The organism is Mesorhizobium sp. C089B (assembly GCF_030323125.1).
GTDB lineage: Bacteria > Pseudomonadota > Alphaproteobacteria > Rhizobiales > Rhizobiaceae > Mesorhizobium.
Genome location: NZ_CP100469.1, coordinates 4,852,901 through 4,909,773, shown reverse-complemented (window position 1 = coordinate 4,909,773; position 56,873 = coordinate 4,852,901). Strand labels below are relative to the sequence as shown.

Below are 56,873 nucleotides of genomic sequence, written 5' to 3'. Positions count from 1 at the left end.
GCCGCAGCACTGCTGATCGGTCAGGACCGGCTCAATGGAATCCTCGATCGTTACGGCGACGAAACTGTCGTCGGGGCGATCGCCGAACTGCGTCGCCGCGCCGCCGAGCAGATGCGCGCCAACATCTCCGCCATTCCCGACGGCACATACAGTTCGAAGGCCTTTGTCGACTCGGACGGTGTGGTCAACGAACCGCTGACCATCGCGCTCGCGGTCGAGAAGCAGGGCGACACGCTGACCTTCGATTTTACCGGCTCGTCAAAACCATGCGCGGGGCCGATGAACAGCGTGCTGGCGACGACATTGTCGTCGGTCTATCTCGCCATGCGCCATATTTTCCCTGATGTGCCGATCAGCGCCGGCGCTTTCGAGCCCCTGATCGTCAAGCGGCCGGAAGGCACGTTCCTCGACGCCAAATACCCGCGTCCCGTCTCCGGCTGTGCGGCTGAAGTCTCGCAGCGCATCGCCGAGGCGGTGTTCGCGGCGATGGTGCAGGCGCTGCCGGAAAAGGTAACGGCCGCGCCCGCCGGCTCCAGCGGCAATTTCGCGCTGGGCGGCAACGATCCGGCGCGCGGCCGCGACTATGTGATGTATCAGATCTCCGGCGGCGGCTATGGCGGCAATTCCGGCCATGACGGCCTGACCAATGGCTGCTCGACCATCGGCATTTCCAAATCACCGCCGGTCGAGATCATGGAGCAGGCGTTTCCTGTGCTCTACCGCCACTATGCCTTGCGCGAAGGCTCGGGCGGCGCCGGCAAGCAGCGCGGCGGCTTCGGCCTCGCCTATGAGGTCGAGATCTTGCGAGGCGAAGCGCGCGCGTCCTTCGTCATGGACCATGGCCGTTTCGGCCCGCAAGGCGCGCTCGGCGGCAAGGACGGCGCGGTGAACACGGTGACCGTGTTCCGCGACGGCGAGGCACATGTGCCGCCGCATCTATCCAAGGAGCAGGACATCGCGCTCAAGGCCGGCGACCGCGTGCGCGTCGGCACACCGGGCGGTGGCGGCTATGGCGATCCGCGTGAGCGCGACCCGAAACTGGTCGCCGAAGACATCAGGCTTGGTTACTACACCGATGAACAAGCCAAAGAGCTGTTCGGAACCTGACAGCCGACAGGCCCGAGCCGCGTCAGCTCTGCAGCTTGGCCTTCAGCGCATCGGCGAATTTCTGCGCGATCTTCTTGAAGCCGGCGGGATCGGGATGCAGTTCGTTGGCCCAGTCGGCCACCTTCAACGTTCCCTGCGTGTCGACCAGATGGAAATTGTTGTTGGGATCGTCAGCCAGGCGCTTCACCACATCGCGGAACGCCGCCAGCGCGTCGTGAACGATGACCGTGCCCTTGGCGACCGTCCAGTTGCAGAAATCGAGCGACGGTTTCAGCCACGGGCCGACACAGGACGGATGCGCTCCGTTCGGGATCGGAAAATCATAGCAATGGCCAAAGATCGGCACGCCTGGCGCGACGCGGTCGCGCAGCGCGAACAAATCGAGATAGCAGGCCTCGACCATGCCGAGCGCCTTGGTGAAGCGGTTCTTGTTCAGCCCGGGGGCGTGGCCGTCATTGAAGTCGAGGAAGATGCAGAACTGGTCGCCGGCAATGTCGTTGCCACCGGCAGAGAACAGGATGGCATCGGGCTTGCCGTCCAGCCAGTTGGCCTTGTTGCGCAGGGCGGCGATCATGCGCTGCTGCTTGGGCAGCGACATCTCGTCGGTCGCCGCATCGCCATGATGGGCAAGGTTGAGGATGGTCGGCGGCATCGAGCCGATGCGTCGCAGCTGCGCGATCACGTCGGTGTCGACGAACGGAAAGCCGTTACCGGTGAGCGGATAGTCGAACCAGGAATCGCCCTGCGCCAGCATCACCAGCGGCCGGTTGGCGACGGCCGCCTCGAGATTGCCGGCGCTTTCCCTTGCGGTTTCGAGCCGCTCGATGTTGGCTTGGTGAACCCTGATGCGCTTGGCGATGTCGTCGTCGATGCGCCGTTGCGCGGCTTCCTGCACGAATTCCTGCTGGTCCATCCCCAGGTCCCTCCCATGACCGCCTATGTCCGGCTGAGCATGCGCCGATGTCCATGATCGGTCTGTAATTTAGATCACAGTAAGATTCCTGGGGAAGGACGGCTTGCCGCGCCGTGATCGCCGCAGAGCATGTCGTTTCCGTCTCCGTGGAGTCTGCAAAAGACCATAGACTTCTATCCTTGTTTTCGCGCAATTCCGGACGGGAAACCGCCAACACCTTCCCTGGAATTGCTTAGTCAACGGAGATCAGGAACATGCGTCTTTTCGGTCGTTTCGTGCTTGCCGCTTCCGCCGCCCTGCTGCTTGGGACCGGTGCTGCCTCCGCCGAGAAACTCAGGATCGGGACCGAGGGCGCCTATCCGCCCTTCAACTATGCCAATTCGGACGGCACGCTGGGCGGCTTCGACATCGACCTCGGCAAGGCGCTGTGTGCCGAGATGAAGGCCGAGTGCGAATTCTCCGTACAGGATTTCGATGGTTCCATTCCGGCGCTGCAGGCCGGCAAGTTCGACGCCATCATCAACATCACCATCACGCCGGAACGGGCCGAGAAGGTCGAGTTCACCCACAAATATTACCAGACGCCGCCGGCCATCGCCGTGCCGAAGGATTCGACCATCGCCGGCACATCGCCGGACGATCTGAAGGGCAAGGTGCTGGGCGTGCAGAGCGCAACCATCCACCAGAATTTCGCCGAGCAGAAATACTCCGGCTCGACCGTGAAAGCCTATCCGACGGGCGACGACGCCCGAACCGACATGGCCAATGGCCGGCTCGACGCGATGATGGACGGCTCGATCATCCTGACCGAATGGCTGAAGAAGCCCGATGGCGCCTGCTGCAAATTGCTCGGCACGCTGACCGCCGATCCGGCCATTCACGGCCCCGGCGTCGGCATCGCCCTGCAAAAGGGCAACAAGGAACTGGCCGACAAGTTCAATGCCGCCATCGACGCCCTGCGTGCCAGCGGCAAGTACAAGGAAATCAACGACAAATACTTCTCGTTCGACGTCTACGGAAGTTAACCCCTTCACCGCTCCTACCTCGGCAGCGCCATCAGGCGCTGCCGTTTTCATGAGATGACGGAGAAGTTTCTTGGTTGAGCGGCGCTCCCCTTTCTACACCAGCATCGTTGGCCTCGGCGCCACGATGGGCCGGGTCGGCGGCGACTTCGTCTCGGCCAAAACTTATTCCGGCATCGCCGACGAGCATCTGAACACGCGCAAGAATGTCGGCGTGCAGGATCTCAGCACCATGGGCAAGATGGACATCAAGGGGGCGGAAGCCGAGGCGCTGGTCAACCACATCATCGTCAACGATGCGGCCGCGATGAGCCCCGGCCAGGTGCGCTATTCCACCGTCTGCCGCGACGATGGCGGCATCATGGACGACCTCACCGTGTTCCGGCTGGCGCCTGAGCATTTCATGCTGGTGACCGGCTCGGTCAACCGGCTGAAGATGCTGCCCTGGCTGCAACATCATGCTGAAGCGCGAAAGGCCTATGTCACCGACATCACGGCGGCCGTCGCCTTTCCGACGATACAGGGGCCGCGTTCACGCGAGCTGCTGAAAGCACTGGTTTCGGATGCCGATCTCGATGAGTTGAAACGCTGGGCGTTCACTTCAGGGCGCGTCGGCGAGACCAAAGTCCTGATCTCACGCACCGGGGTGACCGGCGAGCTCGGCTTCGAACTGTTCGTGCCGGCGGACGAGGCCACTTCCGTCTGGGACGCGCTGATGCGGACCGGTAGCGATTTCGGCCTGAAGCCATACGGCGTGCTGGCCATGTTCACGCTCGGGCTGGAAAAGGCCTATCCGGCGCATGGCATCGACATGGACGAGAGCCGTACGCCCTTCCATGTCGGGCTCGATCGCTGGATCAAGTTCGACAAGGGCGAGTTCATCGGCCGCGAGGCATTGCTCACAATTCGCGGCAAGGGGCTCGACGAACGCTGGACCGGGCTGACTCTCGACGGTGACAAGCCGGCCGCGACGGATGCCAGGGTTTTCGCCGACGGCGAGGATGCCGGCGTCGTCACCTACAGCGATCACGGCTATTCCTTAGGCAAAGTTCTGGCGACGGCGCATTTGCGGCTGCCGTTCACCGCCATCGGAACCGAGCTCAGCATCGACATCGACGGCAAGCCGACACGGGCGGTGGTGGCGCCGATGCCATTCTTCGATCCTGAAGGCGCTCGGCTGCGGGCCTAAATCAGGCTAACTTCGCTAGCAGCCGCATAAACGTGGCCGCTTCCTTGACCGTCAGCGGCGCCAGTGTCTCCTGGGTGATGGCGCGGGCCAACGGGATCAGCCGTTCGATCGCCTCGCGTCCCTCTGGCGTGAGGTTGACCAGCAGCCGCCTCTTGTCGACCTCGTGTTTGGTCAGATCGACCAGGCCACGCGCCTTCAGCCGGTCGATGACGCCCTTGACCGTCGCCGCATCCATGGCGATCAGCGTGCCCAACTGGTTCTGCGAGGTCTCGCCGACATCGTGCAGCTTGGCAAGTGCAGCGAATTGCGGCGGCGTCAGGTCGCTGATCTGGGCGGCAAAGATCGAGACATGGCGCTGATGCGCCTTGCGCAGGATGAAGCCGACCTGCTCCTGCAGGCGGTAGTCATGTTCGTCGGGCTCTTCGGCCTCGACGAGCTTGAGAAGATTGTCCCCGCCGCTCATCGCAAGCCGTCCCAGGCCTTGATGTCGCCGACCGCCAGGCCGCCCATGCGGTCGTGCACGCGGGGGCCGCAGCTCATGGCGAGGCAGAACAGGATTTCGTCGGCGCGCGGCCCGTCGCTGAGACCGACCTCCATGGCGTCGAAATGGCTACGCACATAGGCGGCGTTGGTGTGGCCGAGCGGCACGTCGAGCCGCGAGCCGAAGGCGCCGACCTTGGTTGCCGACGGCACGATCGCCTTGGCGTCGCCCAGCCGCTCGCGCATGGCGTAACCGCCGGGCACATGCCACAGCGCGCCGTGCTCCAGCTCCCCCGACGAGCCGACAATGGTGCCCTTGCCGTAGGCGTCGATCTGCTTGATGTCGCCGCCCAATGCGGCAATGAGCTTGTCGGTGAGCAGCAGGCCAAGCGGCTTCAGATCGTCCATGGCGCTCTGCAGTTCTTCGACGTAGCGGCCGGCGAACGGGTTCTTCACCAGCGCCACGGCCGCCGCGCGGCGGCGCGGCGCAGCTGCGACCGGGCCGCCATCGTGAAAAATCTCTTCGGTCAGAACCGCAATCTTGCGGATCGGAAACTCAGGCATGGGCAACTTCCTTCCCTGGATTTTTGTTGGGCGCGGCAAGCGCCATGGAACCACTGATGCGGGCTTCCCCACCTAGAAACAGCGCCGATGCGGCAATCAGGCCGCGCCGGCGAAAATCTTCGGCGACGGCAAGGCCATTGTCCAGCGCCCGCTCCACATCGCCACGCGCGAGCATGCCGACGGCTTGTGTCACCAGCCGCGCGCCGAGATCGCTGTCGGGCGCCAAGTCCTGCGCGGGAATGCGCTTGATGGCGGGATTGCCGGGCAGGTCGACGGCGTTGGCAATGAGTGTCGCGGCCGCATCGGCCTCGGCGCCGGTGTGCGCCAGCACGGTGACGGCGTCGGCAATGCCAAGCGAGAACGAACGGCCGCGCCAGCCGCTGGTGGCGACGCCGCGCACGCCGTCCGCCGAGCGAATGGTGAGGCGGTCGGCCATGCCGTTGCCGGTGCCGGCGATCGCCAGGTTCATCGACTGGCCCTTGCCGATATGGAGGGCGCTGTCGCCGCCATTGTTGACATAGGCCCGGTCGAGCTTGCGACCGGCAAGCAATGCCGAGAGCATTTCGTCGGCTACCGATCCGGCGACGGCGGCCATCGGCGTGATGAAGCATTCCGCCAAGGGCATGACGGCTGCTTCCATGCGCCGCGCCGTCGGGCCGGCGAAGGTGCGCGGCGCCAGGAAAAATGCCGGCAGCCGCAATTCGGGAAGCTCCTCGACCAACTCGATCAGGATCGTCTGGAAGCGCTCGATCGCCTGATCGTAGGCGGCACGACACTCAGCCGCCTCACCAAAGGCTTCGACGATCAGGTCGATCGGCCCGTGGTTGAGGTGCAGCCGCTTACCGTCCTGCAGCCAGTGGACTTGCGGGCCTTGCATCAGGTGGCCCCGTTCGAGCCGACGCGGCGCAATTGCGCGAGCGGCGGCCATGGGTTTTGAGCCTCGGCGGCTGAGCCGCGACGCGGGTTGAGATACTCGCCGCCTTTGGCAACGATATCCCCGACGCTTCGTATCTCGGCCTCGTAGCCGCCCAGCCGGACATAGTCGTCGCGACGCAGCGTGAATTCGATCGGCGCCACCAGTGCCGGGGTCGGGACATAACCGAACGCGCCTTCCGGCACGCGCATGACGTCGACCATCAGCGTGATGCCGCCGCCCGGCCAGACATAGACCGGCGCGCCGCCAACGGTAACATAGGTCTTCAAGCCCTGCACCGAGCGGGTGAGATTGACCGGGTTTTCGGTGACGCCGGCGCGCAGCGAACCGCCGGCGCCGCCGATGAACAGCACGGTGCAGAGCGCCGGCTCGCAATTGTCCTCGATCAGGCCGACCGATTTCTGCAGCCGCTCGGGGAACGGTTTTTCAACCGGCTTCAACTCGTCGTCGAGTTCGTAATAGGCGAACTGCTCGCCGGTGGTCGACACCATCAGCAGCGACAGGCCGGGGCGGGCGCCCTTCTTGGCGTTCCATCCGCCGAGGATCGACAGCGGGTCGGAAATCGAGGTGCCGCCCCAGCCAAGGCCGGGCTCGGAGACCTTGAAATAGCGGCCCGGCGTCGAGCGGCGGCCGATGATCTTGATGCCGGTGTCCTGCCAGCCCAGCACCTTGCCGGCCTGATGCTCGGAGACAACGCCGGTGATATGGTCGTCGACCACCACCACCTCGTCGACTAGGCCGCGCCATTGCGTGGCGAACATGCCGATCGTGGCCGAGCCGCAGCCGACCCGCATACGGTGTTCCTGCTTGCCGTCGATGACAGGTGGTTTGCCGGCTTCGACGATGATGGTGGCGCCGCCATCGATGGCCAGTTCGACCGGCTTGCGATTGCACAGACTGAGCATCGCGTCACAGGTTGCCCGGCCTTCGGCCTTGGAGCCGCCGGTCAGATGATGCACGCCGCCCAGCGACAGCATCTGCGAGCCATACTCGCCTGTCGTGACGTGGCCGATCGGCTCGCCTTGCGCGCGCACGATTGCCGTTTCGGGACCGAGATGGCGGTCGGTGTCGATCTTCACCTTGACGCCGCAGTACGAAAAAATGCCTTCGGTGACCACGGTCACCAGATCGACGCCCTCGACCTCCTGGCTGACGATGAAGGGGGCCGGCTTGTAGTCGGGATAGGTGGTGCCGGCGCCGATCGCAGTGACGAAGCGGCGGCCGGTGTTGACCAGTTCGCCGTCCCATTGCTCGCCCTCGGCGGTGAAGGGCACGACCGCGGCGCCACTCTCTGCCGCATGGTCGAGGATGGTCAGCGGGTCCATACGCACGATGCGGCCACCGACATTGCCGTAGCGGTCGCAGGCGCCGGTGCGGCCATCGGCGATGTAGCACATCACCGGACAGGCATCGCAGCGGATCTTTTCCGCCACCAGCTTTTCGCCCGGATCGTGGGTTTCGAAGCGTTCGGCAAGCTCGCTCATCGGCGTGCCTCCTTGTCGCGGATGCCATCTTGTTCGCGGATGGCGGCGCGGATGCGCGTCGGCGTCGCCGGAACCTTGGTGATGAGAACGCCGGTGGCGTGGCGTATGGCGTTGAGGATGGCGGGTGCGGTCGGGATCAGCACATGCTCGCCCAGGCCCTTGGCGCCGAACGGTCCCTCCGGATCGGGAACCTCGATCAATATGTGCTCGATCTCAGGCACATCGCCGATGGTCGGGATGAGATAGTCGTGCAAATTCTCGGTGCGACCGGGGATGTATTCCTCCATCAGCGCCATGCCGATGCCTTGCGCGATGCCGCCTTCGATCTGGCCTTCGACCAGCAGCGGGTTGATAGCCTTGCCGACATCGTGCGCGGCGGTGATTTTCAAGAGCTTCACCGTGCCGAGCTTGAGGTCGACCTCGAGTTCGGCGATCTGCGCGCCATAGCCGTAGACGGCGTAAGGCTTGCCCTGGCCCTTGGCATCGAGCGGCAGCGTCGGCGGATCGTAGGTCTCCTCGGCGCGAAAGACGAAACTGTCCGCATCGACATCGAGCGCGGCGAGATCGATACGCCGAGTGGCTTCGCCCTCACGAATGACGATCGCCGGGCCGTCCAATTGCAGGGTCGCGTTCTCCGAGACATTGGCAAAGCGCAGGATCTTTTCGCGCAAGGCGCGGCCGGCTTTTTCGGCCGCCTTGCCGGTGACAAAAGTCTGGCGCGAGGCCGATGTTTTGCCGGCGTCCGGGCTGATCGCGGTGTCGGCGCTTCTCAGCTTGAATTTTTCCAGCGGCAGGCCAAGTGCGTCGGCGCAGATCTGGGCAATGACGGTGTTGGAGCCCTGGCCGATATCGACGGCGCCCTGATGCAGGATGACCTCCCCCTCTGGCGAGATACCGACCCGGATGGTCGACGGATTGGGCAGCGAGGTGTTGCCGCAGCCATACCAGCAGGACGCGATGCCGACGCCGCGCTTTTTGCTCGTATTGGCATTGTTGAATGTATCTGCGTCGGCCTTCGCGCGAGCCCAATGCGGTCGCAAGGAGTCGAGGCACTGGAAAATGCCGACGCCCGACTCCAGTCGCTGTCCGGTAACCGTTTCGGATCCGTTCCGAAGGCAGTTCTTCAGCCGAAAATCGAGCCGGTCCATGCCAAGCTTGCCCGCAAGCTCATCGTAAAGCGTCTCCTGCATGATCGTCGCCTGCGGCACGCCGAAGCCACGGAAGGCGCCGGAAATCGGCCCGTGGGTGTGGATGGCGCGGCCTTCGGCGCGGTAGTTCGGCGTCGCATAGGGACCGGAGGCATGCACCGGCACGCGGTTGGCGACGGTCGGGCCCCAGCTGGCATAGGCGCCGGTGTTGAAATCGCCTGTGAAGACCATGCCGGTGACATGGCCCTCGGCATCTACGCCGATGGTCGCCTTCATCTCGGCGGGATGTCGCTTGGTGGTCGACATCATGGATTCATTGCGGGTGTAGGCCAGTGCTGCCGGCCGGCCGGTCTTCAGCGCCACAAGGCCGATGAGCGGCTGCAGTGAAACGTCCAGTTTCGAGCCGAAGCCGCCGCCGGTCGCGGTCGGCACGATGCGCACCTTGTCGACGGCAAGACCGAGCACCTTCGCCGTTTCGTCGCGGTCCATGTAGGGGGCCTGGGTGCAGGCGACGACGACCAGCGTGTCGCCGTCCATGTAGGCATGGCCGGCTTCCGGCTCGATGTAGGCGTGCTCGACATAGGAGGTGTCGATGGCACCGGACACTGTGAAGGCAGCCTCGCCAAGCGCCGCCTCGGGGTCGCCGCGCTCTACGAAGCCCTTGGTCAACAAATTGGCCGGGCGGTTCGCGTGGATGAGCGCCGCCCCTTCTGCCTGCGCGTCGCCGGGCTGCAGAAAATGCGGCAGCTCGGTCCAGCGGACCGGGAAATCCTGGAGGTCGAGATCGAGCATGGCCTCGCGCTCGCCGGCGACCAGCGCCACTGCCTCGCCGCGCAGCCGCGCAAAGCCTTCGGCCAGCGCCGGCTGGTCGGCAAACGGACCGATGACGCCGAAACAGTTTTTTCCCGGAATGTCGGCGGCGGTGAAGACGCCGACGATGCCGGGATGCGACTTCACCCAGCCCTCCAGGTCGCCGAAGGCGAAGCCGGCATGATAATGCGGCGAGCGGACCACCAGCACGGCCAGCGCATCGGCGGGAAACGCATCGGCGCCGAATTTTTCAGCGCCGGTGACTTTTGGCACGCCGTCGAGCCGGACCGGGGAGGCGCCTACAGCATTCCCTGTGGTTGGCCTTCTACGTTCAAAGTTGAATTCCAACGAATGACGTTGGCGCTGCCCCTCACCCTTACCCTCTCCCCGTGAAGAACGGGGAGCGGGGAGCGTCGGCGCTGGAGCACTTCCCTTCTCCCCGTCACTATACGGGGTGAGGGTGCCGGCAGGCGGATGAGGGGCAGCGCCGTCGGTCGACGTCTCGAACCGTCCCGCATCCATCACTGCCGCGATGATCTTTCTGTAGCCGGTGCAACGGCAGAGGATGCCGCCCAGCGCATCCTGCACCTCGGTCTCGGTCGGATTCGGCGTGCCATCCAGCAGCGCCGTTGCCGCGACCAGCAGCGCCGGCGTGCAGATGCCGCATTGCGCGGCGCCATGTGCCAGGAAGGACGCCTGCAGCGCCGACAGCCGGCGATCGGCGAGGCCTTCGACGGTCGTTACGGACGTCCCGGCTGCGGAGGCCGCCGGCATCAGGCAGGCGCAGACGGCGTCGCCGTCGACCAGCACTGTGCAGGCGCCGCAATCGCCGGCATCGCAGCCAACCTTGGTGCCCGTCAGCTGCAATTCGTCGCGCAAAACCTGCGACAGCCGGCGCAGCGGCGGCACATTGACCGAGACGGCGGCGCCATTGACGGCGAAGGCGATCTCGGCGCGCTCGATGCCGAGGCCCGGCACGAGGTCGGGCAGGGCTTCAATCATCTCGGAGTGGCTCATGCCGCCACCATGCTGTTGTCGTTCGTCAGCCCGCAGGCCCCCAGCACGGCGCGAGCGACAAGCTCGCGCGCTGCGTCGAGCCGGTATTCGGCGCTGCCGCGCACGTCGGCAATCGGCGAGAGCTCGGCCATCGGCGCGGACAGGAGCGCATCGGCGAGTGCCGGGCCGACAGGCTTGCCCACCAGCACGGCTTCGACAGCGGCGAGCCGCTTGGCCACGGCCGAGCAGGACCCGACCGCGACAGCGGCTTCCATGACCATGCCATCCTCGGCAACGAGGCGCGCCGCCACCATGGCGATGGAGATGACGAGGTAGCGCCGCGCACCGAGCTTGACGAAGGCCGACGTGCCGGTGGCCCTGGGCTTCGGCACCCGGATGGCGGTAACCAGCTCGCCCGGTAGCAGCGCGGTGCGGCGGTTGCCGAGAATGAACTCCTGCAGCGGCAGATAACGCGTCGCGGCTGCAGAGCGCAGCTCGACCTCGGCGTCCAGCACCAGCAGTCCCGGAACGCCATCGGCGGCAGGCGAAGCATTGCAGAGATTGCCGGCGATCGAGGCGACATTCTGGATCTGCAGGGAGCCCACTTCGCGCGCGGCCTGCTTCAGCGCATCGAAAGCCGCCGGCAATGGATGGCGGATAAGGTCGGTCCATGTGGTGCGGGCGCCCAAAACCCAATGTGTTTCGGTCTCGGCAATGCCGCGCAGCGAGTGCAGGCCGTTAATATCGAGAACATTCTCGCGGAACGGTTTGGCGCCCTGCGCCGGATAGAAATCGGTGCCGCCGGCAAGCACGCGCCAGGCGCCCTCGCCCAGCAGAGCGAGCGCCTCGTCGAGCGTGGTGGGTTTCGCGTAACGGATCACGCTTTGCCTTCCAAAAAAATCGGCCTTCCCATTGGGGCCTTCAAGGGTGGGGTCTTCCCCAACCCCGCCAGTGTCTGACCAGGCCAAATTCATTCGTATGCAAATGATATCAAGCTGGCGGAAATTGTCAAAGCCGGAGTTTAAGGGAACCCGGCCGCCACGCATTTGTTACGTCCGCGCACGATCCCCAAAAATCGGAATCGATTTTCGGAAAGGATCCTGCGCAAAGTAAAGTGCTACAGCGTCCTTTGCGCGTCCGAAGGGGACGCGCGGCGCTGTAGGAGGTTGACGCAGGCGGCCATCCGGTCAAGTTTCTGCATCCGGTCGCATCAGCGGCGTATTTCACTCGATCCCCCGTTCGAGACGTAGAAGAGGAGAGGCGCCATGGCCGACGAAGCGCTTGTTGTCATCGACCTGCAAAACGACTTCTGCCCCGGCGGCGCGCTGGCGGTTGCCGGCGGCGACGAGATCGTGCCGCTGGTCAACGATATGATTCGGCACGCCGAGCATGTCGTGCTGACGCAGGACTGGCACCCGGCCGGACATTCGAGCTTTGCCTCCAGCCATCCGGGTGCCCAGCCCTTCAGCGCCATCGAGATGCCCTATGGGCCGCAGACGCTGTGGCCCGACCATTGCATCCAGGGCAGCCTCGGCTCGGACTTTCACTCGGGGCTCGCCTGGACCAAGGCCGAGTTGGTGATCCGCAAGGGGTTCCGCCTCGATATCGACAGCTACTCCGCCTTCTTCGAGAACGACCACAAGACGCCGACCGGGCTCGCCGGCTACCTCAAGGAGCGCGGCATCGGCACCGTGACCCTGGTTGGTCTGGCGACCGACTTCTGCGTCGCCTTCTCGGCCCTCGACGCGGTCAAGCAAGGCTTCACGACGACGGTGCGGCTCGACGCCTGCCGCGGCATCGATCTCAACGGTTCGGTCGAGGCGATGCTGAAGCGGATGCGCGATGCCGGGGTGAAGCTCGAAGACCCGATCTCGGAGTGACTGGATCGTGACGCATCGAGGGGGCTGCACACAGTTGGGGAAGGCTTTCGCGGCAGGTGTACTCGCTTCCGCTGTGTCTCCGCAAATGGCCTTCGCGGCCGAGGCCCGCGGCCTGCCCGATGCTGCCATGTCGCTGTGGTGGGCGCTGCCTTTCGCCGGCCTGCTGCTCTCGATCGCCACCGGACCGCTGCTGTTCCACCATGTCTGGGAGCATCATTACGGCAAGATCGCCGCCGGCTGGGCAGCGCTGGCGGTCATCCCGCTGATGGTTGCATTCGGCGTTCCGGTAGCCGGTGAAGCCGTGCTGCACACGCTGCTCACCGAATACATGTCCTTCATTATCCTGCTGTTCGCGCTCTACACCATTTCGGGCGGCATCCTTGTCGCCGGCAACATCCATGGCACGCCGCTGGTCAATGCCGGGCTGCTGCTCGTCGGGGCGATGCTGGCCTCGGTGATCGGCACCACCGGCGCCTCGATGATCCTGATCCGGCCGATGCTGCGCGCCAACGACAACCGGCAGTTCAACGCCCATGTCGTCATCTTCTTCATCTTCCTGGTGTCCAACATCGGCGGCTCGTTGACGCCCTTGGGCGACCCGCCATTGTTCGTCGGGTTCCTGCGCGGCGTCGACTTCTTCTGGACGTCGGCGAACCTCTGGCGCGAGACGCTGTTTACCGGCGGCCTGGTGCTGCTTGTCTTCCTGGCCATCGACATCATGCTGCATCGCCGTGAAGGCGGCGCGCCGAAGATCAAGGATCCGACGCCGGATACGAAGGTGCGCCTTCGCGGCCTGGCCAATCTGCCGCTGCTGGCCGGCGTCATTGCCGCGATCCTGCTGTCGGCAGCGTGGAAGCCGGGCGTGAGCTTTTCAGTGCTGGGCGTGAGCCTCGAACTGCAGAACCTGGCGCGCGACGCCATCATCCTGGGGCTCGCCGGACTGTCGCTTGTCGTGTCACTCAAGAGCCATCGCGAGGCCAACGGCTTCACCTGGGGCCCGATCGCGGAGGTGGCGAAACTGTTTGCTGGCATCTTCATCTGCATCGTGCCGGTCATTGCCATCCTTCGCGCCGGCCATGACGGCGCGCTGGCGCCGCTGGTGGCGCTGGTGACGTCACCCACCGGCCAGCCCAATGATCTCGCCTATTTCTGGCTGACCGGCGGGCTGTCGTCCTTCCTCGACAATGCGCCGACCTATCTGGTGTTTTTCGAACTCGCAGGCGGCGACGCGCGGCACCTGATGACGGAGGCGGCCTCGACGCTGGCCGCGATCTCGGCCGGCGCGGTGTTCATGGGCGCCAACACCTATATCGGCAATGCACCCAACTTTATGGTCTACGCCATAGCCCGGCATCGCGGCGTGAAAATGCCGGGTTTCTTCGGCTACATGGCGTGGTCGGGCCTGGTGCTGATGCCGATCTTTGTGATTGCGGGTTTTTTGTTCTGATGCAAAGGGCGCTAGGCCCTTACCTCCCCTTGTGGGGAGGTCGGACCGAAGGTCCGGGTGGGGGTCGGCGCCGCCCCCACCCGGCTGCTTCGCAGCCACTTGCCGGGGCGAGCCACGGGTCTCGCCCGTCCTTCGGACCCCCACAAGGGGGAGGGTAAAGTCTATCCCACCCCTACATATCGGCGCACCGCCGACGGATCGGCGCGAAGCTGTTCGACATCCACCGTCTCGCGGTTGCGGCCGTTCTCGATGAAGCAGACGCGGTCGGCGACGGACAGCACGGCGTCGACGCGCTGTTCGACCAGAATGGTGGAGACACCTAGCTCACGCAGCTTCACCACCGTCTCGCGGATCTTGGCGATCATCGACGGCATCAGCCCCTCCGTCGGCTCGTCTAGCAACAGCACCTGCGGCTCCAGACAAAGGGCGCGGGCCATGGCCAACATCTGCTGTTCGCCACCGGACAAAGTGCCGGAGCGCTGCCGCAGCCGCTGGCGCAGCAACGGGAAGAGGTCGAGCACGCTCTCGCGCGTCGCTCTTCCGTTGCCGCGCGCCATCAGTCCGATCTCGATGTTTTCCGCCACCGTCATCTCGGCGAACAGCCGCCTGCCTTGCGGTACATAGGCGACGCCGGCCTTGGGCACCTCATGCGCCGGCAGGCCGGTCAACTCCTTGCCGGCGAGCCGGATCGAACCGGCGCTCGAGCGAACCAGCCCCATGATTGCTTTCAGCGCCGTCGTCTTGCCGGCGCCGTTGCGACCGAACAGGCACAGCACCTCGCCCTTGTTGAGCACGAGATCAAGCTCGTAAAGCACCTGAACCTCGCCATAGAAGCAGTCGAGCCTGGAGATGGTCAGCGCTTCAGTCTCGTGGGCCTCAGTCTCGTGGGCCTCAGTCTTGTGGGCTTCGCTCATGGCGCCGTCCCCAGATAGGCTTCCTGCACCTGTGTGTTGGCGCGAACCTGTTCGGGCGTGCCTTCGGCCAGGATCTTGCCGGCGTTGAAGACGGTGATGCGGTCCGCCAGCTGCATGACGACCGGCATGTTGTGCTCGATCAGGAGCACGGTGGCGCTCTTGGCAATCTCGCGCACCAGTCCGATGAAATTGTCGATCTCGCTGTCGGCCAGCCCCTGCGTCGGCTCGTCGAGGATCAAAAGCCGCGGCTTAAGCGCCAGGCCCATCGCGACTTCCAGCAGGCGCTGGTGGCCGTAGGAAAGCTGGCCGGCCGGCATATGGGCGCGGCCGGCAAGTCCGGTGCGTTCCAGCGCGGCCATGACGCCGGTGCGCACCGCACCTTTCGAGCGGCCATCGGTCAGCGTGCGCTGCACCGGCAACGCGACATTATCGTAGGCAGAGAGGTTGGCGAAGACGCTGGTGATCTGGAAGGTGTAGGCAATGCCCCGGCGCACCCTGAGATAGGCCGGCTGGCTGGTGATGTCGGCGCCGTCGAAGACGATCATGCCGGACGATGGCTGAATGCGGCCGCTGACCAGGCTGACGAAGGTGGTTTTGCCGGCGCCATTGGGGCCGATGACGGCGCGGATCTCGCCCGGCATCAGCTGAAAATCGACTCCGTCGACGGCGCGCAGGCCGCCGAAACTGCGCGCCAGGCCTTTGGTGGTCAGCAACGGCATCATGGGAGCCACCCGAGCCAGCGCTGGCGGATGGTGCCCAGAATGCCTTTGGGGAAAAACAGCACCAGCAGGATGAGCGCAATACCGACGATCAGGAGATAGGCGGAGGTGTAGCCGCTGGCGGTGTCGATGACATAGTACATGAACACCGTGCCGAGCAGCGCGCCCAGCGTCGTGGCGGCGCCGCCGAGCAGCACCCAGAGCAGCGGCAGGATGGAATACTGCACCGAGGCAAAGCTCGAGCCGACATAGCCGAACAGCAGCGCATAGGCCGCACCCGAGGCGGCGCAGATGGTGCCGGAGACGACGACGGCGATCAGCTTGTTGGAGAAGGTGTCGTAGCCCAGCATTTTCGTGCGCTCCTCGTTCTCGCGCACCGCGACCAGCACGCGGCCATAGCGGGAGCGGACGATGGCGAGGGTGATCAGCAGCACGACCGAGAACAGCGCCAGCGCGCTCATGTAGCGCACGGTCGGGTTGGTTAGGTCGAGCGATGTCGCGCCGAAGGCCAGAACCCGCGCCGGCTGCGGCACGACCAGACCCTGGTCGCCGCCGGTCCAGGCGGCGAAATAGAGGATGACGAGGTAAAACACCTGCGCGAACATCATGGTGACGATCATGAAGGCGACGCCGGTGGTGCGCAGCGCCAGCAGGCCGATCACCAGTGCCAGCAGCGCGCCGCAGGCGATGCCGGCGAGGAAAGCCAAAGGCACGCTCCAGCCGAGATGGATGACCGCGAGACCAGCGCCATAGAGCCCGGCGGCGAAGAACATGGCGTGGCCGAGGCTGAGCAGGCCGACATAGCCGAACAGCATGTTGTAGCCCATGGCGAACACCGCCAGCACCATGATTCGGGCCAGCAGGCCATGATGGTAGTCGGGCAGGACGAAGCTCAGCGCAAACAGTAGCGCGATGACGCCGAGATGCAATGCATAGGCTTTTGCCGGCGAAGCTTCGCTCATCGCGACGCCTGCCCGAACAGGCCCTGCGGCCGGAATACCAGCACCATGGCCACCAGCAGCGTGGCGATGATCTTGGCCAAAGTCGGCGAAAAGAACACCGAGATGATGCCGTCGGACAGGCCGATCAGCACGGCGGCGACGACGGTGCCGCGCAGCGAGCCGAGGCCGCCGATGATGACGACGATGAAGGACAACAGCAGCGGGTCCTGCCCCATCAGGTAGTGCGCCTGACTGATCGGCACGATCAGCACGGCGGCGATGGCCGCCAGCATGGCGCCGAGCGCGAAGACGCCGGCATAGACGCGGTCGACCGGAATGCCGAAGGCCTGCGCCGTTTCGCTGTCATATTGGGTGGCGCGCATGATGAGGCCGATCTTGGTGCGCGTTAGCACCAGCCATGTGGCGATGAGCAGAAGCGCGGAGGCGGCGATGATCGACAGCTTGTAGCCGGAATAGCCGAACCAGGGCAGCAGGATGCGGTAGCTGAAGGGCGGCTCCACCGGGCGCGCTTCCGGGCCATAGAAGCTCAACGCCAGCTGCTGGATGATGTAGAGCATGCCGATCGTGGCGACGATGGTGGCTTCCGGATTGTAATTGAGCCGGCGCAGCACAAGCCGCTCGGCTACCAGCGCAATGGCGCCGACAATCAGCGGCGCAATCACCAGCGCCGCCAGGAAGCCGAGCGTGGGATGGCCGGGTATCGCCGTCGAGATCGCCCAGGCCAGCACCGCGCCCAGCATGAAGAACTCGCCATGGGCGACGTTGACGACGCGCATGACGCCGAACACCAGCGACAGCCCAAGCGCCGTCAGCGCCAACACGGCTGAGGTGACAAGGCCTTCGAGGGCGGCGAGGAGGAGATGGGGTCCGAAATGCATTCAGGGCGCCCTTACCCTCCCCTTGTGGAGAGGGTGACCGCGCAGCGGTCGGGTGGGGGTTGGGCACGGGCCGTCGCGACCCCCACCCCGTCTCGCAAGCTTCGCAAAAGTGCGAAGCTTGCGTGCCGACCCTCCCCACAAGGGGGAGGGTAAGGCGCCTCACAGCGCCTGCGTCGTATAATCCCCTTCGGCCTCGTAAAGCCCGTCCTCGATCTTGGTCTTGTGGACGACCTTCATCTTGCCGCCTTCGACCTTGGAGATGTTCTGGATGCCAAAACACTGGTGGATTTTGCCGTTGAAGGTCTTCGGGCCTTGCGGATGCTCCGGGCCTTCGGCGAATTCGGTCAGAGCCTCGGTCGCCTCGACCAGCTTGGCGCGGTCTTCCGGGCCCTTGTAGCCGGCATCTTCCATCGCCTTCTTGACGACATAGAGCGTCTCCCAGCAGCCGAACATGTGGGCGGCGGTGGAGACGTCCTTGGGGTCGCCGACGGCAGCCCCATTGTCGTCGATGCCGACAGCGGCGCGGTAGGCTTTCTGGGCGGCCGAGTCATTGGCCTGCGCATAGCGCGGCGAACCTTCCCAGAAATGGCTGCCGTCCAAAAATTCGAGGCCGGGGCTGTTGATGTCGGTGGCTTCGAGCGAATCGATGAAGCCGAACAGTTGCGGCCGGTTGGAGCCGTAGAACTCGCCGAGTTCCTTGACGAAGGTGAGCACGGCCGGGCCGACCATCACGTGGTAGATGACTTCGGTCTCGGCGGGTATCTGCGGGAAGTATTTCGTGAAAGACGACTCTGTCGGCGGGATGGCGATCTGGGCGATGACCTCGGCGCCTTGCGCCTTCAGCGCCGGCGGCAGGTAGTCGCGATGGTCGTAGCCGAAGGCGAAATCCGGGAAGATCTGCGTCACCTTCTTGCCGGCATTGGCCGCGATCCACGGCGCCATCGACTGGATCTGGCTCTTCACATCGGTGATGCCAGGCTGGAAGACGTAGCGGTTGAGCTTGGTCGAAGCGACGTGGTGGCCTTCGCTGACGACGAAATACGGGATCTTGTTTTCGCCGGCGGCCGGCGCCGAGCCGATCACCACATGCGAGAACAGCGTGCCGAAGACGATGTCGGTCTTGTGCTGGGTGGCGAACTTGCCGACCACCTCGGCGCCACGGCCGGGATCGGTGCCGTCATCCTCGATCACCAGTTCGACAGGTCGGCCATTGATGCCGCCGGCGTCGTTGATCGCCTTGACCGCGGCGGCACTGGTCTTTTCATACCAGCGGCCATAGGCGGCGCCGATGCCGGTGCGGTGCGACTGGAAGCCGATCTTGATTGGCGCCGAACTCTGCGCCTGGCTGTAGCGGACGAAGCCGGGCGCGAGCGTCAGCCCGGCGCCGACGGCGAGACCTTTCAGCGCGGTGCGGCGGCTAAGGGTGGATTTGGAGAGATCGAAAAACCCATTCTTGTCAGTCACGGCAGTTCCCCTGTTTTTGAGTTTTGACTGTCTGTAACGAGGCAAGGCCACTCCCTTGCAGGAGGGGCAGAAATTGCATGTGTACAAACTAAATCACCAAAGCACAGAGCTTGCAAGCGGGCTTTCCGCAAAGGCATGTGGATCAGCTTGTCTCATCCGGCCGTCGGCGTGGCAAGCAACCACAGGCCGAAGATCGTGTAGGCAATCATCAGCATGGTGAGCGGCAACTGGCTGAGGGCGGCGCGCGATGGCACCTGGTGCAGTCGCCAGGCCAGTCCATGGGCAACGAGCACCGCCAGCATGTGCCCGGCGATGATGATGCCGGCCTGCAGGTTCCACAGCCACCAGGCGGAGTGGGCCCCGGCGACGATGCCGGCCTCGATCTGCATGTCGGCGGCGCCGAACAGGTTCCATCCCAGCGCGAACGGGTCGGACAAAGCGGCAATCGCATACTGGCCGTCGACCAGCAGCGCCGTCAGATAGTGCGCGACATGATAGGCGAGCGCGATCGGTACGATCGACCAGACCAGCAGCCCGGCGGCCTCGCCGTGGGAATGTCGGCTGCCGGCAAGGCGCTGGCCGAGTATGACGGCCAGCAGGAATGCCGCCGCGAGCAGGACGAAGGTCAGCACGAGGCCGAAGCTGCTTATGCCGATGAGCGCGGTGCGGCCGGGATATTCCAGCGGGTTGATGCCGGACAGGCCGAGCCAGAAGAAGGTTTTCGACAGGCCGTCGAAGGACACCGATGACAGGCTGAGCAGCAGGAAAGCGATGCCGCTTGCCGGCAGGGGTGCCGCGCCGAGCAGTATTGAGCCCGGCCAGCAGAGAGCGAGCCGCCCGTGTTCATCGCGCTCGACGATGGCGAAGCGCGCCACCATGGCGAAGAACACCGTCAGGAATTCGCCGCGCCGGCTCCAATCGCGGTAGCCGAAGGCGAGCATGGCGATGAAGGTAAGCAACCAGTAGAGGCCGGCGACATAGGCAAGCCGCGCCGGGTCGTCGGGCGCCGGGTAGATCAGCTCGAACCAGGCGAAGGCGAAGAACAGGATAACGGCCGGCCAGCAGCCGAGCCATGAAGGCAAACGCGATTCCTGTCCCTCACGACCACGAAACTTGAACAGGCGGCTTTCGATCCGCCGCGGGCCATACCATGGATTCAGCCACGACCAGAGATCGCCGAACAGGCCTTGCGCGATGGCAAGGCCGACCCAGAGCAGCGTCCAGATGGTTAGCGACAGCGGATTGGAGAGCGGGTCGCGGCTGCCGAACAGGCCGGCGGCGATGAGCGTTGCGAAGCCGGCAAAGGAGATGAGGCTGATGATTGTGCGGGCGGTGTCGCTGAAGGTGAAAAGTTGTAAGCGGCGGCGCCAGAAGCGGTCGAGGGTTGCGGGTGGCAGCAGGGCGAGGACGAGGAAGCTGACCGCGACGGCAAGCGCGCCGCCGGCGATGTAGTAGCCGGTGGGAAGCAGGAGGACGTGGCCGCGGTCGGAGGCGTGGGCGAAGGCAGGGGTGGGGAGGAGTGTGAGGGTGGGGGAGCAGGCGACATATGTCAGCCTGACGCGATCCTTCACACCCCCCTCTGGCCTGCCGGCCATCTCCCCCGCAAGGGGGGAGATTGGATGTCGCCGGGGCTTTCGCCAACTTTCAAGGGTAAAGAAAGAGGCGCGGTACTCGACGGTGCCAATCTCCCCCCTTGCGGGGGAGATGTCCGGCAGGACAGAGGGGGGTGGGCGGGAACTCACGCTATCGCGATTTTCATTTCGTCCAGCAAGGCACCCACCGACCCTCAAACCTTGACCAGCTGCTCCACGCGGTCCTTCGCCCCAAAAATCCGAAGATAGCGCTCGATCTCCTTCTTGTCGCCCGTCGCTTTCGCCGGATTGTCCGACAGCTTCACCGCCGGCCGGCCATTGGCCTCCGTCACCTTGCAGACCAGCGATATCGCATCCAGGCTGTTGGTTTCGGTCGGCGCGCAGCCTTCGAAATCGTTGGTGAGGTTGGTGCCCCAGCCGAAGGACATGCGCACCTTGCCCTTGAAGTGCCTGTAGGTCTCCTCGATGGTTTCGACCTCGAGACCGTCGGAGAAGATCAGCAGCTTCTGCCTGGGGTCCTTGCCCTTCTCGCGCCACCAGTCGATGATTTTTTCGCCGCCTTCGATCGGCGGCGCGCTGTCGGGGCGGAAGCCGGTCCAGTCGGCGACCCAGTCCGGGGCGTCGCGCAGGAAGGATGCGGTGCCGAAAGCGTCGGGCAGCACGATCAGCAGGTTGCCGCCGTAATAGCGCTGCCAGTCCTGCAGCACCTTGTAGGGCGATTCCTTCAATTCCTTTTCCGACTTGGCAAGGGCGGCAAAAACCATCGGCAATTCATGCGCGTTGGTGCCGAGCGCTTCGAGGTCGTTGTCCATGGCCAGCAGCACGTTCGAGGTGCCGGTGAAGGCTTCGCCAATGCCTTCCTTGAGCGCCTCGACGCACCAGCGCTGCCACAGGAAGGAATGGCGGCGGCGGGTGCCGAAATCGGAGATGCGGATGCCGGGCAGCGCCTTCAAGCGTTCGGTCTTGGCCCACATCTTCCCCTTGGCGCGTGCATAGAGCACGTCAAGCGCGAAGGGACCGAAGGCGCGCATGGCGGCGCGGGAACGAAGCTCATTGATGATCGCCAGCGCCGGGATTTCCCACAGGGTGGTGTACATCCAGGGACCGCTGAAGGAGAGCTCGTACTGACCGTCGCGCTTGGACAGCTCGTAGTCGGGCAGCCGAAAACCTTCCAGCCAGGCGAGGAATTCCGGCTCGAAGATCTGCTTGCGGCCATAGAAATTGTTACCGCCAAGCCAGATCATCTCCTTCTTGGAGAAGCGCAGCGTGCGGGCATGGTCGAGCTGGTCGCGCAATTCGCCTTCGTCGATGTCGTCGGCCAGGCGCACCGAGGTGGTGCGGTTGATCAGCGAAAAGGTGGCGTCGACCTTGGGGTACATGCCCCAGATCATCTGCAGCATCAGAAGCTTGTAGAAATCGGTGTCGAGCAGGCTGCGGACGATCGGGTCCAGCTTCCAGGTGTGGTTGTAAACGCGCCGCGCTATATCGGTTCTTGCCATGTCCTGCCGTCGCCTTCGCTGCTCACGTCTGTCTTACGCAATTCCGGACGGAAAACCGCCGCACTCGTTTCCTGGAATTGCCTGGCAAGAGCTTAGTAGCATTGAATTTTTGAAAGCGCTTCCCGCTTTCCGGGCTGGCCCGACAAAAAGCAGCCGCTCCGGTCCAGCCTCAACTCTTGGCGCCCACCACCCGCAGCGCCGGACGCTTCCGGCGGCTGCCGATGCGGCCGGCCACCGGCGCGTCGGCCCGGCTGTCGGCCTGTTCCTTTTCGGCAAACAGCCAGTCGACGAACAATTGCACGATCGGCGCCGAACGCATCTCGTTGCGGCAGACGACGTAGAAATCGTCGACTGCCGGCACCGACAGGCTGAACGGCGCCACCAGCAGGCCCCTGGCGAGCAGCATGCTGGCGGTGACGGAATCACCGAGCGCCACGCCATGTCCGTGCACCGCGGCTTCGATCGCCGTACGGGCGTCGCCGAGATGGTGGCGGCGGCCACGTTCGAGGTCGAGCCCATCGGCGGCGGCCAGCCAGGTGTGCCATTCGCGGCCATCATCGCCATGCAGGATGACATGGCCAGCAAGATCCCGGCAGATGCGGAGCGGCCGGTTGTTGATCAGCGTCGGACTGACCACCGGGAACAGTTCGAGGCCCGACCATTTGCGCATCCAGCAATCGGTCCAGCTGCCGTCGCCATAGAGCACGCAGACATCGACCTGTGGGGCGCGGATGTCCTTGGGGTCGTTGGACGGGATCAGCGTCAGCCTGATGTCGGGGTATTGCGCCATGAAGCTGCCGAGCCGCGGCGTCATCCATAGAAGCAGCAGCGCCGGCACGCAGGACACCGACAGTGTACCGGCGCTGGCTGGCCTGGTCATGCGCTGGGTGGCGGCGGCGATGCCGTCGAAGGCGGTCGAGACCGCCGGCAGCAATTCGGCGCCGTGCGGGGTGAGCTTTACCCGCTGTCCGGTGCGTTCGAACAGTTTTACGCCGAGTGATTGCTCGAGCGCCTTGATCTGGTGGCTGATCGCGCCGTGGGTGACGTTGAGCTCACTCGCCGCCTTGGTCAGCGAGGCATGCCGCGCCGTCGCCTCGAAGGCGCGCAAGGGATTCAAGGGGGGCAGACGCTTGGCCATTAGCAACCGGATACTCTGTGAGATTTTCTCACAATCAGCACCGTAACAATATCAATTGATTTTTCAATGCGGCTGCCGGACACTTTGGCAGGTCAACAGCATTAATGACGTGAAATCTACAGGCAGCCAGCGGGACAGCGACCCGGCCGGATGATGGTCAGTTTGCAGACGCTGCCGCATGCACCAGCCCGGCAGGAGGAGACCGACATGGGTTATGACAGAGGCAAGCTCGACGCGCTGCGCCGCAAATATGGCGAGAGCCATGGCGGCGAGATGTTCGACCCGAAGTTCCGCAAGGTCGCCGACAAGATCTTCTCCAAGAGCGGCACCCGACTCGCGCCCTATGCCGGCATCCCGACCTTCCTCGCCGCGCCCTACCGTGAAATCGCTGCCGACAATCCGGATTTCGGCGATTTGCAGGTGGCGATCATCGGCGTGCCGATGGATCTCGGCGTCACCAACCGGCCCGGCTCGCGCTTCGGGCCAAGGGCGCTGCGCGCCATCGAGCGCATCGGCCCTTACAATCATGTGCTGGAATGCGCGCCGACGCATGAGCTGCGCGTCGCCGACATCGGCGATACGCCGTTCCGCAGCCGCTACCGGCTGGAGGTCAGCCACGAAGACATCGAGCGCCGCACCAACCAGATCGTCGATGCCGGCGTGCTGCCGCTTTCGGTCGGCGGCGACCACTCGATCAGCCATCCGATCCTGAAGGCGGTCGGCAAGAAGGCGCCGGTCGGCATGATCCATATCGACGCCCATTGCGACACAAGCGGGCTGTTCGACATGACCAAGTTCCATCATGGCGGACCGTTCCGCAACGCGGTGCTGGACGGCGTGCTCGACCCGACCCGCACTATCCAGATCGGCATCCGCGGCTCGGCGGAGTATCTGTGGGAGTTCACCTATGAATCCGGCATGACGGTCGTGCATGCCGAAGAGGTGACGGGTCTCGGCATCCCGGCCATCATCGAGAAGGCGCGCAGAATAGTCGGCGACGGCCCGACCTACATTTCCTTCGACGTCGACAGTGTCGATCCGGCCTTCGCGCCGGGTACCGGCACGCCGGAAATAGGCGGCCTGACGACGCGCGAGGTGCTCGAACTGCTGCGCGGCTTGAAAGGTCTCAACATTGTCGGCGGCGATGTCGTCGAGGTGGCGCCGCAATATGACGCGACCACCAACACCGCCCATGTCGGCGCCCAGGTCCTGTTCGAGATCCTGAGCCTGATGGTGTTCAGCCCGGCGATCACCGGCAAGGGGGCCTGACGGATTTCACATGCAAAGGCGGCCGCCGCGCTGGAGCCGGCGGCCGTTTCCAAAACAAACAAGCTTCCAGAAGGGGAATACCAATGACAATCCAAATGAAATCAACCATCGCCGCTGCGCTGATGCTCGCCGGCCTCGGCTTCGCCTCCCAGGCCAATGCCGACGCCGTCGACGACATCATCAAGGCCGGCGCCATCAATGTCGGCATCTTCTCCGACTTTCCGCCCTTCTCCTCGGCCAGCGCCGATATGAGCATCAAGGGTTACGACGTCGACGTCGCGCAGGCGATCGCCGATTCACTTAAGGTGAAGCTCAATCTGGTCAGCGTCACCGGCCAGAACCGCATCCCGTATCTCACCGACAAGCGCGTCGATATCCTGATGAGCGTCGGCTATTCCAAGGAGCGCGAGGAGGTGATCGATTTCGCCGCCGCCTATGCGCCCTACTACATCGCCGTCATCGGTCCGGCAGCGCTTTCGATCAAAGGCAAGGAAGATCTCGCCGACAAGTCGATCGCCGTCAATCGCGGCACGCTCGAGGATACGTCGTTGACCGAAGCGGCGCCGTCATCGGCCGACATCAAGCGCTTCGACAACTACAATTCCGTCATCCAGGCCTTCATCTCCGGCCAGACCCAGCTGATGGTGGTCGGCAATGATGTCGGCGCGCAGGTGCTGGCCAAGCAGGACGCGCTGAAGCCGGAGCAGAAGTTCCAGCTTTTGACCTCGCCTTCGCATATCGGCCTCAACAAGAAAGAGGACCGGCTGAAGACGGCGGTCAATGATGCGGTTGCCAAGATGCTGGCCGACGGCAAGCTCGACGAGAGCTCGAAGGCCTGGCTGAAGACGCCGCTCAATCCCGACAACCTCAAGGATTGAGTTCTCGTGGCCTTTGCCTGGCTCCCAGGTGCTGTGGGCGACATCGCGCGCGGCGCGGCCACGACGATCCTGTTGATCGTCGTGACCACGCTCGTGGGCACGCTGCTCAGCATCCTGGGCGCTGCCGGCCGGCGCAACGGCCCGGTATTCGTGAAGCGCGCCATCGCGGTCTATGTCGAGGTGATGCGCAACACGCCGTTCCTGGTGCAGCTGTTCTTCATCTTCTTCGGCCTGCCCAGCCTCGGCATAAGGCTCGACCCGATCCTGGCCGCCATGCTGGCAATGACGCTCAACATGGCGGCCTACACCATTGAAATCGTCGGCGCCGGTCTCGATGCCGTGCCCGGCGGACAGACGGAAGCAGCGCTTGCACTGGGCTTGAGACCGCGCCAGGTCTTCATCAAGATCGTGCTGCCGCAGGCGCTCAAGGTGATCTACCCGGCGCTGACCAGCCAGATCGTCATCATGATGCTGGAATCGGCCGTGGTGTCGCAGATCGCCGTGCGCGAGCTGACCTATGAGGCCGACATGCTGCAAGCCCGCACCTTCCGGTCCTTCGAAACCTATTTCGTCGTGACCCTGGTCTACCTCGTCCTGTCCATGGCCTTGCGCCGGCTGCTGGTCACAGGCGGGCGCCGCGTATTGGGGGCAGGTGTCACATGATCGAATTCACCTTCTGGGACATCGTTCGCAATCTGCTGCTCGCCGCCCGCTGGACGGTGCTGTTGTCGCTGGCCGCCTTTGTCGGCGGGGCGCTGGTCGGGCTGATCGTGCTGTTCTTCAGGATCGCAGAGAATAAATGGAGCCAGCGGGTCGCTTCCGGCTACATCGCCCTGTTCCAGGGAACGCCGCTGTTGATGCAGCTGTTCCTGATGTTCTTCGGCCTGCCGATGCTCGGCCTGCGCATCGAGCCATGGACGGCAGCGGTGCTCGGCCTGACCTTCTTCGCCAGCGCCTATCTGGCCGAGATCTGGCGCAGCGGCGTCGATGCGCTGCCGCGCGGGCAGTGGGACGCCGGCGCCAGCCTTGGGCTGCACCGTCTGCAGGAGCTCAGGCTGATCATCCTGCCGCAGGCGTTCTCGATCACAAGGGCGCCGATCGTCGGCTTCCTGGTGCAGTTGATCAAATCGACGGCGCTGACCTCGATCATCGGCTTCGAGGAGCTGGTCAGAACCTCCAACGCCATCAACAACGCCACCTTCGAACCGTTCAAGGTCTACGGGCTGGTGGCGCTGATCTTCTTCGTCATGTGCTTTCCACTGACGCAATACGCCCGTACGCTCGAACAACGAGCGGCGGCCCACTGACGCCAGGCGGCGACAGTGCGTGAAGGGAACCTGCCGGAATAGAACGGCATCAACTGAGGAGAAACCAGATGAACAGACTGATCGGAAAATCCCTGACACGGCGCGGCGTGCTTGGTGCGGGCCTCGCTACAGCCGGCGTGCTCGCCATGCCGTCGATCCTGCGCGCGCAGGACAAGTCGCTGAAGGTCGGCGTCTACGGCGGCTATTTCAAGAAATCCTTTGACGAGCACGTCTTCCCAGATTTCACCAAGGCCACCGGCATTGCAGTGGAATCGGTCGCCGAGCCGACCGGCGAAGCCTGGCTGGTGCAGCTCGAACAGGCGTCCAAGGCAGGCCAGGCGCCGGCCGACCTTTCGATGATGTCGCAGACCTCGACGCTGAAGGGCCAGTCGACCGAATTATGGACGCCGCTCGATACGTCGAAGTTCAAGCACTACAACGACCTCTTGCCGCGCTTCGTCAACAAATATCCGGATGGCCGGGTCGCCGGCATCGGCGCCGTCGCCTGGTGGATCACGCTGGTCTCCAACACCGATGTCTACAAGGATGCGCCGACCTCATGGGAGACGCTGTGGGACAAGGCCAATGAGGACAAGCTTGGCCTTCTGGCACTTGCCTCGAACTCGTTCCTGCTCGAAGTGACAGCCAAGACCTTCATGGGCGGCACCAATGCGCTCGACACCGAGGACGGACTGAACAAGGCGTTCGAAAAGCTCGCCGAGCTCAAGCCGAATGTCCGGCTGTGGTATCGCGACGAGGCGCAGTTCGAGCAGGCGCTGAAGTCGGGCGAGATCCCGATGGGCCAGTATTATCACGACGTCACCGGCCTCGCGGTCGCCGACGGCTTCCATGTCCGCTCGACCTTCCCGAAGGAAGGCGGCATCCAGGACTCCGGCAATTGGGTGCTGTCGCGCGCCTCGACCAAGGTCGACGAGGCGCATGCCTTCATCGACTATATGAGCCAGCCGTCGATGCAGGGTCTGATGTCGCGCAAGGTCGGCACCACGCCGACGCTGAAGAAAGAGGTGCTCGACCTCAAGCCGGAAGAGTTCGCCGCGGTGTCGTCGGATATCGATCCGATCATCCCGCGCTATGACCTCTATACGTCGAAGGCCGACTGGATCAACCAGAAGTGGACCGAGCTGATCGTCGGCTGAGCCGCCCGTTCCGCTTGAAAACTGATCGGCCGCCGGATTTCCTCCGGCGGCCATTTCCTGGAATTGCTCCAGCGCACAGCCTGAGAGGGATGAGCATGTCCGGACTAGATATCAACGCCGTCACCAAAAAATTCGGCAACTTCGCCGCCGTCGACAATGTCCAGCTCAACGTGCCGCATGGCACGTTCGTGTGTCTGCTCGGCCCATCGGGCTGCGGCAAGACCACGCTGCTGCGCATGATTGCCGGACTGGAGGAGCCGACCAGCGGCGCCATCGTGCTCGACGGCGAGGACATCACGCCTTTGCCGACGCACAAGCGCAATCTCGGCATGGTGTTCCAGTCGCTGGCGCTGTTTCCGCATCTCTCTGTCGGCGACAACATCGCCTATGCGCTGCGCATTCGCGGCGCCTCGAAGGAGGAGCAGAAGAAGCGCGTCGACGAGTTGCTAGGCCTCATCCATCTGACCGGCTTTGCCGACCGCCCGGTGGCCAAACTGTCGGGCGGTCAGCGCCAGCGCGTGGCAATTGCACGGGCCTTGGCGCTGTCGCCGAAACTGTTCCTGCTCGACGAGCCGCTGTCGGCGCTCGACGCCAAACTGCGCGAGGCCATGCAGGTAGAACTGCGCCAGTTGCAGCAGCGGTTGGGCATCACCACCATCGTCGTCACCCACGACCAGCGCGAAGCCATGACCATGGCCGACCTCGTCGTCGTCATGGGCCACGGCAGGATCCTGCAGGCGGCGCCGCCGATCGAGATCTACCGCAAGCCGGCCGACGCCTTCGTCGCCGACTTCATCGGCATCACCAATCTGCTGCCGGCCGAGATCGACAGCACCGGGCGCACCACCATTCTGGGCACAGCCATTCCAGGTCTTGCCATGCCGGCGGGTCAGACTAAAGCGTCTGTATCGGTCCGCCCCGAGGATGTGCATCTCGGCAGCCCCGGCGGCTCGGCCATTACCGGCGAGGTGAGTTTCGTTCGCGATCTCGGCGGCACCATCGAGACCTTCGTCGATGTCGGCGGCACCAGCATCATTGCCGTGACCACGCCGCGCGAACGGCATGACGTGCCGGTCGGCGCCAAGGTCGGCGTAACGCTGCCGCCCGGCAGCTGCGTGGTGCTCGGCGCATGAGACGCGAGGCTCCGAAGTCGCTAGCCGACTACACGCCGCTGTTCTTTCCGGCGCTGATGCTGATCGTCTTCTTCGTCGTGCCGTTCTCGACGATGATCGCCGTGAGCTTCTTCAAGCGCAATCCGTCCGGTTTCTACACGCCGGATTTCGTGTTCGACAATTACGCCCGCTTCCTGTCGGTATTCTTCGGCGGCGTGCTCGGCTTTTCACTGATGCTGGCGGTGCTGGTCGCCGTCTGCTGCGTGGCCATCGCCTTCCCCTTCACCTACCTCCTGACCCGCCGGCCGCGCCGCGTGCAGACGCTATGGCTGGTCGGCCTGCTGTCGGTGCTGTCGCTGTCGGAAGTCATCATCGGCTTTGCCTGGTCGACGCTGTTTTCGCGCACGGCGGGCATCACCAATCTGTTCGTGGCGATCGGGCTGATGGACAAGCCGGTGGCGCTGCTGCCGACCTTCGGCGCGGTGCTGACCGGCATGGTTTACCAGGCGCTGCCCTATACGATCCTGGTGCTTTACCCCGCTTTGGTCCGCCTCGATCCGACTCTGTTAGAGGCCGCGCGCACGCTCGGCGCCTCGCCTATCCGGGCCTTCTTCAACGTCGTCGCGCCGGCGCTGCGCAACACCATCGTGGCGACGCTGATCATGGTCTTCGTCTTTGCGCTCGGCTCCTATCTGCTACCGCAGATTCTGGGACGCCCGCAACACTGGACGCTGTCGGTGCTGATCACCGACCAGGCGATCTACCAGTCCAACATGCCGTTCGCAGCCGCGATGGCGGTGTTCCTGGTGCTGATCTCGCTGGCGCTGGTCGGACTGACGCTGCTCGTCGGACGAAGGGAGAACGCCCTATGACCGCGACCTTGCTGCGCCGTGTCTATTTCACCATCGTCGCTTTGTTTCTGGCGGCGCCGCTGATCGTCGTCGCCGGCGTGTCGGTGAATTCGCGGCAGGAGCTCAGCTTCCCCCCGGTCGGCTTCTCGCTCGCCTGGTACGCCCAGATCTTCACCGATCCGGAATGGCGGCTGGCGCTGATCCATTCGGTGACGCTGGCCGTCTGCTCGGCAGCCATTGCCGTGGCGGTCGCGCTGCCCCTGGCCTGGTTCCTGTGGCGGCGCATCGCGCCATGGGCGAACATCTTCCAGGTGCTGGGGCTTGCCCCCTTCATCCTGCCGCCGGTCATCACCGCGCTCGGCTTCCTCTCCTTCTGGGCGACGGTCGGGCTGTTCGGCCAGTTCTTCACCGCCATCATCAGCCACGCTATCTTCTTCGTGACGCTGCCGCTGGTGACGCTGTCGCTGGGCTTTGCCTCGATCGACCGCTCGCTGGTAGAGGCCGCCGCCACCATGGGCGCCGACGACCGCACGGTGCTGAAGACCGTGGTGCTGCCGTTGATCCTGCCCTACCTCGTCTCGGGCTACGCCTTCGCCTTCGTCTTGTCGCTCAACGAATACATCGTCGCCTACATGACGATCGGCTTCACCACCGAGACGCTGCCGATCAAGATCTTCAACGCGCTGCGCTATGGCTACACGCCGACCATGGCTTCGGTGTCGGTGTTCTTCGTCGCGGTGGCGGCACTGGTGTTCGGCTCGATCGCCAGGTTCGGCGATATTCGCAGGCTGCTCGGCGCTATGTCGTCCGACGGGAGCTGAGCGCAATCATTTGTAACAGCACCCCTCGATCGCTGCTCAGAACCACCAATGCCATCAAGGTGTCTGAGTGCACCCTATGCACTCGCGCAGGCGGCAGCTTCGCGCCTTTGCTGGCCGTTCAGAAGTCCGGGCTGGCCGCCCGAAAGCGGTCGTCCTAGCAGATGACTTGCTCATACGCTTGAGTTGACCGGCCGAATGTTCGCGGAGGAATAAAGCGCAGCCTACGACTGAGCGCCGCCTCGTCGACGGAAAGAGCTAGTCTAGAAGACTCGCCGCTCGGCTGATCTGATCGAGTAGGAGCCGGTGGTGGCCTGAGGTCTAGCTAAGATGCGATCGCTGCTCGATCGGAGGCGATTTGCGATTAACTGACATCATCCCACAATTCGTTCCATGGAAGCGCGTTGCATCGAACGGGGTGTCAGGCGATTTGAAAATGCAACGATCTTGTTCAAGAACCCGGGAATCACAATCGCCTTGCCTTGTCCTAGTGCCCGCAGACCGCTTTCGGCGACAGGACGGGGCTTCATCGTCAGAAGGCGCAGAATGGGCGAAACGGGAGCGCCGGCCGCTGCATCGAAGCCCGTTTCGGTGTGCCCGGGGCAAAGACTGGTGACGACCACACCTTGCGGGCGAAGTTCATCGTGCAGAGCCTCTCCAAAAGCCAGCACATAGGACTTCGTCGCTGCGTAAGCGGCAAAGGTGGGAACAGGCTGGAGCGCCAGGAGACTCGCAATGAGAAGGATCTGGCCGGATCCCCGGGCTGCCATGTCTCGCCCGAAAACATAGCTCAGTTCGGTGAGCGCCGTGATGTTGAGCTGTATCATCTCGGTGGTACGCTCGATCGGCGTTTCCAGAAATTCGCCGTGCAACCCGTATCCCGCATTGTTCACCAGAATGTCGATCTGCAGCGACCTCGCTTCCAGGCTGCTTTTCAAATGGTCAGCGGCTCCAGGCGCGGCAAGGTCGACTGGCTCGACGAGGATGTCGACGCCATGATTCCGGCGAAGTTCAGCGGCGAGCTTTTCCATCGGCTCGCGTCGCCGGGCTGCGAGCACCAGATTGACCTTCTGCGCCGCCAGCAGCTCGGCAAATTCGAGCCCGAGCCCGCTAGATGCGCCTGTGATCAGGGCCCGTTTTCGCGGGACGCCATGCTTTTCACCAGCGGAGATTTGCGTTCCCGTGTCATCAGCGTGTGGCATCTTTCTTCCTTTCAATTGAACGGGCGGCATCGCGCGCGGCTGCCATCATGTTTCTGCGCGATATGCCCCGCGTGCTGTTGGACGAACTCCAGAACACCGAGCGGCGGCATTTTGGCGACCTGTTCGACGTCGGCGGTCAGCCGATCATAGCGGTTCTGCTGGATGAGAAGCGCCATCGTGGCCAAATGAGCGAGCACATGTCGGGTCAGCATGCCGCTGTCCTCCAGCGCCTTACGCCAGGGTTCCCAAGGCACGTCCACGTAAGTGATCGACCGCCCAAGCGCCTGGGAGAATTCCTCGGCAATGTCATGCATATCCTGCGAACGAAGGCCGGTCAGTTCATAGATTTTGCCGATGTGCTCGGCTGGTGCCTTCAGCACCGTCGCGATGACCCTCGCGACATCGTCACTTGCGATAGGCGAGATCTTGCCATTCCCGAAGGGGAGGCGAATTTGCTGATGTTGATGGATCGACTGCATGGAAAGGCGAAGGAAGAAGGTATCGAGGAACGCTGTCGGACGGATATGCACAACGGGCAGGCCGGACCAGTTCAGCGCCTGCTCCGCAAGCCAGTGCAGCTTCTGCTGCGGGCTGTCGGTGGTCGACGTGATACCCATCTGCGATACGGTCATTTGCGAGATGTTCACGAACGCACCAACTTGGTGATGTTTCGCGACGGCGGCCGCGTTGATCGTTGCCTCAAGGTAGGACGGCGATACGCTCATTCCGAAGTAGACCCGGTCGCAGCCTTCAATCGCGCGATGCGCAGCTTGAAGATCGAGAAGGTCGCCAACCGCGATCTCCACTCCTCGTTCCGCCAGCTTGGCCGATCGCTCATCGGCCTTGCGGACCATCGCCCTTACCTTAAGTCCGCATTTCACCAGCTGCTCGCACACGGCGTAACCGACGGCGCCGGCAGCACCAGTGACCAAGATCGGGTTTGTCATTTCCTACTCCTTGCAGGTCGATGCCGAGCATGTCCCGGCAATTTCGCCTGAATTCAAATCTGACCACCTGCTTGCAGGCTTAGTTGGAACGCGTCGTCGGTATGGTCTTGACGAAGGCCAACATCATGCCCGCGAGACCCTGCGTTGTTAGCGCAACATGATATTCAGAAGGCGATCGACCGGTTTCCCGAACGGCGGGCGGAAAAGTTTGAGGGCGTTCCACCGGCCCTGGGCGTAGACGCCCTTGGCGTGGCTAAGACGCTTGAAGCCTTCGATGCCGTGATAGGCACCGATGCCGCTGGTGCCGATGCCGCCGAACGGTAGATCGTCCTGCGCGACATGCATAATGGTGCCGTTTATCATGGCGTTGCCCGACGTCGTGTTGTCCAGTACCTTGCGTCGGTCCGCGTCATTGCCGAAGTAGTAGAGCGCGAGTGGTCGGGGCCGGGCGTTCACATAGGCGATGGCGTCATCGATTCTGCCGTAGCTCAAGATCGGCAGGATGGGACCGAAGATCTCCTCGTGCGCGATCTTCATCTCGTCGGTGACGCCGAGCACGACGGTCGGCGCCAGGGTGTGAGGACGACGGGTTGCGTCGCCGGGCCGGTGTCCAACCTCAATGATCCGTGCGCCGTGGGCGCGAGCGTCGTTGATCAAGTCGGTCAGCATCGAATATTGCTGGTCGTTGACGATTGAAGTGTAGTCCGCGCTCGTCGGGCCATCGGGGTAGGCAGTCTTCACCAGCCTGTCGTAGCTCTCGACGAAGGTGCTGACCTCGGATTCGTGGACAAGGGCGTAGTCCGGGGCGATGCAGGTCTGCCCGCCACTGAGAAGCTTCCCGTATACAATCGCGGACACCGTGCGGTCACACACGCTACCCTTGGAGACAATGGTCGGGGACTTGCCGCCGAGTTCGAGAGTGACGGGGACGAGGTTTTTGCTAGCCGCCTCCATCACCGCTCGCCCCACGGCGGGGCTCCCGGTGAAGACGAGATGATCGAACGGCAGCGAAGAGAATGCGGAGCCGTCGCCATTGACAAGGGTGACCTGTTGTTCGGGGAAGATCTCGCGGAGCATCGAGGCTAACACCGCGTTCGTCGCCGGCGTTAGCTTCGAAGGTTTGAGCATCACGCGGTTTCCCGCTGCGATCGCGGTAACCACCGGCATCAGCGACAGGTTGACGGGGTAGTTCCACGGCGAGATGACGCCGACCACGCCAACGGGCTGGTACTCGATCCAAGCCCTGCCGAATTGCATGAGGAGCGAAACATGGCGCCGCTCCGGCCGCATGAACCGGCGCAGGTTCTTGCGAAGATAGTCGATCCCGCCGACAACGCCGAAGATTTCCATGATCGCCGTCTCGTGCCGCGAACGATGGCCAAAGTCTGAATCGATCGCAGCCTCTATCGCGTCACGACGATGGATCAGGGCCTTCTTGAGTTTGGCGAGATCGGCGCGGCGATGGGCGAGTGACGGAGAACCGTCGCGCAGGAATGCGGCGCGCTGTGCATCGAGGAGCGCAGCGAGCTGCTCTGCATCGACGTTTTTGTGATGGCATTCATGACGAACTCTATGTAGACAGAGGAAACATGACGCCTATCTATGCTCCAAAGTGAACGCTGTCAACATATGTTTACATGGGACACTTCAAATGCAGAAAACAACACCGGAACGGCCCTACCACCACGGCAACCTTCGCCGCTCGCTCATCGACACGGCCTTGGAGGTGATGCGGCAGGAGCGGAACTGGCAGTTCACATTGCGGGAAATCGCGCGACGCGCTGGCGTGAGCCACGCGGCGCCGTACAAGCACTTTCCCGACAAGGGTGCATTGCTCACCGCGCTGGCATTGATTGGGTTCGATCAGTTGCGCGCAGCATTGATTCAGGCGCAGTCGAACGCTGGAGGGGAGCCGCGCGAGGCGCTGTTGCCCATGGCGCGCGCCTATATCGATTTCGGCGTCGACAATCCCGCCCTTTATCGCCTGATGTTCGGCGCGGAGAGCGGCTACCAGTGCGACGTCCATCTCGGCGAGAGTGCGATCAGCGTGTTCAACACAGTCATGGATGTCCTGGCCCGCGGCCAGGCTGAAGGTGTATTCCGCCGACGGCCGGTTCGCGATTATGCAACGGCGTGCTGGTCGCTTCTTCACGGGATGACCATGCTGTCAATCGATGGCCTGCTAATGCCCGAAAAGGTTGGCTTGGAGCCGCTGAAGGCTGCATTTGGGTCGCTTATGGAGGGGATCGCGAGCGAGGGAATGTGAAGCGCCCGATCTCCCGTCAACGCAAGGGCGTTCCGAAGAGTGCGGCGGCAAGCCAAACCGATAGAGGCAAGCTTGCCGGCCTGTTTGGTGGATTCCTGCCCTAAGCAGACATTCTGCTTCCGGTCCAAAAGGCGACAACCAGACATCTGCTCTGCAGTGAATGCTTCGGGCAGTTGGCGGACCGCTTGGTGCGTCTTCAATGGCTGAAGACGAGCGGCGGTGCGATGCGGTCCCGCCGCAGCCAGCGCGCTAACAGCAGCACCGCCACCACGGCCAGACCTGACGCCAGGCCGATCCAGATGCCGACGCCGTGCAGGCCGAAATGGAAGGCGAGCAGGACGCCGAGCGGCAGGCCGATGCCCCAATAGCCGATCGCGGCATAGATCATCGGCAGCTTGGTGTCGTGCAGGCCGCGCAGCATGCCGGCGGCAACGGCCTGCGCGCCGTCGAAGATCTGAAACAGCGCGGCAAAGGCCAGGAACGACACGGCCAGCGCGATCACCCTGGCGTTCGCCGGATCGGTCATGTCGATGAAGGCGCTGATCAACAGATGCGGCCACAGCACCATCACCAGCGCCATCAGCGCCATGGACGAGACGCCGATGACGAAGGCGGTCCAGCCGGCGCGCGAAACGCCTGCCGGATTGCCGGCGCCGTGGGCCAGCCCGACGCGCACGGTGACGGCCTGGTTGAGACCGAGCGGCACCATGAAGGAGATCGAGGCGATCTGGATTGCGATAGCGTGCGCGGCAAGCGAATCCGCATCGATCAGGCCCATCAGCAGGGCTGCTGCATTGAAGATCGTCACCTCGAAGGCGAGGATGCCGGCGATCGGCATGCCGAGCCGCAGCAGACCCTTGAAACGCGGCCAGTCGGAGCGCCAGAAGCGACCAAACAGGCGGTAGCGGCGGAACTTCTTCTCCAGCATCACCACGGCTGCCAGGCCGCAGAACATCAGCGTGCTCGACAGGGTGGTCGCCAGCCCCGAACCGGCAATGCCCATTGAGGTGACGCCGAGATTGCCGAACATGAACACCCAGTTGAAGAAGGCGTTGCAGGCAACGGCGACGAAGACGATGATCAGCGCCCAGCCCGGCCGCTCCAGCGCCGAGATGAAGGAACGCAGCACGATATAGCCGTAGAAAGGCAGCACCGCCCATTCGAGCCAGCGCAGATAGATGCCGGCCTGACGCGCCAATGCCGGCTCCTGGCCCATGGCCAGCAGAATGGCCTCGCCATGCCACAGCACGATCCAGATCGGGATCGAGATCAGGATCGCCAGCCACAGTCCCTGGCGCACGGTGCGACGCAAATCGCGCACCGAATAGCGGCGGCGGCCAAGCTCGGTGGCGATCATCGGCGAAGTCGCCAGCATCAGGCCGAGGCCGAAGATCAGCGGCATGAAATAGAGGTTGGCGCCGAGCGCGCCGCTGGCCAGCGTGTCCGCGCCCAGACGCCCCATCATCATGACGTCGGTGGCGGTCATCGCGGTCTGGCCGAGATTGGTCAGCACCATCGGCCAGGCCAGCGCCAGCGTCGCCCTGATTTCCTGACGCCAAAGATTTTCCGGCGCACGAGCGCCGGCTTCGATCGCAGACATTGTCCTGCTCTTTCCGATTGCGGCGCGTCGGCAACGAGGCCGGAAGCCGCACTTCCAAACGGCAAAACCTTCGGTTTCGCAGCGTTTGCGTCGTTCTATTGGACGAAATGCGACATGAAGGCAAGGGAGGACGGGCAGCCGGCGATTGAGCCAGAGGCGGGAACCCCCTCCTGTCCGGCCGCCCTTGGATCAGCCGATGCTTTCGCCACCGTCGATCACCAGCGCCTGGCCGGTCATGAAGGATGAGCGGTCTGAAACGAGGAACAGGATCGCTTCGGCGATCTCCTCGGCGCTGGCCCAGCGGCCCATCGGAATCCTGGTGCGGACATAGGTTTCGATCGCATCGCGTCCGCCCATCTGGGCGATGAACGGCTCGTTGAAAGGCGTGTCGACCCAGCCCGGGCAGAGCGCGTTGACGCGCACATTGTGCCGGGCATAGTCGAGCGACATCTGCCTGGTCATCGCCACCACGGCATGTTTGGACGTGGCATAGGCGATCATCTCGCGGTCGTAGAAGACGCCCGAATTCGAAGCCGTGTTGAGGATGACGCCGCCGCCTTGCGCGACCATTGCCGGCATGACCAGCCGCGCGGCCAGAAACTGCGCCCGTACATTGATGCGCCATGACGTATCCATACCATCGACCTCGACCTCGGTCAGCGTGCCGCCGACCTGGATGCCGGCGTGATTGTGCAGAATGTCGATGCGGCCATACTTGCCGAGAGTGCCTGTGATGAGCTTCTCGACCGCGGCGTCGTCAGAGACGTCGGTAACAACGGCCTCGGCCTGCCCGCCCACTGCCCGGATGTCCGCCGCTGTCGTCTCGCCGCTGGTCTTATCCCGGTCGGCGATGACCACCACAGCGCCTTCCCTGGCCATGATCATGGCGCCGGCGCGGCCGATGCCGGAACCGGCGCCCGTCACCACGGCGATGCGGTCTCTAAGGATCATGAATTTGTCTTTCAGCTGGATGGCTTGTTCAGTTTGACGGCTGGCGCTGGCGCAGCTGCCATTGGGCAAGCACCACCAGAAGAACCGAGGCGACGAGCACGATGGTGGCGATGGCGTTGATTTCCGGCGTCACGCCGCGCCGGATCGAGGCGAAGACATAGATCGGCAGCGTCGTCTGCGCGCCGGCGACGAAGAAGGCGACGATGAAATCGTCGAAGGAGAAGGTGAAGGCGAGCAGGAAACCGGCGATCACCGCCGGCATGATCTGCGGCAGCACGATCGAGCGAAACGTCGTCAGCGGCGTGGCGTAGAGATCGCTCGAGGCCTCGACCAGGTTGCGGTCGAGGCTGGCGAGACGCGTGCCGACGATCATCGTTACCAGCGCCATCGAAAACAGGCCATGGGCGGCGATGATTGATCCATAGCCGAGCGACAGGCGCGGCGGCTGGTCGTTTGGCCAGATCGAGGCGAGGAACGGATTGAGCACGCCAAACAACTGGACCAGCGCGACGAGCGTCGAGATGCCGATGACGACGCCGGGAACGACAATCGCGGCACCCATCAGCGCGTCGAAGACGGCGCGGGTTCTGAGCCCGACCCGCGCCAGGCCGAGCGCCGCTGCCGTGCCGCACACCGCCGCCAGAAGCGCGCTGGTGGTGGCGATGAACAGGCTGTTCTTCAGCGCCTCGACCAGGAACGGGTTCGACAGCGCCGTGCCGTACCACTGCACCGAAAAGCCGGTGAACTCGCTGGCATGGCGGCCGGCGTTGAAGGAAAACAGCACGACCAACGCAATCGGCAGATAGAGGAAGGCGAAGACGGCTGTGACGAAGGCGCGCATCAGATCAGATCCACCCTGCGGGCGCCCGACACCCGTGTCGAAACGCGGTTTGCCGCGATCAGAACCACCACCGAAACCGCCACCAGCGTGATGGCGATGGCCGATCCGAACGGCCAGTTGCGCGACTGCAGGAACAGGTCGACCAGCGCATTGCCGATGAAGAACACCTTGCCGCCGCCAAGCAGCGTCGGGATCAGGTATTCTCCGAGCAGCAGGATCATGACCAGCGAGAAGCCGGTCATCACGCCCGGCAGCGACAGCTTCAGCGTCACCCCCAGAAAGGTTGAGAGCGAGGTCGCGCCGAGATCGGCGGAGGCTTCCAGCAGCCTTCGGTCGAGCCGCTCGAGACTGACATAGATCGGCAGGATCATGAGGGGCAAATAGCCGTAGACGATACCGAGCAGCACGGCGCCCGGCGTGTTGATCAACCTGACATCCTCGATGCCGACAAAGGCCAGCAGTGCGGGAATGCCGCGTCCGCCCAGAATGTACATCCAGGCATAGGTGCGCATCAAAAGGCTGGTCCAGAACGGAATGACGACGAGCGCAAGCAGGATCAGCCGCCAGCGCTCCGGCGCCTTCAGGGCAAGGTAGTAGGCGACCGGGTAGGCGACGAGCAGACAGGCAAGCGCGCCCACCGGCGCCAGCATCATCGTGTTCCAGAAAGCGGTCGCCCGCGCCGGGAGGTTGGCGTATTGCGCCACCGTGAAGGCGGCCTGGTAGCCGCCCTCCGGCGCCCGCTCGCCGACGCTGAACACGGCAATGGCGACGAACGGCAAAACCAGAAACACCACCAGCCACGCTGTAGCCGGAGCGAGCAGCAGCGCTGTCAGGATGTTATGCCGAAATCTGTTGCCGTGCATAGAAACCGCCCCGATGCCGGCGGACCTAGGCCCGCCGGTTTTCCGTTTGCGTCAGGCCAGCCTCAAGCCGACTTGAAGCGCGCCATCAGCTCGGCGCGACCCGGATCGGTCAGTGTTGCCGCCGCGCCGAACTCAAGCGGTGTCAACAGGTCGGCCGCCGGGTAAAGGATCGGATTGTCGAGCACTTCCTTGGGCAGCAGCTTGTTGACGCGAGCGTCGGTCGAGGGCGCGCCGTTGGCGAGATGCTCCTTCACAGCAACCTCCGGGGTCATCAGATAATTGAGCAAGGCATAGCCGGCCGGCTTGTTCGGCGCGTCCTTCGGGATGGCGTAGAAGTCGGTCCAGATCTCGCCGCCCTCCTTGCCCAGCACATAGGCGATCTCCGGGATATCGCGATGCAGCTGTGCGCCATCATTCGTCCAGCACATGGTCAGCCAGGCGTCGCCCGCCCGCATGCCCGGCTGGTAGTCGGACGAGACCGCGAACAGATGCGGCTTGACCTTGAGCAGCAGCTCCTCGGCCTTGGCGAGTTCATCCTGCTTCAGCGAGTTGAAGGAATAGCCGTAATATTTCAGCGCGTTGCCGATGGTGGTCAGCTGGTAGTCATGCACCATGGTGCGGCCATCGCCCTCAGCCATGGCGACGTCCCAGAATTCCTTCCAGCTCGTCATCGGCTTGGCCAGCTTCTTGGTGTTGACGGCAAAGCCCGTGGTGCCCCAGTTCTTCGGCACCGCGTAGGTCGTGCCGTCGATCGTGCCTTCCGAGGTGAAGCGCGGGTCCTCCTGGGAGCCGTCGAAATTCGGCAGCTTGGCCATATCGAGCGGATCGATGATGCCGAGCTTCTTGTAGGTCGAGATCGTGTAGTTGGTCGGCACGAACAGGCTCCAGCCCGAGGCGCCGGCCTGCAGCTTGGCCAGCATCTCCTCATTGGAGCCGAACACGTTGACCTCGACGGCGACGCCGGTGTCCTTCTTGAAATTCTCGAAGGTCTGCGGGTCGTGATAGTTCGGCCAGGTGGCGATCGACATGCGGTCGCCGAGGTTTTCGGCGGCGAAGGCCGGCGTCGGCATGATGCCGAGCTCGCGCGCCATCACCGCGGTTGCGATGCCCAGGCCGGTGAGGCCGAGGAAATCGCGGCGCCCGATCGAGCCGCGCTTCAGGCGCATCAGCTGGTCGACGAAGTTCTCAGGGCTAATCGGCAGTCCGTCACGATATGATTTCGACATTTTTTGCTACCCTCTGGTTGGTCCCGTTGTTCTTGGTCTCCGGAAACGCCAGCGGCGTCCCGGAGGCAAAGCCGATGGCGACGGGTTCACCCGGCTTGAAGAGATTGCCATGGCCGATCACATGGTCGGCCTTGGCCAGCAGCGTTCCGATGCCCTGCACCTCGATGGCGTATTCCGCCGTCGAGCCCAGGAAGATCCGGTTGCGCACGATGCCCTTGAAAGGGCTGCCTTTGGTGGCGCCGAGGCTTAGCGATTCAGGACGCAGGCTGACGGAAACGGTCTCGCCCTGCTGCAAGGCGGTTCGTTTGCGCGCGGCAATGACGGTTCCGTCCGCCAGCGCCACATTGACAAGATCGCCTGTATGCCCGGCAACCTTGCCGCTCAACAGATTGGTCTTGCCGACGAAGTCGGCGACGAACAGGTCGGCCGGCTCGTCATAGATCTCGCTTGGTTGCCCGAGCTGTACGATGCGGCCGCCGTTCATGACGCAGACGAAGTCGCTCATCGACAGCGCCTCCTCCTGGTCGTGGGTGACCAGCACGAAGGTGATGCCGATCTCGCGCTGCAGGTTCTGCAGCTCGATCTGCATGTCGGTGCGCAGCTTTTTGTCGAGCGCTGCCAGCGGCTCGTCGAGCAACAGCACGGCCGGCTTGTTGACCAGTGCGCGCGCCAGCGCGACGCGCTGCTGCTGGCCGCCGGAGAGTTCGTGGATCTTGCGGCGGCCATAGCCGGCGAGCCGCACCATTTCGAGCGCCTCGCCGGCGCGCCGGCCGATTTCCTGCGACGACAGGCGCGGCCGTGCCTGGCGCAACCCGTAGGACACATTGGCTTCGACATCGAGATGCGGAAACAGCGCGTATTGCTGGAACACCATGTTGACCGGCCGACGATAGGGCGGCGTTCCGGCCATGTCCCGGCCACGGATGAACACCTGGCCTTCGCTCGGCTGCTCGAAGCCGCCGATCATGCGCAGGCATGTGGTCTTGCCGCAGCCGGACGGTCCGAGAAGGGCGACAAAGGCGGAGGGCGGCACAGCGAGATCGATGCCGCTGACGGCGGTCACAGCGCCATAGCGCTTGGTGACGCCGCGAAACTCGATGTCGGGCACTGCGGTCAAAGTGCTGGCTCCAGCAACAGGGCTATTCCAGGACGCTACCAGAGCCAATGGCGTCTAGTATATACCTCGCTGGTGGTATATCTGATCTATTTTCTCGTTTAAGGGGGTATAGATTGAGTGCGTCCCGCAGCGACGAATACAGCCGGCTCGCAGCCCTTGTCGCGGCGACACGGGAGACGAGCGGCGACCTGTTCGGCAAGGCAATGGTCGGCTGGTTGAGCCAGCATGTCGGCTTCGACCACTGTGTGATCTTCGGTTACCGCGGCGCCTCGCGACCGCCGCTGCTGTTCGAAACCTTCTCGCCGGCCGAGAGCCATGTCTTCGTCACGCTCTATCAGGAAGGACCTTATCTTCTCGACCCATTTCATCACGCGGCGGTGGAGCGCAAGGAGGGGTTCTGGCGCATGCGCGAACTGGCGCCCGACCGCTTCTATGCCAGCGAGTATTTTCGCACCTACTACAGTCAGACAAGGCTCGCCGAGGAGGTCGGCTTCTTCGTGCCATTGCCCGGCAAGGATGCGCTGGTGCTGTCGCTGATGCGATTGCAGGCCTCCGGCCCCTTCGGCACCGCCGATGCCAGGCTGCTGCGCGACATGGCGCCGGCGGTGATCGGTTTCATCAGGTTGCGCTGGCCCGCACTTTCGGCCGAGGAGCAGGACGAAGCGGAGCAGGGCGAGACGATCGCCGCAGTCAACGAATTCGACCGCTCCCACATTTGGGAAAGCCTGTCGCTGACCCCGCGCGAAAAGCATGTCGTCGATCTGGTGCTGCAGGGGCATTCCACCGAGTCGATCGCGAGAGCCATGCGCATCGTACCGGGAACGGTGAAGGTTCACCGCCGCAACATCCATCGCAAACTCGGCATCAAATCCCAGGCCGGGCTTTTCGCCCGCTTCATCGAGATCATCGAGAGCCGGCGTTGAACTCGCTGAGGCAGACATCGTTCACTTGCCGGCGACAGACTGCTACGGATTACCCGAAACCGGTCCGCTTCCTCATTCGCCCCGGAGAACAGACGATGGCATTCAGGCGCAGAAAGAACACGGCCGCGATCCCGCGCACGGTGCCCGCTTTCGAGCACATCGTCACCGAGGCGAGCGACAGTTTCCTGTGGCGGCTCGACGACTATCCCTGGGAGCGCAATGTCTGGAATTTTCATCCGGAATACGAGATCCATCTGCTGAGGAAGTCTTCCGGGGTCGCGCTGGTCGGCGATCACATCGGCGAATTCGGGCCGGGCTACCTGAGCATCGTCGGCGGCGGGCTGCCGCATGACTGGGTGACATCGGTGCAACCCGGCGAGCTGATCGAAGGACGCGACATCGTGCTGCAATTCGATCCGCAGCGGCTGCGCGGCTCGGCGGGACTGCTGCCGGAGCTGCGCGAACTAGAACCGTTCCTGGAGCGATCGCTGCGCGGCATCGTCTTCCATGGCCGCGCCGCGCTCGACGGCGCTGCGCTGATGGAACGGATGGGCACCGTGCACGGGCTCGCCCGGTTTTGCCTCTTCCTCGAACTGGTCGATCTGCTGGCCAGGACAGACGAATACGAGCTTTTGTCCTCGCCGGATTTCTCACCCGCGCTCGACGCAACCTCGCTGGACATCATCCAGCGCACGCTGACCTATCTCTTCCAGCACTTCGCCGAGGACCTGAAGCTGCCGGAGGCGGCGGAGCTGGCGGGGATGAGCGAAAGCACGTTTTCGCGCTTCTTCCAGAAAAACACCGGTAACAGTTTCAGCGACCACATCGCCAAGCTCCGGCTCTGGCAAGCCTGCAAGCTGCTGGCGGACACCGATATTCCGATCACCGACATCTGCTTCCAGGTCGGCTACATGAACATCTCCAACTTCAACCGCGCCTTCCTGCGCAAGCACCGGATGACGCCGTCATCCTACCGCAAGCTGTCGAAGCAGCGGATGACGATGCGCGCCTGAAAACCGGCCTTCCTCACTCCATCGGTACTCATGTGACAGAGGCCGTGCAGGCGGGCCTGATTTTGCAGCGCACAATGCATAAAAGTACAGGTCTGCTGCAACGGGGCTTCTAGCGCGGCCTTTAGCAACTCCTCATTTTGGCGATGGGTGGCTTGTCGCTCGGGCGATGGCGAGGATCGCGCAACCGAAGACTTCCGCTTCCTGCGACTGTTCCTGGAGGAGAAAATCAATGAAACCAATTCGGCTCGCTGCGAGCATAAGCGCAGCTTTCATGCTTACCACGACCCTCTCGACCATGGCGCTGGCGGCGCCGGTCTGCTCGGCGCCGGTCAAGGTGCTGGCGCAACCGCGTGACGGGCTGACGCTGCTGGAGGCGTCCAAGGACGAGTTCCAGAAACTGGCCGGCGCCAGCTTCCAGATCGACTATCTCAACGAGAACGACCGCCGGGCAAAGTCGCGCGCCGATGCGTCCACGGTCGGCAACTACAACGTCTACTATGTCGACGAAGCCAATGTCGCGCTGTTCGCCTCGTCGAAATGGATCGTGCCGCTCACCGACTATTACCCGGCTGACTACGACTACGCCGATTTCGACCCGGGCCGGCAGAAGGTCGCCACCTATGACGGCAAGGTGTGGTTCGCGCCGCTGACCGGCGGCGGCGACCTGATGGTCTACCGCAAGGACATTCTGGAAGCCGCCGGCATCCAGCCGCCGAAGACGCTGGACGAGTTGATCGCCGACGTGCCGAAGCTGACCGATCCCGACAAGGGCATGTACGGCATCGCGCTGCGCGGCGCGCGTGGCTCGGGCGCCAATGTCTGGCGCTGGATGCCGTTCTTCAAGGCCTATGGCGGAAAATGGTTCGACGGTGACAAGCCGGCTTTCAACTCCGAGGCCGCGGTCAAAGCGACCGAGACCTATCTTAAACTGTTCAAGGATTCAGCGCCCGGCACGCAGACCGGCAGCTGGGATGAATCGACCGGCGCCTTCCTGTCGGGCCAGGTTGCCATCTTGGTCGAATCGACGCCACTGTCGGGCATGGCGGTCGACCCGAAGACCTCGCAAGTGGTCGGCAAGATCGGCTTCCTGCCGCCGCCCTCGCCACTGACCGGCGGCGGCTACGGCCACGGCCTCGCCATCGCCGCCAAGGCCAATGCCGATGACGCCGCGAAGCAATGCGCCGGCCTGTTCATCGCCTGGGCGACGTCGAAAGAGAACGAGAAGCGCCGGCTCGACGCGCACCAATTCGGCGAGCTCAACCGCACCAGCGTGCTGTCCAGCAAGGAGTTCGCCGACATCTACGGCGCCGATCTCGGCCAGGCGCTTGCCGATACCGGCAAGGTGACGGCGGTGAACTTCTGGCAGGATCCGCGCTGGCCGGATCTCGGCGACCGCTGGGGCATCATCCTGGAAGAGCTGGTCACCGGCACGCGCACCGACGTCAAGGGCGGCCTCGACGAACTCGAGGCCTACGCCAACGAGCTGGTGAAGAAGAAGTAATCCTCCCGCCCGCGGCGCGCGGTCCACGGCATTCGACCGGATGCCGGGACCTGTGCGCCGCGGGTCTCTCCAAAAGGGCACAGCCCGAGGATAGGCAATGCGCCGACGCTCTTCCCTGCCCGTGACGTTTCTGGTTCCGACGCTCGCCATTCTTCTGGTGCTGTCGATGGTGCCGACGCTGTACGCCATCGTCATTGCGCTGCAGAACCGCGAGCTGAGCTCGTCGGACTATTCCTGGGTCTGGCTGTCGAACTTCATCGACCTGTTCGCCGACCGGCGTTTCCTCAACGCGGTCTGGGTTTCGGTGAAGTGGGAAATCGTCACCGTGGTGGCGACGATGATGGTGGCGATCGGGCTCGGCGTGCTGATGTTCGAAGTAGCGTCGCCGCGGCTGCGCAACATCTACTGCCTGCTGTTCATCATCCCGGTGCTGTTGCCGCGTGTCTCGGCGGCCTTCGTGTGGAAGTTTGCCTATCATCCGCTCTACGGCATCGCTACCTATCCCTACAGGCTGATCACCGGCGGGCTGATCTTCGACCCGCTGTCGAAGCCGTCGACGGCCCTGTTTGCCGTCGCCTCGGTCGATGTCTGGCAGTGGGGACTGTTCTTCGCGGTCATCGTGCTGAAGCTTCTGGAGACCTTGCCGCCGCAGCCGATCGAAGCGGCGCGGCTCGACCACGCCAAACGCTGGCAGATCCATGCCTATGTGACCTTGCCTATGCTGAAGGCGCCGCTGATCAGCCTGATGTTCGTCAAGATGATCGAATCGCTGCGCTCCTTCGACCTGATTTATGTGATGACGCGCGGCGGGCCGGGCGTGGCGACCGAGACACTCGACATGTACGCCTTCTCGCAAGGCTTCATCGAGTCCGGCAAGGTGTCCTACGCCTCGGCCATGGCGGTGCTGATGATGATGGCCACCGTCATCACGTTCACCATGCTGTGGAAGCGGGTGCAGGCATGAAGTCGAATCGCATGAGACCGTATCGCATGAGACCGGGCCGCCTCATCGGCAAGATCATCCTGGCCCTCGCCGGCTTCATGGCGGTGTTTCCGCTCGCCTGGACGGCGGTCAATTCGCTGAAGAACAATGTCGACATCATCACCCGCGTGCCGCGCCTGGTGTTTACCCCGACCTTCGACAACATCAGCTACATCATCGGCCGCGACAGCGTCATGACCGGTCTCTATAACTCGGTCATTTCCTGCGGCGTCGCCGTGCTGATCGGCGTCATGCTCGGCCTTCCGGCAGCCTATGCGGTGGCGCGCTATCCCAACCGCTTCGCTGGGGACATCCAGTTCTTCGTGTTGTCGCTGCGCTTCCTGCCCCCGGTGGCAGTCGCCATTCCGCTGATGGTGATCTGGCTGCAGATCGGGCTCTACGACACCTTGCCGGCGCTGATCGTCACCTATTCGCTGCTCACCATCTCGGTGATCATGTGGCTCGCCATTCCCGCCTTCCAGGCCGTGCCGAAGGAAATCGAGGAAGCCGCTTTCGTCGACGGCTACGGCGCTTACTCGGTGTTCTGGCGCATTGCGCTGCCGGTAGCGGCGCGCTCGCTGATCGGCGCCGTCGCCTTCAGCTTCGTGCTGGTGTGGAACGAATTCCTGATCGCGCTGATGCTGTCCAGTTCCAACGCCAAGACATTGCCGATCGTCGCTTCCGAACTTTCACAGCAAGGCATGAACGTGCCGTGGGGAATCCTCAACGCCTCGGTCGTGCTGTTGTCGCTACCGCCGCTGCTGTTCCTGGGCGTGCTCAGCGGCTTCCTGAATTCCGTTTTCCGGCAAAAAAAGACTTGATGCGAGGACTTACCGATGCGGGCACTGGTGCTTGAGAAAAAAGGCGAACTGTCGTTGCGCGAGATCGCGCTGCCGCTCGACGTCGGACCGGGCGATGTCAAGATAGCCATCCACACGGTCGGCGTCTGCGGCAGCGACGTGCACTATTACACGCATGGCGCGATCGGCAGCTATGTGGTGCGGGCTCCGATGGTGCTTGGCCACGAAGCCGCGGGAACGATCGTCGAGGTCGGCGCCAATGTCGGCACGCTGAAGGTCGGCGACCGCGTCTGCATGGAGCCGGGCGTGCCGAACCTGTCGTCGCGCGCGACGAGGCTCGGCATCTATAATGTCGATCCCGATGTCAGCTTCTGGGCGACACCGCCGGTGCATGGCGTGCTGGCGCCCTATGCGGTGCACCCGGCCGCCTTCACCTACAGACTGCCGGACAATGTCACCTTCGCCGAAGGCGCGATGGTCGAACCCTTTGCCATCGGCATGCAGGCGGCGAGCCGCGCCCGCATCGTGCCTGGCGACGTCGCCGTCGTCGTCGGCTGCGGCCCGATCGGCATCATGATCGCGCTGGCGGCGCTGGCCGGCGGCTGCTCGAAGGTGCTGATCTCCGATTTTTCCGCACCCAAGCTCGAGATTGCCGCACAATATCCCGGCATCGTGCCGGTCAATATCAGCGAGCAATCGCTGGTCGACGCAGTCTCCGCCGCGACCGACAATTGGAGCGCGGATATCGTGTTCGAGGCGAGCGGCAGCCCGAAGGCATTCGCCGACCTGTTCGATGTCGTGCGGCCGGGCGGCGCGGTGGTGCTGGTCGGACTGCCGGTCGAACCGGTCAGCCTCAACGTTCCGGCGGCCATCTCCAAGGAAGTGCGCATCGAGACGGTGTTCCGTTACGCCAACATCTTCGACCGCGCGCTGCAGCTGATCGCCTCGGGGAAGGTCGACCTCAAGCCGCTGATCACCGGCACTTATGATTTCTCGGACAGCATCGAGGCCTTCGAGCGGGCGGCGCAAGGCAAGCCGCAAGACGTCAAGCTGCAAATCCTTCTTACCGGCGAGAAGGGCTGACCATGTCCGCGATCGTTTGCTCCCATGTCGACAAGGCTTACGGCGCCACCACCGTCATCCGCGACCTCAATCTCTCGATCGAGGAGCACGAATTCGTCGTATTCCTCGGCCCGTCCGGCTGCGGCAAGTCGACCTTGCTCAGGATGCTGGCCGGACTGGAGGATATCAGCGGCGGGGAAGTGTCGATCGGCGGCAAAGTGGTCAACGATCTCGAGCCCGGCGAGCGCGGCATTGCCATGGTTTTCCAGAACTATGCGCTCTACCCGCATATGACGATCTTCGACAACATCGCCTTTGGGCTCAAGCGACAGAAAGTGCCCCCGGCCGAGATCCGGAAGCGAGTCGAGGCGGTGGCAACGACGCTCGGCCTCGAACCTTACCTCGCCCGCAAGCCGACCGAACTTTCCGGCGGCCAGCAGCAGCGCGTGGCGATTGCGCGCGCCATGATCAAGACGCCGAAAGTGTTCCTGTTCGACGAGCCGCTGTCCAATCTAGATGCCAAACTGCGCAACCACATGCGGGTCGAGATCGCCCGGCTGCATCAGTCGCTGAAGACCACCACCGTCTATGTCACCCACGATCAGTTGGAAGCGATGACGCTGGCCGACCGGATCGTGCTGCTCAGGGATGGCGTTATCGAACAGATCGGCTCGCCTGCGGAGATCTATCGCCAGCCGGGCAATCTGTTCGTCGCCGGCTTCATCGGTACGCCGAACATGAATTTCATCGACGTGGCCGTCGGGCGGAAGGACGAACGCTGGACGCTGACAGACGGCGGCTCGAGCTTCTCCATAGAAGGCTCGGGCTTCGATCTACGCGGCGTCCAGCGCGCCGTGCTTGGAATCCGACCGCCGGACCTGAAGACCGCCGGCGCTCAGAGCATCAATCTTCTGCAAGGCACCGCCGACCTCATCGAGTTCCATGGCAATGACGCGCTGGTGACGTTCGCCTGCGGCGGCAAGGAGGTCGGCGCATTGGTATCGGCCCGCGAATGCCCGGCGTTGCGCGCGCCTGTGCGCTACACATTCGAGGAGGAGAGCGTGCATCTGTTCGACTCGGCGACCGGCGCATCCTTGCGCCGGCGAGAGGAGGCCTAGATTTGGTACGCAATTCCGGACGGAAAACCGTTTCACATTTTTCGTGGAATTGCTCTAGCTGATGGCGTCGAGCTCCTGCCGCTGGCGGTGCATTTCGAGGAAAATCCTGTAGTCGCGGTCGAAGCGGCCTGACGCGGCCCGGTTCGAGGTGCGCGCCCTGCCGCCTTGCTGCATGGCGACGCAAGCGGCATTCAGGTCCGGGAACAGACCGGCCGCGGTGGCGGCGACCATGCCGGTGCCGAGCAGAACGGCTTCGTCGGCCAGCGGCTCGATTACCGCGCAGCCGGTCGCGTCGGCATAAAGCTCCATCAGCAACGGGTTCTTGGTGTGGCCGCCGGTGACATGCAGCGTGTCGATGAGATAGCCGTTCTCGTTCAGCGCCTCCAGCACATGGCGCACGCCGAGCGCGATGCCGACGGCGGTGCGCCAATACAGCTTGCACAGACTGTCGAAGGAGGAATCCAGCGTCAGCCCGCTGACCACGCCGACGGCATGCGGGTCGGCAAGCGGCGAGCGGTTGCCGTGGAAATCCGGCAGCACATGCAACCTCGCCGCCAGCTTGTCGCCTTCGGTGCTGCGCAGTTCAGCGACGCGCCTGGCGATCTTGGCATGCATGGCCGCATCCGGCTCGCCGCCGGCGCCATGCCAGCGGATGATGTGGTCGAGCAAGGCACCAGTGGCCGACTGTCCGCCTTCCGACAGCCACAGCTTTGGCAGTGCGGCGCCATAGTATGGACCCCAGACGCCGGCGAAAGGCTGCGGGTCGGGCGACATCGCCATGACGCAGGACGAGGTGCCGGCGATCAATGCCAGATGGCGGCCGATATTCTGCTCGTCGCCAGCAAAGCCGCCGAGCACGCCAAGCGCGCCGGCATAGGCATCGATGACGCCGGCGCCGACCCGACAGTTTTCGCTCAAGCCCAACTCCGCCGCCGCTTCAGGGGTGAGCGTGCCGATGTCGGCACCGACAGCACTTGCCTTCTCCGGCAGGCTGCCGTGTTCGAACAGATCGCCAAGCCCGACCCTGTCGAAGAAGTCACGGCGCCAGCCGGTTTCCTCATGCGCCAGATAGGTCCATTTGGCGGTCAGCGTGCATTGCGAGCGCGCCAGCGACCCGGTCGCCTTCCAGGTCAGGAAATCGGTGAGGTCGAACAGGTAGCCGGCTTCATGCCAAGTTCCCGGCAGATTGCGCTTCAGCCACATCAGCTTCGGCGTCGCCATTTCCGGCGACATGACGCCACCGATATAGTCGAGTACGGCGTGGCCGCTATCGGTGCATTCATCTGCCTCGGCGATGGCGCGATGGTCGAGCCAGACGATGGTGTCCCAGCGCCGTTCGCCCGTCACCGAGACGCTGAGCTGGCCGGCATTCCTGTCCAGCACCACCAGCGAGCAGGTGGCGTCGAACGACATGCCGACAATATCGTCGGCTGACACACCGGCCTTTTCGCGCGCGGCACGCACCGCGATGCAGACCGCCGACCAGATATCCTGCGAATTGTGCTCGGCGTGATCGGCCTTCGGCTGGTTCATGACGATCGGATGCTCGGCGCGGCCGAGCAAGGTGCCTGACGTATCGAGAATGCCCGCGCGGGCGCTCCCGGTGCCGACATCGACCGCGCAAACGAAGCTTTTCGTCAAGATGCTTTTACTCTCGCTCCCTAGAGCCGGATGATTTCAGGTCTGTTCGACCCGAAATCTGAATCCGTCTCTAAATCAAAGAAGTAGAGCATGATGTCGTTCCGAAAACCGATTCACACTTTTCGGCATCATGCTCTAGCCTGCAATCAGATCGGGCAATTGCAGCATGTCCGCGAATATAAAGTCCGGTTCACTCGACGCAAGCCGCGCTTTCAAGGCCGGGTTGCCGGCGTGCGAACCGCCGGTGAAAGCAAAGACGCGCATGCCGGCCGCACGCGCCGCCGCGATGCCGGCAGGGCTGTCCTCGATTACGATGCAATTACCGGGATGCGCGCCCATGGCGGCGGCGGCATGGAGAAAAAGATCCGGCGCCGGCTTGCCGCGCGCGACCATGGCAGCGCTGAACAGATGGGGCTCGAGCAGGCCGAGCAGGCCGGTAACGTCGAGCGCATAGCGAATGCGGTCGAGCGTGCCGGAGGAAGCGACGCAGCAGGGCACGCCCAGCCTCGGCAGGATGTCGCTGATGCCGGGAATCGGCTTCAGCTCCTCGCGGAATTTGCGCATCAGCTCGACGCGCATATCGGTCAGATGCACGTCGGTGATGTCGATGGTGAAATCGCGAAGAAGTATCTCGCGCACGCTCTTCATGCTCTTGCCGAGGAAATGCTCGTAGGCCGCATCCTCGCTGACCGAGCCCCCGGCGGCAGAGATCATGCCGAGCAGAGCCGAAACCGACAGCGCCTCGCTGTCGACCAGCACGCCGTCACAGTCGAAGATGACCAGTTCGGGCGTCATTGCGGCTGGCGTCAGAGCTTGCCGGAGATGTAGCGCGTCAGCGTCGCGCGCGTGCCATTCGCCCACAAGACGTTGAGCGCATGGGCAAAGGCCTCGGCGAACGCCGCCGAGCGGCCGACATCGCCATAGATGTCCTCCATCGCAAGCCAGGCGCCGGGCGCATCCTTCGCCGCCTTGGCGGTTGCCTGCAGCCGGTCCCAGCTGGGATCGTTGGCTTCGATGTCGGCGCCGCTGTCGGTGGTGCCGAAGCAATAGCGGCACCACAGCGCCGATTCCAGCGCGAGACCCGCAACGCTCTTCCCGGCTTTCAGCCGGTCGGCGATGGTCGGGATGATGAATTTCGGCTGCCGGTTGGAACCGTCGAGGCAAAGCCGGCGGATGGTGTCGCCGATCTTGGGGTTGGAAAAGCGGTGCTCGATGAGCTGGTAATAATCCTCCAGCACGGTGTCCGGCACCGGCGGCACGGTCGGGATGATCTCGTCATGCTCGAGCTTGGCGAGGAAGCCGCGCACCAGCGGCTCCTGCATCGCCTCATGGACGAAATGGATGTCCATCAACCCTGCGGGATAAGCGATCGTGGCATGACCGCCATTGAGGATGCGGATCTTCATCAGCTCATAGGGCGCGACATCCCTCACGAATTGCACACCGACCTTTTCCAGCGGCGGGCGGCCGTCGGTGAAATGATCCTCCAGCACCCATTGCCTGAACGGCTCGCAGAACACCGGCCAGTTGTCCTCGAGGCCGAACTCGGTGGCGAGAATGCCGCGCTCGCGGTCGGAGGTGGCGGGGGTGATGCGGTCGACCATGCCGTTGGGAAAGGCGACATTGTCGCTGACCCAGTTTGCCAGATCCTCATCGATCAGCCGGGCCAGCCCAATGACGCCATCCGAGGTGACATGGCCATTGTGAGGGATGTTGTCGCAGGACATGACGGTGAACGGCACGATGCCGTCGGCGCGGCGGCGCATCAGGCCCGCAAGGATGAGGCCGAACACCGTCTTCGGCGTCGTGCCTGCCTGTGCGTCGGCGACGATGTCGGGGTGGGTCGGGTTGAACTTGCCCGAGGCCGGATCGATGAAATAACCGCCTTCCGTGATGGTCAGCGAGACGATCTTGATCGCCGGATCGGCGAGCTGGTCGATGATGGCATCCGCATCGCCGGGCGTCAGGAAGTCGATCATGACGCCGGTGACGCGGGCGCTCATATGGTCGGAATCCTGCTCGACCACTGTCGTCAGCCAGTCCTGCTCCTGCAGCTTGGAACGGCCGAGCTTTTCGCCCTCGAAGACCCCCGCGCCGACCAGAGCCCAGTCATGGCCGATCCCTGCATTGAAGAGATCGTCGAGATAGACCGCCTGATGCGAGCGATGGAAATTGCCGACGCCGAAATGCACGATACCGGGTTTGAGCGCAGCGCGGTCGTATTTCGGACCGGCGACCTTGGCGGGGAGTTCCGAGAGGATCGAGGAGGAGAGTTTCACGGTCATTTTTCTACCCTTTTGGCCGGGCTGCGGCCTTCGTGATCCCGGCCCATCAACTCATCCATTGGCCGCCATCGACATTGTAGGTCTGGGCGACGATGTACTCGGCGTCGTCGCTGGCCAGGAACACCGCCATGCCGGTCAGGTCCTCCGGCTTGCCCATGCGGCCATAGGGCACGCCCTCGCCGACCAGCCGCTTCTTCTCGCCCTTCGGCCGGTTCTCATATTTGGCGAACAGCGCATCGACCTCATCCCACATATCGCTGTCGACGACGCCGGGCGCGATGCCATTGACGTTGATGCGGTGCTTGATCAGGTCGAGCCCGGCGGACTGGGTCAGCGAGATGACGGCGGCCTTGGTGGCGCAATAGACGGCGACCAGCGGCTCGCCGCGCCGTCCTGCCTGGCTGGCGATGTTGATGATCTTGCCGCCCTTGTCCCTTGCGATCATCGAACGCGCCGCTGCCTGCAGCATGAACAAGGTGCCGGCGACGTTGACGGAGAACAATTTGTCGTAGCTTGCTTTGGTGATCTCGACGATCGGCGCCAGGTCGAACAAGGCAGCGTTGTTGATCAGTATGTCGAGGCCGCCGGTCTTTGTTTCGACCGCATTGACCGCCGCATGGATCGAAGCAAGGTCGCTGACGTCGAGCCTGACCGGATAGGAGTTGGCGCCAATCTCGGCGGCCGTCTTTTCGGCAGCCGCCAGATTGATATCGGCAATGGCCACCGTGGCACCCTCGCGCGTATAGGCTTCGGCAAAAGCCCTGCCGATGCCGCGCGCGGATCCGGTGATCAGCGCCGATTTGCCTTTCAGTCTCACTGCGTCAGCGCCTTTCCGTCGGGGCCGAAGCGATGCATGCGGACCTTGTCGGGCGTCAAATAGATGGTGTCGCCGTGGCGTACTGACAGTTCGCCATCGGCGCGTACCGTCAGCGGACCGACGCCGTCGGCCTGGACATGCAGGAAGGTGTCGGAGCCCAGATGCTCGGCGACGCCGACAAGGGCTTTCCAGTCGCCCGCTGTGGTCGATATCCCCATATGCTCAGGACGAATACCGATGGTCTTGGCGTTGTATTTGGCCGCCGGCGCACCTTCGATCAGGTTCATTTTCGGCGAACCGATGAAGCCCGCCACGAACAGGTTCTTCGGCGACTTGTAGAGTTCCATCGGCGAGCCGACCTGTTCGATGTTGCCGGCGTTGAGCACGACGATCTTGTCGGCCATGGTCATGGCTTCGATCTGGTCGTGGGTGACGTAGACCATCGTCGTCTTGAGCTGATGGTGCAGCTCGCTGATTTCGAGCCGCATGGTGCCGCGCAGTGCGGCGTCGAGATTGGACAGCGGCTCGTCGAACAGGAATGCCGAGGGCTGGCGCACGATGGCGCGGCCGATGGCGACGCGTTGCCGCTGGCCGCCAGAGAGCTGGCCGGGCCGGCGTTCGAGATAGTTGGTGAGGTTGAGGACCCGGGCTGCGTCCTTCACCTTCTTGTCGATCGTCGCCACATCCTCGCCCGCCATCTTCAGCGGGAAGCCGATGTTCTTGGCCACCGTCATATGCGGATAGAGCGCATAGGACTGGAATACCATGGCCAGCTTGCGCTTGGCCGGCGCCTCGCCGGTGACGTCACGGCCATCGATGTTGATGGTGCCCCCGCTGGTGTCCTCGAGCCCGGCGATGAGGCGCAGCAACGTGGACTTGCCGCAACCCGACGGCCCGACGAAGACGACGAACTCGCCATTCTCGATGACCAGGTCGAGGCCTGGAATGATGACCGTCGATCCGAAATGCTTGGAGACGTTCTTGAGCGTGATGTTTCCCATGGTTTCCTCCCCGAGGGGTTATTTGGCCGGATTGCTTCAGGCAACGTCCGTTATTTTACCGCACCGAAGGTCAGCCCGCGCACCAGCTGCTTCTGGCTGAACCAGCCCATGATCAGGATGGGCGCGATGGCCAGCGTCGATGCCGCCGAAAGCTTGGCCCAGAACAGGCCTTGCGGGCTTGAGAACGAACTGATGAAGGCCGTCAGCGGCGCCGCCTCGGTGGTGGTCAGGCGGATGGTCCAGAACGCTTCGTTCCACGCCAGGATGATGTTGAGCAGCATGGTCGAGGCGATGCCCGGCACGGCCATGGGGGTCAGCACATAGACGATCTCGCCCCACAGGGTGGCGCCGTCCATGCGTGCCGCTTCCAGGATCTCGCCGGGGATTTCGCGGAAGTAGGTGTAGAGCATCCAGATCACGATCGGCAGGTTGATCAGCATCAGCATGATCATCAGGCCGATGCGGCTGTCGAGCAGTCCGGCATCGCGGAAGATGAGGTAGATCGGGAACAGCACGGCAACGGCCGGCATCATCTTGGTCGAGAGCATCCACATCAGGATGTCCTTGGTCCACTTGCCCGGCGAGAAGGCCATCGACCAGGCGGCCGGAACCGCGACGATCAGGGCCAGGATGGTCGAGCCGACCGAGAGCAGCACCGAGTTGAAGAAGAACTTGAAGTAGCCGCTCTGCGCCTGGACCTCGGTATAGCTCTCGAACGTCCCCGACGGGATCAGCGCGAAGCCCTGGATGGCCTCCTGCTCCGACTTGAACGAGGTGATGATCGTGTAGAGGATCGGGAAGAAGATCAGCAGCGCGACGATCCAGGCGGCGCCTGTCGCAATGACCTTGTGTTGGGTGGTGACTGCACGTGCCATCGTATCCTCCCTTACTTGTCCAGGTTCTTGCCGACCGCGCGCATGGCGAAGAAGGCGACGATGTTGGCGAGAATGACGGCGATGACACCGCCGGCCGATGCCTGGCCGATTTTGAACTCCAGCAATGCCTTCTGGTAGACGAGGAAGGGCAGGTTGGTGGAGGCATAGCCGGGTCCGCCATTGGTGGTGACCAGGATTTCGGCATAGACCGACAGCAGGAAGATGGTCTGGATCAGGATGACAACGGTGATGGCGCGCGACATGTGCGGCAGCGTCAGATAGATGAAGCGGCTGACGAAGCCGGCGCCGTCCATCTCGGCGGCTTCCTTCTGCTCGCCGTCGAGCGACTGCAGGGCGGTCAAAAGGATCAGCGTTGCGAAGGGCAGCCATTGCCAGGCGACGATGATGATGATGGCCAGCATCGGATGCTGCCCGAACCAGTCGATTGGCTGGGCGCCGAAGAAGCGCGCAATGTCGGCAAAGACGCCGTATTGCGGGTGCATGATCATGTTCTTCCAGACAAGTGCAGCCACCGGCGGCATGACGAAGAACGGAGAGATGACGAGGATGCGCACGATCCCCTGTCCCCACATCGGCTGATCGATCAACAGCGCCAGCATGATGCCGCCGATGACGGTGATCAGCAGCACGCTGCCCACCAGGACCAGCGTGTTGAGGATCGACTGCAGGAATGCCGGGTTGGAATAGAACAGCGAGTAATTCGAGAACCAGACAAACCCGTCGCGGATCGGATTGAGCGGATTGTACTGCTGGAAGGAGAACCAGATCGTGAGTGCCAGCGGCACGATCATCCAGACGAACAGCAGCACCACGGATGGCGCCAACATAAAGCGGGCAAGCGAACGGGTCTGCTGAGTAGCCATGACGGTCACCCTTCACTAGTCGGACTGAATTTTCACAGCGGGGAAAAAGCGGCCGCCCGAACTGGGACTCGGGCGGCCATCGCCGGTCAGGAGGCGACCGGCGTTCGGCACCGGGAGGAGCCTTACTTGATATAACCGCCTTCGGTCATGGTCGCCGTGGCGGCGTCCTGCGCCTGCTTGAGCGCGTCGTCTACGCTGGTCTGGCCGGCGAGCGCCGCCGAGAACAGCTGGCCAACGGTTGTGCCGAGGCCCTGGAACTCAGGAATGGCGACGAACTGCACACCGACATAGGGCACCGGCTTGACCGTCGGATGCGCCGGATCGGCGGCATTGATCGAGTCCAGCGTCATCTTGGCGAACGGGGCCGCCTTCTGGTACTCGGGATTGGCGTAGAGCGAGGAACGCGTTCCCGGAGGAACGTTGGCC

At 63.6% G+C, this 56,873-nt stretch carries 52 protein-coding genes and 1 pseudogene (2 of these 53 running past the window's edge); 21 read left to right on the top strand and 32 right to left on the bottom strand.

Annotated elements, in window-relative coordinates:
* Positions 1-1,107, top strand: partial view of a hydantoinase B/oxoprolinase family protein gene (locus NLY44_RS24340; protein ID WP_023806232.1) — the 3' portion only. Its footprint begins 576 nt before the window's first position; only the last 1,107 of its 1,683 coding nucleotides appear in the window; the start codon falls outside the window, past its left edge; the stop codon is at positions 1,105-1,107.
* 22 nt (positions 1,108-1,129) lie between these two features.
* Here NLY44_RS24340 and NLY44_RS24335 read toward each other — a convergent pair whose 3' ends face one another.
* Positions 1,130-2,020 carry an SGNH/GDSL hydrolase family protein gene (locus NLY44_RS24335; RefSeq protein WP_023736891.1) on the bottom strand — a complete coding sequence of 297 codons (891 nt, stop codon included), beginning with the start codon at positions 2,018-2,020 and terminating at the stop codon, positions 1,130-1,132.
* Positions 2,021-2,274: 254 nt separating this feature from the next.
* Between NLY44_RS24335 and NLY44_RS24330 the strand changes: the two genes are divergently transcribed.
* Together NLY44_RS24330 and NLY44_RS24325 are read left to right on the top strand one after the other, a co-directional pair.
* Positions 2,275-3,045 (top strand): ABC transporter substrate-binding protein, encoded by a 771-nt coding sequence (locus NLY44_RS24330; RefSeq protein ID WP_023806233.1) that lies wholly within the window; start codon positions 2,275-2,277, stop codon positions 3,043-3,045.
* A gap of 70 nt (positions 3,046-3,115) precedes the next feature.
* A complete protein-coding gene (locus NLY44_RS24325; protein ID WP_023806234.1) occupies positions 3,116-4,231 on the top strand; it encodes an aminomethyl transferase family protein in 1,116 nt (371 codons plus the stop codon).
* Position 4,232: 1 nt separating this feature from the next.
* On the opposite strand, the gene NLY44_RS24320 is transcribed toward NLY44_RS24325, so the two are convergent.
* From NLY44_RS24320 to NLY44_RS24295, 6 genes are read right to left on the bottom strand one after another with little or no spacing between them, the layout of a single operon-like run.
* Positions 4,233-4,694 (bottom strand): MarR family winged helix-turn-helix transcriptional regulator, encoded by a 462-nt coding sequence (locus NLY44_RS24320; protein ID WP_023736893.1) that lies wholly within the window; start codon positions 4,692-4,694, stop codon positions 4,233-4,235.
* Positions 4,691-5,275, bottom strand: coding sequence for an amino acid synthesis family protein (locus tag NLY44_RS24315; protein ID WP_023806235.1), 585 nt, complete (start codon positions 5,273-5,275; stop codon positions 4,691-4,693). Before NLY44_RS24315 ends, NLY44_RS24320 begins: the two co-directional genes overlap by 4 nt.
* Positions 5,268-6,152 carry a UPF0280 family protein gene (locus NLY44_RS24310; protein ID WP_023729752.1) on the bottom strand — a complete coding sequence of 295 codons (885 nt, stop codon included), beginning with the start codon at positions 6,150-6,152 and terminating at the stop codon, positions 5,268-5,270. The genes NLY44_RS24315 and NLY44_RS24310 overlap by 8 nt, the downstream gene beginning before the upstream one ends.
* Positions 6,152-7,693, bottom strand: coding sequence for a hypothetical protein (locus NLY44_RS24305; RefSeq protein WP_023806236.1), 1,542 nt, complete (start codon positions 7,691-7,693; stop codon positions 6,152-6,154). Before NLY44_RS24305 ends, NLY44_RS24310 begins: the two co-directional genes overlap by 1 nt.
* A complete protein-coding gene (locus NLY44_RS24300; protein WP_031356168.1) occupies positions 7,690-10,653 on the bottom strand; it encodes a molybdopterin-dependent oxidoreductase in 2,964 nt (987 codons plus the stop codon). Before NLY44_RS24300 ends, NLY44_RS24305 begins: the two co-directional genes overlap by 4 nt.
* An 11-nt stretch (positions 10,654-10,664) precedes the next feature.
* Positions 10,665-11,528 carry an FAD binding domain-containing protein gene (locus NLY44_RS24295; protein ID WP_023671290.1) on the bottom strand — a complete coding sequence of 288 codons (864 nt, stop codon included), beginning with the start codon at positions 11,526-11,528 and terminating at the stop codon, positions 10,665-10,667.
* Positions 11,529-11,912: 384 nt separating this feature from the next.
* Here NLY44_RS24295 and pncA point away from each other — a divergent pair, with 384 nt between their 5' ends.
* Positions 11,913-12,527 carry a bifunctional nicotinamidase/pyrazinamidase gene (pncA, locus tag NLY44_RS24290; protein ID WP_023671289.1) on the top strand — a complete coding sequence of 205 codons (615 nt, stop codon included), beginning with the start codon at positions 11,913-11,915 and terminating at the stop codon, positions 12,525-12,527.
* An 85-nt stretch (positions 12,528-12,612) separates the two neighbouring features.
* The gene (locus NLY44_RS24285; protein WP_050588558.1) at positions 12,613-13,974 is read left to right on the top strand and encodes a sodium:proton antiporter; all 1,362 of its coding nucleotides are present in this window, start codon (positions 12,613-12,615) and stop codon (positions 13,972-13,974) included.
* A 161-nt stretch (positions 13,975-14,135) separates the two neighbouring features.
* Here NLY44_RS24285 and NLY44_RS24280 read toward each other — a convergent pair whose 3' ends face one another.
* From NLY44_RS24280 to gcvA, 8 genes are all read right to left on the bottom strand, one after another.
* A complete protein-coding gene (locus NLY44_RS24280) occupies positions 14,136-14,888 on the bottom strand; it encodes an ABC transporter ATP-binding protein (RefSeq protein WP_023806238.1) in 753 nt (250 codons plus the stop codon).
* Positions 14,885-15,610, bottom strand: a complete 726-nt coding sequence (locus NLY44_RS24275) for an ABC transporter ATP-binding protein (protein ID WP_023689193.1) — start codon at positions 15,608-15,610, stop codon at positions 14,885-14,887. The genes NLY44_RS24280 and NLY44_RS24275 overlap by 4 nt, the downstream gene beginning before the upstream one ends.
* Positions 15,607-16,569: a branched-chain amino acid ABC transporter permease gene (locus NLY44_RS24270; protein WP_023689192.1), complete on the bottom strand. Its 963-nt coding sequence runs from the start codon at positions 16,567-16,569 to the stop codon at positions 15,607-15,609. The genes NLY44_RS24275 and NLY44_RS24270 overlap by 4 nt, the downstream gene beginning before the upstream one ends.
* Entirely contained in the window at positions 16,566-17,447 is an 882-nt protein-coding gene (locus tag NLY44_RS24265; protein WP_023806239.1) for a branched-chain amino acid ABC transporter permease, read from the bottom strand. The genes NLY44_RS24270 and NLY44_RS24265 overlap by 4 nt, the downstream gene beginning before the upstream one ends.
* 159 nt (positions 17,448-17,606) lie before the next feature.
* Positions 17,607-18,911, bottom strand: a complete 1,305-nt coding sequence (locus NLY44_RS24260; protein ID WP_023806240.1) for an ABC transporter substrate-binding protein — start codon at positions 18,909-18,911, stop codon at positions 17,607-17,609.
* Between the two features lie 152 nt (positions 18,912-19,063).
* Entirely contained in the window at positions 19,064-20,506 is a 1,443-nt protein-coding gene (locus NLY44_RS24255; protein WP_023806241.1) for a hypothetical protein, read from the bottom strand.
* A gap of 191 nt (positions 20,507-20,697) precedes the next feature.
* Positions 20,698-22,002, bottom strand: coding sequence for a nicotinate phosphoribosyltransferase (gene pncB / locus NLY44_RS24250; RefSeq protein WP_023683568.1), 1,305 nt, complete (start codon positions 22,000-22,002; stop codon positions 20,698-20,700).
* A gap of 169 nt (positions 22,003-22,171) precedes the next feature.
* Positions 22,172-23,140 carry a transcriptional regulator GcvA gene (gcvA, locus tag NLY44_RS24245; protein WP_023671280.1) on the bottom strand — a complete coding sequence of 323 codons (969 nt, stop codon included), beginning with the start codon at positions 23,138-23,140 and terminating at the stop codon, positions 22,172-22,174.
* Between the two features lie 207 nt (positions 23,141-23,347).
* On the opposite strand from gcvA, the gene speB reads away from it, so the two are divergent.
* The 8 genes from speB to NLY44_RS24205 all read left to right on the top strand — a co-directional run bounded on the left by speB (position 23,348) and on the right by NLY44_RS24205 (position 30,535).
* Positions 23,348-24,409, top strand: coding sequence for an agmatinase (speB, locus tag NLY44_RS24240; protein WP_023695895.1), 1,062 nt, complete (start codon positions 23,348-23,350; stop codon positions 24,407-24,409).
* 83 nt (positions 24,410-24,492) lie between these two features.
* Entirely contained in the window at positions 24,493-25,287 is a 795-nt protein-coding gene (locus NLY44_RS24235; RefSeq protein WP_023806242.1) for a transporter substrate-binding domain-containing protein, read from the top strand.
* A 6-nt stretch (positions 25,288-25,293) separates the two neighbouring features.
* Positions 25,294-25,950, top strand: coding sequence for an amino acid ABC transporter permease (locus NLY44_RS24230; protein ID WP_023671277.1), 657 nt, complete (start codon positions 25,294-25,296; stop codon positions 25,948-25,950).
* Positions 25,947-26,594 (top strand): amino acid ABC transporter permease, encoded by a 648-nt coding sequence (locus NLY44_RS24225; RefSeq protein WP_023695893.1) that lies wholly within the window; start codon positions 25,947-25,949, stop codon positions 26,592-26,594. The genes NLY44_RS24230 and NLY44_RS24225 overlap by 4 nt, the downstream gene beginning before the upstream one ends.
* A 68-nt stretch (positions 26,595-26,662) precedes the next feature.
* A complete protein-coding gene (locus NLY44_RS24220; protein WP_023671275.1) occupies positions 26,663-27,751 on the top strand; it encodes an ABC transporter substrate-binding protein in 1,089 nt (362 codons plus the stop codon).
* A gap of 95 nt (positions 27,752-27,846) precedes the next feature.
* On the top strand, positions 27,847-28,884 hold the full coding sequence (locus NLY44_RS24215; protein WP_023695892.1) for an ABC transporter ATP-binding protein: 1,038 nt from the start codon (positions 27,847-27,849) through the stop codon (positions 28,882-28,884).
* Positions 28,881-29,735, top strand: coding sequence for an ABC transporter permease (locus tag NLY44_RS24210; RefSeq protein ID WP_023695891.1), 855 nt, complete (start codon positions 28,881-28,883; stop codon positions 29,733-29,735). The genes NLY44_RS24215 and NLY44_RS24210 overlap by 4 nt, the downstream gene beginning before the upstream one ends.
* Positions 29,732-30,535, top strand: a complete 804-nt coding sequence (locus NLY44_RS24205) for an ABC transporter permease (RefSeq protein ID WP_023671272.1) — start codon at positions 29,732-29,734, stop codon at positions 30,533-30,535. Before NLY44_RS24210 ends, NLY44_RS24205 begins: the two co-directional genes overlap by 4 nt.
* Before the next feature lie 371 nt (positions 30,536-30,906).
* On the opposite strand, the gene NLY44_RS24200 is transcribed toward NLY44_RS24205, so the two are convergent.
* The 3 genes and pseudogenes from NLY44_RS24200 to NLY44_RS24190 form a co-directional block, all read right to left on the bottom strand.
* Complete coding sequence (locus tag NLY44_RS24200; protein WP_023806243.1) at positions 30,907-31,734, bottom strand: SDR family NAD(P)-dependent oxidoreductase; 828 nt, start codon at positions 31,732-31,734, stop codon at positions 30,907-30,909.
* An 11-nt stretch (positions 31,735-31,745) separates the two neighbouring features.
* Positions 31,746-32,681 (bottom strand): NAD(P)H-binding protein, encoded by a 936-nt coding sequence (locus NLY44_RS24195; RefSeq protein ID WP_023806244.1) that lies wholly within the window; start codon positions 32,679-32,681, stop codon positions 31,746-31,748.
* Between the two features lie 147 nt (positions 32,682-32,828).
* Positions 32,829-34,175 (bottom strand): annotated as a pseudogene (locus NLY44_RS24190) (coniferyl aldehyde dehydrogenase); the annotation flags it as partial.
* A 157-nt stretch (positions 34,176-34,332) separates the two neighbouring features.
* On the opposite strand from NLY44_RS24190, the gene NLY44_RS24185 reads away from it, so the two are divergent.
* Positions 34,333-34,947: a TetR/AcrR family transcriptional regulator gene (locus NLY44_RS24185; RefSeq protein ID WP_023745857.1), complete on the top strand. Its 615-nt coding sequence runs from the start codon at positions 34,333-34,335 to the stop codon at positions 34,945-34,947.
* Positions 34,948-35,143: 196 nt separating this feature from the next.
* Here NLY44_RS24185 and NLY44_RS24180 read toward each other — a convergent pair whose 3' ends face one another.
* The 6 genes from NLY44_RS24180 to NLY44_RS24155 all read right to left on the bottom strand — a co-directional run bounded on the left by NLY44_RS24180 (position 35,144) and on the right by NLY44_RS24155 (position 41,545).
* Positions 35,144-36,547, bottom strand: a complete 1,404-nt coding sequence (locus NLY44_RS24180) for an MATE family efflux transporter (RefSeq protein WP_023806246.1) — start codon at positions 36,545-36,547, stop codon at positions 35,144-35,146.
* Between the two features lie 189 nt (positions 36,548-36,736).
* Positions 36,737-37,498: an SDR family NAD(P)-dependent oxidoreductase gene (locus tag NLY44_RS24175; RefSeq protein ID WP_023806247.1), complete on the bottom strand. Its 762-nt coding sequence runs from the start codon at positions 37,496-37,498 to the stop codon at positions 36,737-36,739.
* Positions 37,499-37,526: 28 nt separating this feature from the next.
* Complete coding sequence (locus tag NLY44_RS24170) at positions 37,527-38,339, bottom strand: ABC transporter permease (protein WP_023671267.1); 813 nt, start codon at positions 38,337-38,339, stop codon at positions 37,527-37,529.
* Complete coding sequence (locus NLY44_RS24165) at positions 38,339-39,202, bottom strand: ABC transporter permease (RefSeq protein ID WP_023806248.1); 864 nt, start codon at positions 39,200-39,202, stop codon at positions 38,339-38,341. The genes NLY44_RS24170 and NLY44_RS24165 overlap by 1 nt, the downstream gene beginning before the upstream one ends.
* 62 nt (positions 39,203-39,264) lie before the next feature.
* Positions 39,265-40,428 (bottom strand): ABC transporter substrate-binding protein, encoded by a 1,164-nt coding sequence (locus tag NLY44_RS24160; protein ID WP_023806249.1) that lies wholly within the window; start codon positions 40,426-40,428, stop codon positions 39,265-39,267.
* The gene (locus NLY44_RS24155) at positions 40,409-41,545 is read right to left on the bottom strand and encodes an ABC transporter ATP-binding protein (RefSeq protein WP_023700452.1); all 1,137 of its coding nucleotides are present in this window, start codon (positions 41,543-41,545) and stop codon (positions 40,409-40,411) included. Before NLY44_RS24155 ends, NLY44_RS24160 begins: the two co-directional genes overlap by 20 nt.
* A gap of 113 nt (positions 41,546-41,658) precedes the next feature.
* Between NLY44_RS24155 and NLY44_RS24150 the strand changes: the two genes are divergently transcribed.
* From NLY44_RS24150 to NLY44_RS24120, 7 genes are all read left to right on the top strand, one after another.
* The gene (locus tag NLY44_RS24150) at positions 41,659-42,468 is read left to right on the top strand and encodes a response regulator transcription factor (protein WP_023806250.1); all 810 of its coding nucleotides are present in this window, start codon (positions 41,659-41,661) and stop codon (positions 42,466-42,468) included.
* 95 nt (positions 42,469-42,563) lie between these two features.
* Complete coding sequence (locus NLY44_RS24145) at positions 42,564-43,481, top strand: AraC family transcriptional regulator (protein ID WP_023671262.1); 918 nt, start codon at positions 42,564-42,566, stop codon at positions 43,479-43,481.
* A 229-nt stretch (positions 43,482-43,710) separates the two neighbouring features.
* Complete coding sequence (locus NLY44_RS24140) at positions 43,711-44,982, top strand: ABC transporter substrate-binding protein (RefSeq protein WP_023693095.1); 1,272 nt, start codon at positions 43,711-43,713, stop codon at positions 44,980-44,982.
* A 97-nt stretch (positions 44,983-45,079) separates the two neighbouring features.
* Complete coding sequence (locus tag NLY44_RS24135; protein ID WP_023671260.1) at positions 45,080-45,946, top strand: carbohydrate ABC transporter permease; 867 nt, start codon at positions 45,080-45,082, stop codon at positions 45,944-45,946.
* Positions 45,947-45,972: 26 nt separating this feature from the next.
* Positions 45,973-46,785, top strand: coding sequence for a carbohydrate ABC transporter permease (locus NLY44_RS24130; protein WP_023806251.1), 813 nt, complete (start codon positions 45,973-45,975; stop codon positions 46,783-46,785).
* Positions 46,786-46,800: 15 nt separating this feature from the next.
* Positions 46,801-47,847 (top strand): NAD(P)-dependent alcohol dehydrogenase, encoded by a 1,047-nt coding sequence (locus NLY44_RS24125; RefSeq protein ID WP_023806252.1) that lies wholly within the window; start codon positions 46,801-46,803, stop codon positions 47,845-47,847.
* A 2-nt stretch (positions 47,848-47,849) separates the two neighbouring features.
* Positions 47,850-48,944, top strand: a complete 1,095-nt coding sequence (locus NLY44_RS24120) for an ABC transporter ATP-binding protein (protein WP_023729774.1) — start codon at positions 47,850-47,852, stop codon at positions 48,942-48,944.
* A gap of 54 nt (positions 48,945-48,998) precedes the next feature.
* Here the strand turns inward: NLY44_RS24120 and NLY44_RS24115 are convergent, their stop codons facing one another.
* The 8 genes from NLY44_RS24115 to NLY44_RS24080 all read right to left on the bottom strand — a co-directional run.
* Positions 48,999-50,585 carry an FGGY-family carbohydrate kinase gene (locus NLY44_RS24115; protein WP_023806253.1) on the bottom strand — a complete coding sequence of 529 codons (1,587 nt, stop codon included), beginning with the start codon at positions 50,583-50,585 and terminating at the stop codon, positions 48,999-49,001.
* A 135-nt stretch (positions 50,586-50,720) separates the two neighbouring features.
* On the bottom strand, positions 50,721-51,380 hold the full coding sequence (locus tag NLY44_RS24110; protein ID WP_023689170.1) for an HAD family hydrolase: 660 nt from the start codon (positions 51,378-51,380) through the stop codon (positions 50,721-50,723).
* Between the two features lie 11 nt (positions 51,381-51,391).
* On the bottom strand, positions 51,392-52,870 hold the full coding sequence (locus NLY44_RS24105) for a mannitol dehydrogenase family protein (protein WP_023806254.1): 1,479 nt from the start codon (positions 52,868-52,870) through the stop codon (positions 51,392-51,394).
* A 46-nt stretch (positions 52,871-52,916) separates the two neighbouring features.
* Positions 52,917-53,687 (bottom strand): L-iditol 2-dehydrogenase, encoded by a 771-nt coding sequence (locus NLY44_RS24100; RefSeq protein ID WP_023806255.1) that lies wholly within the window; start codon positions 53,685-53,687, stop codon positions 52,917-52,919.
* Positions 53,684-54,688, bottom strand: coding sequence for an ABC transporter ATP-binding protein (locus NLY44_RS24095; protein ID WP_023806256.1), 1,005 nt, complete (start codon positions 54,686-54,688; stop codon positions 53,684-53,686). Before NLY44_RS24095 ends, NLY44_RS24100 begins: the two co-directional genes overlap by 4 nt.
* 50 nt (positions 54,689-54,738) lie before the next feature.
* Positions 54,739-55,563 (bottom strand): carbohydrate ABC transporter permease, encoded by an 825-nt coding sequence (locus tag NLY44_RS24090; RefSeq protein ID WP_023671250.1) that lies wholly within the window; start codon positions 55,561-55,563, stop codon positions 54,739-54,741.
* A gap of 11 nt (positions 55,564-55,574) precedes the next feature.
* Complete coding sequence (locus NLY44_RS24085; protein ID WP_023671249.1) at positions 55,575-56,447, bottom strand: carbohydrate ABC transporter permease; 873 nt, start codon at positions 56,445-56,447, stop codon at positions 55,575-55,577.
* Between the two features lie 122 nt (positions 56,448-56,569).
* Positions 56,570-56,873, bottom strand: the 3' end of a protein-coding gene (locus tag NLY44_RS24080) for an ABC transporter substrate-binding protein (RefSeq protein ID WP_023806257.1). It continues 1,007 nt past the right edge of the window; the window shows 304 of its 1,311 coding nt (coding positions 1,008-1,311); its start codon lies beyond the right edge, outside the window; its stop codon occupies positions 56,570-56,572.

What these genes read in the sequence shown, in the direction of transcription:
- NLY44_RS24265 (WP_023806239.1), bottom strand. Translation starts at nt 17,447, where the DNA reads ATGCATTTCGGACCCCATCTCCTCCTCGCCGCCCTCGAAGGCCTTGTC.
- NLY44_RS24140 (WP_023693095.1), top strand. Translation starts at nt 43,711, where the DNA reads ATGAAACCAATTCGGCTCGCTGCGAGCATAAGCGCAGCTTTCATGCTT.
- NLY44_RS24220 (WP_023671275.1), top strand. Translation starts at nt 26,663, where the DNA reads ATGAACAGACTGATCGGAAAATCCCTGACACGGCGCGGCGTGCTTGGT.
- NLY44_RS24145 (WP_023671262.1), top strand. Translation starts at nt 42,564, where the DNA reads ATGGCATTCAGGCGCAGAAAGAACACGGCCGCGATCCCGCGCACGGTG.
- NLY44_RS24165 (WP_023806248.1), bottom strand. Translation starts at nt 39,202, where the DNA reads ATGCACGGCAACAGATTTCGGCATAACATCCTGACAGCGCTGCTGCTC.
- NLY44_RS24255 (WP_023806241.1), bottom strand. Translation starts at nt 20,506, where the DNA reads ATGGCCGGCAGGCCAGAGGGGGGTGTGAAGGATCGCGTCAGGCTGACA.
- NLY44_RS24270 (WP_023689192.1), bottom strand. Translation starts at nt 16,569, where the DNA reads ATGAGCGAAGCTTCGCCGGCAAAAGCCTATGCATTGCATCTCGGCGTC.
- NLY44_RS24095 (WP_023806256.1), bottom strand. Translation starts at nt 54,688, where the DNA reads ATGGGAAACATCACGCTCAAGAACGTCTCCAAGCATTTCGGATCGACG.
- NLY44_RS24275 (WP_023689193.1), bottom strand. Translation starts at nt 15,610, where the DNA reads ATGATGCCGTTGCTGACCACCAAAGGCCTGGCGCGCAGTTTCGGCGGC.
- NLY44_RS24310 (WP_023729752.1), bottom strand. Translation starts at nt 6,152, where the DNA reads ATGCAAGGCCCGCAAGTCCACTGGCTGCAGGACGGTAAGCGGCTGCAC.
- NLY44_RS24300 (WP_031356168.1), bottom strand. Translation starts at nt 10,653, where the DNA reads ATGATTGAAGCCCTGCCCGACCTCGTGCCGGGCCTCGGCATCGAGCGC.
- NLY44_RS24210 (WP_023695891.1), top strand. Translation starts at nt 28,881, where the DNA reads ATGAGACGCGAGGCTCCGAAGTCGCTAGCCGACTACACGCCGCTGTTC.
- NLY44_RS24110 (WP_023689170.1), bottom strand. Translation starts at nt 51,380, where the DNA reads ATGACGCCCGAACTGGTCATCTTCGACTGTGACGGCGTGCTGGTCGAC.
- pncA (WP_023671289.1), top strand. Translation starts at nt 11,913, where the DNA reads ATGGCCGACGAAGCGCTTGTTGTCATCGACCTGCAAAACGACTTCTGC.
- NLY44_RS24235 (WP_023806242.1), top strand. Translation starts at nt 24,493, where the DNA reads ATGACAATCCAAATGAAATCAACCATCGCCGCTGCGCTGATGCTCGCC.
- NLY44_RS24105 (WP_023806254.1), bottom strand. Translation starts at nt 52,870, where the DNA reads ATGACCGTGAAACTCTCCTCCTCGATCCTCTCGGAACTCCCCGCCAAG.
- pncB (WP_023683568.1), bottom strand. Translation starts at nt 22,002, where the DNA reads ATGGCAAGAACCGATATAGCGCGGCGCGTTTACAACCACACCTGGAAG.
- NLY44_RS24085 (WP_023671249.1), bottom strand. Translation starts at nt 56,447, where the DNA reads ATGGCTACTCAGCAGACCCGTTCGCTTGCCCGCTTTATGTTGGCGCCA.
- NLY44_RS24320 (WP_023736893.1), bottom strand. Translation starts at nt 4,694, where the DNA reads ATGAGCGGCGGGGACAATCTTCTCAAGCTCGTCGAGGCCGAAGAGCCC.
- speB (WP_023695895.1), top strand. Translation starts at nt 23,348, where the DNA reads ATGGGTTATGACAGAGGCAAGCTCGACGCGCTGCGCCGCAAATATGGC.
- NLY44_RS24130 (WP_023806251.1), top strand. Translation starts at nt 45,973, where the DNA reads ATGAGACCGGGCCGCCTCATCGGCAAGATCATCCTGGCCCTCGCCGGC.
- NLY44_RS24215 (WP_023695892.1), top strand. Translation starts at nt 27,847, where the DNA reads ATGTCCGGACTAGATATCAACGCCGTCACCAAAAAATTCGGCAACTTC.
- NLY44_RS24305 (WP_023806236.1), bottom strand. Translation starts at nt 7,693, where the DNA reads ATGAGCGAGCTTGCCGAACGCTTCGAAACCCACGATCCGGGCGAAAAG.
- NLY44_RS24120 (WP_023729774.1), top strand. Translation starts at nt 47,850, where the DNA reads ATGTCCGCGATCGTTTGCTCCCATGTCGACAAGGCTTACGGCGCCACC.
- NLY44_RS24090 (WP_023671250.1), bottom strand. Translation starts at nt 55,563, where the DNA reads ATGGCACGTGCAGTCACCACCCAACACAAGGTCATTGCGACAGGCGCC.
- NLY44_RS24315 (WP_023806235.1), bottom strand. Translation starts at nt 5,275, where the DNA reads ATGCCTGAGTTTCCGATCCGCAAGATTGCGGTTCTGACCGAAGAGATT.
- NLY44_RS24195 (WP_023806244.1), bottom strand. Translation starts at nt 32,681, where the DNA reads ATGACAAACCCGATCTTGGTCACTGGTGCTGCCGGCGCCGTCGGTTAC.
- NLY44_RS24330 (WP_023806233.1), top strand. Translation starts at nt 2,275, where the DNA reads ATGCGTCTTTTCGGTCGTTTCGTGCTTGCCGCTTCCGCCGCCCTGCTG.
- gcvA (WP_023671280.1), bottom strand. Translation starts at nt 23,140, where the DNA reads ATGGCCAAGCGTCTGCCCCCCTTGAATCCCTTGCGCGCCTTCGAGGCG.
- NLY44_RS24280 (WP_023806238.1), bottom strand. Translation starts at nt 14,888, where the DNA reads ATGAGCGAAGCCCACAAGACTGAGGCCCACGAGACTGAGGCCCACGAG.
- NLY44_RS24205 (WP_023671272.1), top strand. Translation starts at nt 29,732, where the DNA reads ATGACCGCGACCTTGCTGCGCCGTGTCTATTTCACCATCGTCGCTTTG.
- NLY44_RS24175 (WP_023806247.1), bottom strand. Translation starts at nt 37,498, where the DNA reads ATGATCCTTAGAGACCGCATCGCCGTGGTGACGGGCGCCGGTTCCGGC.
- NLY44_RS24200 (WP_023806243.1), bottom strand. Translation starts at nt 31,734, where the DNA reads ATGCCACACGCTGATGACACGGGAACGCAAATCTCCGCTGGTGAAAAG.
- NLY44_RS24160 (WP_023806249.1), bottom strand. Translation starts at nt 40,428, where the DNA reads ATGTCGAAATCATATCGTGACGGACTGCCGATTAGCCCTGAGAACTTC.
- NLY44_RS24285 (WP_050588558.1), top strand. Translation starts at nt 12,613, where the DNA reads ATGGCCTTCGCGGCCGAGGCCCGCGGCCTGCCCGATGCTGCCATGTCG.
- NLY44_RS24185 (WP_023745857.1), top strand. Translation starts at nt 34,333, where the DNA reads ATGCAGAAAACAACACCGGAACGGCCCTACCACCACGGCAACCTTCGC.
- NLY44_RS24170 (WP_023671267.1), bottom strand. Translation starts at nt 38,339, where the DNA reads ATGCGCGCCTTCGTCACAGCCGTCTTCGCCTTCCTCTATCTGCCGATT.
- NLY44_RS24335 (WP_023736891.1), bottom strand. Translation starts at nt 2,020, where the DNA reads ATGGACCAGCAGGAATTCGTGCAGGAAGCCGCGCAACGGCGCATCGAC.
- NLY44_RS24180 (WP_023806246.1), bottom strand. Translation starts at nt 36,547, where the DNA reads ATGTCTGCGATCGAAGCCGGCGCTCGTGCGCCGGAAAATCTTTGGCGT.
- NLY44_RS24125 (WP_023806252.1), top strand. Translation starts at nt 46,801, where the DNA reads ATGCGGGCACTGGTGCTTGAGAAAAAAGGCGAACTGTCGTTGCGCGAG.
- NLY44_RS24225 (WP_023695893.1), top strand. Translation starts at nt 25,947, where the DNA reads ATGATCGAATTCACCTTCTGGGACATCGTTCGCAATCTGCTGCTCGCC.
- NLY44_RS24135 (WP_023671260.1), top strand. Translation starts at nt 45,080, where the DNA reads ATGCGCCGACGCTCTTCCCTGCCCGTGACGTTTCTGGTTCCGACGCTC.